Here is a 57,280-nt window from a genome sequence, read left to right on the forward strand (position 1 = left end):
CATCGCTGATACGCACCCACAGATTGTCCGTATCTTCCATTTCGTCCAGCTGTTCATCGCCAAACAGAAAATGGGAAGAGTGTTTTTTATGCGCTTTTTTCTTGACCTGGGGGGACTTGATCGGCTCGATTGCCGTTAGCGCCCGGTCATCCTGATGGCTCAGGTTTTGGCAGCCGCTGAGCAACAGCGCTGCCAATAAGGCCGTTCGTACCTTCATCTCGTTCCGGTCATTTTTAGGAAAAACAGCTCGCATCATAAGGGGCAATGGCCCCCTGATCAAGGTTTGTTCAAAAAACGTCCTTCCACTGACGCAGGATGGTGAAGGTATCTACCGGATTTTCCACGCATTTTAGCCCGTGCTTTTCAGCAGAAAATTTCACTGAATCCTGTTCGCATCGCAGAAAAATGTTGAAAGCGCGTTCGTCACCCAGCCGGCTTGGCAGGCTTGGCAGCCCCTGTTGCCGCAGTTTGCTGATCAGCCCGATCTGGCGGCGGATCGCCGGGTTATCCGGCTCGACCGCATAGGCAAAACGCAGGTTTGAGAGGGTGTACTCGTGAGCACAATAAATGAGGGTCTCATCGGGCAGGGCGGCGAGTCGTTGCAGCGAGTGGTACATCTGCTCCGGCGTCCCTTCAAACAGGCGGCCACAACCGGCCGAGAAGAGGGTATCGCCACAAAACAGCATGCCGTTACCGTGGTAGGCGATGTGGCCGCGAGTGTGCCCGGGCACATGGATCACCTCGAGGGCGAGGCCGTGCCAGTTGATCTGATCGCCATCTTCCAGCCACTGACCGTGGTGATCCGGCATCGGGTCAAGTTTGGAGCCATAGAGCCGGGCGTGGGGGAAGTGGGCAAGCAGGTCGGTGACGCCCCCGACATGGTCGTGATGGTGATGGGTCAGCAGGATGGCATCGAGCACCAGCCCCAATGCCTCGAGCCGCTCCAGCACGGGGGCGGCATCGCCCGGATCGACCACCAGACAGTGATTTTCGTGGCGGATCAACCAGATGTAGTTGTCATTAAAGGCTGGAACTGTGATCACTGGATACATGAGTCTGCTTCTCTTTAGGGAGGGTATCTTATATAACAGGATGGCGTTCGAAACCCCGAGTTGAGCCCTATTATGCAGGTGGCACGTACCGAACAACAAATCGAGATCCCGACCAGCTGGTCTGCATTGCCTATGGGGGACTGGGTGGCGGCCGAGATCCAGGATCGACTCGACAACTGGTGTCCCAATCTGTTTGGGTATCATCTGCTGAAAATTGGCGCTCTGAGCGCTGAACTCTCCTGCAAACGCTCCTCCATTCGTCACCAGATCGGGGTTGCCCCCGGCGGGCGGCTGCTCGACATGTATGGCGACCCCCTCGATCTGCCGGTGCGGACCGGCAGCGTCGATGCCTGCCTGCTGGCTCACTGCCTCGATTTCTCCGCCGATCCCCACCAAGTGTTGCGCGAAGCCGAAAGAGTGTTGACCGACGATGGCTGGCTGATCATCAGTGGCTATAACCCCATGAGTCTGGTCGGGATCGGTCACTGTGTGCCGTTCTTGCGGCGCAGAATGCCCTGGTCGGCACGGATGTTCACCCCGGGGCGGGTGACGGACTGGTTGCATCTGCTGGGATGCGAGGTGATGTTCGACGAGCGCTTTGGTTATTCGTTTATGGGAAAACAGAGCTGGCACAGTTGGTGGCGAGAGAGTATCGGGCGGGATTATTGCAGGGCATTTGCATCGGTATACGTTATTGCGGCCCGTAAACGGCGCTTTCCACTGATCCCGGTGCGGCGGCGCTGGCAACTGCCAAAATCCCTCGCCACACCGGGAATGGCCCGTCAGGGCTGGTAGCCGGTATCCTCGGCCAGATCCTTGCCGCAGGCGGCCTCTCTGGCCAGCTCGTCGCACCGTTCGTTCTCCGGGTGGCCGGAGTGACCCTTCACCCAGAGCCACTCAATCTGGTGGCGACCCACTTCCGCATCCAGCTCCTTCCAGAGATCGACGTTCTTGACCGGTTGCCGGTTGGCGGTCATCCACCCTTTCTTCTTCCAGCCGATGATCCACTGGGTGATCCCCTGGCGGACATACTGGCTGTCGGTGGTGAGGCGCACCTTGCACGGTTCGTTGAGGGCGCGCAGCCCCATGATGGCGGCCATCAGTTCCATCCGGTTATTGGTGGTCAACTTGAATCCGGCGGAAATCTCTTTGCGGTGCTTGCCGTAGACCATCACGGCCCCGTAACCACCCGGGCCCGGATTGCCGAGGCAGGAGCCGTCGGTATAGACATCAATCTGTTTTAACATGAGCAATCAATCTGTTTTAACATGAGGCTTGGGGTAAACTAGCGAGTAAGTAAAGCCGAAGTTTGACATAGATTGGATCATGAACACACCCCAACTGAATCGCCAGATCATTCTGGATACTGAAACCACAGGTATGAATACGGCGGGTGGCCCTGTCTATCTGGGGCACCGCATTATCGAAATCGGCTGTGTGGAGGTGATCAACCGCAAGCTGACCGGTAACCACTATCACGTCTATATCAAGCCTGATCGTCTGGTCGACCCGGAAGCGATCCAGGTGCACGGTATCACCGACGAGTTTCTGCGTGACAAACCGTCGTTCAGCCAGATTGCCGATGAATTCCTCGAGTTCATCCGCGGCGCCGAACTGATCGCTCACAACGCACCGTTTGACGTGAGCTTCATGGACTATGAGTTCAGCAAGCTCGGACTCAACTTCAAGACGGCGGATATCTGCACCATCACAGATACCCTGGCGATGGCGCGGGATCTCTTCCCCGGCAAGCGCAACAACCTGGATGTGCTGTGCGATCGTTACGGTATCGACAACTCCCACCGTACCCTGCACGGGGCTCTGCTCGATGCGGAGATCCTGGCGGACGTATACCTGCTGATGACCGGTGGCCAGACCAAACTCAATCTGGCCACCGAGAGCAACGAAAACGAAAACAATCAGGACACCAGCATTCGCAGGTTGGAGAGCAACCGACCCGCCCTCAAGGTGGTGCGTGCCAGTGCCGAGGTTCAGGCCCTGCACGAGGCGAGACTGGATCTGGTACAGAAGAAAGGAGGAAGTTGTCTGTGGCGGCAATGAGCAAGTGGTGTGCCGGTCTGCTGTTGTTGCTCTCGCTAGGGGCGACGGCGACCGAGGTATTTTCCCCTTCCGATATTCCGCTGCTGGATAACCGCTTTCGCATCGATTACGGCGTGAAGGAGATCACCTTCATCATCAAGCGCAAGCCGGGCACCCCGTCCGTGATCCTGGTTCGACCCGATGGCAGCAAGCTTTACGTGGGTAGGGTCAAACCCGCCGACGTGGGTTGGCTGGCGCTGCCGGAGCATGATCTCATTACCCTGCGCAATCCCATGCCGGGCCCCTGGCAGGCGATTGGCGAGGTGGATCCCGACAACCGGGTGCGCATTCTCTCCGATATCCGGCTCGATATCGCCGCCCTGCCGATGCAGCTCTATCAGGGGGAGGTGGTCAAGCTCAAGGCGTGGTTGTTGATCAATGGTCAGCCGCCGAAAGATAAATACTATCTCTCTGACCTTGGCATGACCGTCAAGCTGCAATCGTTCAGCGATGCCGATAAGAAAGAGGTCGTGCTGGATCAAGTACTTGGCCACTATCGCGATGATGGCAAGGGGCTAGATGAGGTGCCAGGCGATGGCATCATGACGGCGGAAGTGACGCTGCAGGATATTCCCGGTGGCAAGTACCGCGCCATGTTCAGCACCGGCAATCAGGTGTTTGTCCGTGCCCGTTATCAGGATGTACTGCTTTACCCCTACCCGTTCAGCTATAACTTGTCGCCGCCTTCGGATGAGCTCGGTGCCAAGCTCTCACTGCTAATCGACCGTGATGAGCTGGATCCTGCTTCCGTGGTTGTCAAGGGGAGTGTGACCAGCAATGTGGGCGGCCTCTACGAGTTCAGCGAGATCGCCAGCGATCCCAAGCTTGTTATCGATCTCTCCAACATCAAGGAGGTCGGTCAGCATGAGGTGAAAGCAACCCTCTATGGCACCACTCGCCTCGGCCGTGAGCTGAAAATCGAGTTGCCGGTGAAAACCTTCAATGTCTTCCCGCCACCGCCGCCTCCTGTAGAGGTGGTGTCGGCCGCCGCACCGGCCTCCAGTGCCGAGGCGACCCATGAAGCTCCGGCAGAGGAGGAAATGGGCTGGCTGATCTGGGCATTGGCGGGTGGTGGTGTGCTGCTGGCGGTATTGGGTGGGGTCGGGTTTGTGGTGGTACAAAAACGGCGTGCCCTGAAGCGTGCTCTGGCCGCTGCGCAGGCCGAGAATCAGCAAGCCGGACAACCTGCTGCCAAGCTGGATCTCAATCTGCCAGAGCAGTAACCCTCGTACTGAAGTGGCGTGATGCCAGAGATAAAAAACCGCCCTGATAAGCAGGGCGGTTTTTTTTAGTTCATAAACAGAACAAGCTGGCTATCAGTGTTCGCCGATATAGACATCCTTGTTTTGCTCGCGGATCTCGAGGAACTTGTCCAGATTGGCCATCATCAGCTCGACCAGCTGGGGGTCGAAATGCTGCCCCTTCTCCTCTTCAATCAGGGCCAGCACCTTGTCCAGCGGCCACGCCTTCTTGTAGCAGCGATCCGAACCCAGGGCATCGAACACGTCAGCCAGCGCCACAATTCGCCCCTCCAGCGGAATATCGGCCCCCTTCAAACCGCGGGGATAGCCACTGCCATTCCACTTCTCATGGTGATTGCCAGCGATGGTGGCACCAATCTGGAACAGCGCCAGATCACTGCCGGAGAGCATATCCTGCCCGAGCTGGGCGTGGGTTTTCATGATCTCCCACTCTTCCGGTGTCAGCTTGCCCGGCTTGTGCAAGATGGCATCGGGAATTCCCACCTTGCCAATGTCATGGAGCGGCGAGGCACGTTTCACCAGCTCGCTCTGCTCTTCGCTCATGCCCATCAGGTGGCAGAATTGTTCGGTATAGAGCGCGACCCGTTTGACGTGCAGTCCTGACTCTTTGGAACGGGTTTCGACCAGTTCGCCGATGCGATAGATGATCTCCCGCTGGTTGTCGGCGATCACCTCATTGAGTCGGATATTCTCCAGCGCCACTATGATGTTTTCGGTAAACAGGGTCAGCAGACTGGTATCGATCTGGCTGAGCTGGCGGGTGGTCTCGATGTGGAACAGCAGGTGGTGGCGCGGATTCTGGCAGTAGAGCACCATCTGGGTGGCGTTATAGACATTGCTGCGCTTGCTCATAGCCTGGCGCAGGATCTCCGGCGCGTCCGTGAGGAGCATGGCGGGATGGCCGGGGAGCAGGGGCTCCAATACTTGATCCTTCACCTCATAGGCGTATTGCTTGACGTCGTATATCTGGGTTTCCCCCAGATGGAGCAGGGCGCTGAGCTGCTCCTGGGCGCCTTCGACAAACTGGCGCAGGGCCCGTTTCTCAAAGATCCCCTTGGAGGCTTCGATGACTTTTTCCAGCCCCTGACGGTTACTCTCCAGGGTGCGAATATCCCGATATGAGCGCAGGCTGGCCCGCAGCAAGGTGCGCAGCTTCTGGGAGGTGAGCTCGGTTTTATCCTTGTAGTCGTTGATGTCGTAGTTGGTGACCACGTCATCTTCCGGCGCCTGGCCGGGTTGGCCGGTACGCAACACGATGCGTACCATCTTGTTTTGCAGATCTTCACGGACGTATTTGACGACATCGAGGCCGGCGTGGTCGACCTCCATCACCACGTCCAGCAGCAACAGGGCAACGTCCGGGGTGGTGGCCAGCAACTCTTTGGCCTGCGCCGCGGAATAGGCATGCAGAAAATCGATGGGGCGATTGTCAAACTCGAATTTGTTCAAGGTGATTTTGGTGATGCGATGCACTTCAGGCTCATCGTCAACAATCATCACCTTCCAGCCCGCTTGCTGTGCGTCGGGGAGGGAGAGATCGTCATCATCAATAATCAGGATCTGGTCATCCATCATACAATCCTGTTTGGCATCCTGTGCTTACATTAACTGCTTCACTAAGGATAGGAAACTTATTGGGAAATAAAATTTGATCTCGAAAAACTATGGTCGAAATAAGCAAATGGAACCCTTTGTAACAGTGGCGTTGTCCGGCTGCTTTCTTTGCCCAATCATGGAGCTAGCGTGCATAAAGCCTATTTCTGGATTGGGGTGTGTATGCCAGTGGTTGGGAATGTTTGAATCCAGTTTGTAGCTATTAGACGAGAAACAATCTTATTTGATAGTGATTCCTATTTGCGTGTAGCATGGGCGACACACTCAACGAGGAGCCCCATCGTGTCCCCATCTCTGCCTCCCAATCGCCCCCGTCTGCTGGCTGTCAAAGCCATTACCCAGATCACCCCCCATTTGCGTCGCATCACCTTTGGTGGCAGCGAACTGGCTGACTATCCCTTTACCTGCGGTGGAGCCCATATCAAGGTGATGCTGGCCCAGCCCTATCAGGTAGAGCCGGTGCTGCCAGCCATGACCCCGAGCGGCCCGCGCTGGAGTGACCCGGCAGACAAGCCGGTGATCCGCACCTACACCATCCGTGCGTTTCGCCGTGATGAGCAGGAGATTGATATCGACTTCGTGCTGCACGGTGACGGTGGGCCCGCCAGCGCCTTTGCCACCCATGCCAAGCCGGGAGAGAAGGTGATCCTCTCCGGGCCGGGTGGTCCCAACCCCATGCTGCAACCGGCCGATCACTACTGCCTGGTGGGGGATCTCACCGCCTTGCCCGCCATCATGGCGATGTGTGAGGTGATGCCTGCCGATGCCAGAGGGGAAATTGCGATTCTGGTGCCGGATCAGGCCGATGCTCAGCCGTTGACACTACCGGTCGGGGTGCGCTGTCACTGGTTTGTCGGCGAGCCCGAGTCCAGTGGCCTGCTGGAGCATGTGATTGCTCTGCCGCTGGTGCGCGATGGTGGCTTCTTCTGGCTGGGTGGGGAAGAGGCGCTGGTGCTGCCGCTGCGCCGCCATTTTCGTTCCGTGCTCGAGGTGGATCGTCAGTCGCTCTACGCCGTGCCGTACTGGCGCCGGGGCAAGAGTGAAGAGGCCTATCACCAGACCCGTCACGATGTGATGGATAATTAAGCGGATGCGAAAGAATACCTGATTCACGCTTGCAAATAAAAATGATTTGCATTTAGTATTGCGCCGTCCCGATGTCAGTCGGTATGGCGCTTTTGTTATTGATGGCTGCGAGTGGCATAGCACAACGCAGGGCCTGCCGTAATGCACTGATGTTCGGGGTGATGGGGCATGGACGACTGTTCATGCCAATGAACTCCATCACTTTGCACCGGGTCTGGCGAGGTCAGACAGGGATGTCGGTGGTGTTGGCCCTGGTTGTTTTATGTGGAGTGTTGATGATGCGTACATCATCCCGACGATTTGCAGTGCATCCGCTGGTGTTGTCCCTTTTTACCCTGCCAGTTCTGGCCCAAGGGACTGCGCCTGTCGCCGCTCATGAAACTATGGTGGTGACGGCGAGTAAAACCCGGCACAGCGAGCTGACCGCCCCGGCCAGCGTCTCTGTGGTGACCCGGGCTGAGCTCGACAAGCTCAATGTCAATGATCTGACCGGCGCTCTGAAACAGTTGCCGGGGGTCAATATCAGCCCTGCCACCAGCTACGGCCGCAGCGAGATCAAGTTGCGCGGGCTGGAGGGGGATTACACCCTGTTGCTGGTCAATGGTCGGCGTATCAGCTCCCGCGATGCTCTTACCTCCGGTTATGGCAATGATTTCGATCTCTCCGCCATCCCGATGGCGGCCATCGAGCGTATCGAAGTGATCCGTGGCCCTATCTCCTCCCTCTACGGTGCCGATGCGCTGGGTGGGGTGGTCAATGTCATCTTGCGCCAACCCGGGGAGAAGACCGAAGCGGCGGCCACCTATACCTTCAGCGATCCCACCGATGGTCACGGCGGGACTATCAACAAGGCGAGCGCCTATGTGGGCGGGGCGCTGATCGACAACAAGCTGCTGGCCAACCTGGTGGTAGAAGGGAATCACCGGGATGCCTGGCAGAGCGAGCAGAGCATCAACCCCAAGGCCGATGCAATCGAGCAGCGTGAAAAGCTGGGGATCCTCTCCAACGTCAAATGGTTGATCGATGATCGTCAGGATCTGGATGTAGGGATGAACTACGCCAAAGACGATCGGGAGGCCCACTGGAACAACTACGGCCAGACGCCGCGCAATATCCAGCAAATGGAGCGACTGGGGCTCAATGCCACTCACGTCGGCCGTTGGGATCAGTTCGACAGCCGGGTCGGCTATGCCTTCGAGCAGGTTGACCTGTTTGACGACTCCGAACTGATGACGGCGCTGAGCAAGACCAGCGGCGATGTGAGCCAGACCAACCACACCTTCGATGGCCAGCTGAGCGGTAATCTGGGCAGCCACCTGCTGACCAGTGGTGCCGAGTACCGCATCACCGAACTCAAGCATAACGTCAACCTCAAGGGGGGCGATGTCAGCGTCAACCAGAGCGCGCTCTATCTGCAGGATGAGTTTGGCTTTGGCGATCTGGCGTTGACCCTGAGTGGCCGGGTCGATCACCACGAGACCTATGGCACCGAGTTCAGCCCCCGCGGTTATGCCCTCTACAGCCTGACTGACAACTGGGTGGTCAAGGGCGGCATTGGCAAGGCGTTCAAGGCGCCGACCATTGCCCAGTCCAACCCGGATTATGCCGTAGCTGCCTGTCGCGGTCGCTGCGCCGTGGTGGGCAACCCGGATCTGAAGCCGGAAACCGCCGTCAGCTACGAGCTGGGCACCGCCTATGATGGTTCGTTCTGGGGCGCCGGGGTTACCGCCTTCCACAACGATATCAAGGACAAGATCCAGAGCGAGGCATGGACCGCCACCTGGCGTCCGGCTGTGATGACCTATCAGAATGTCAGCAAGGCCCGCATCAAGGGGGTGGAGCTGAGCGGCTGGTTTGATATCACCGATGCCCTGACCCTCTCCAGCAACGTCACCCTGATCGACGGGGAGGACAAGACCAGCGGCAAGGATCTCTATCGGACGCCGGAGCATACCGCCAACGCCAAGCTGGAGTGGCAGGTCATCGAGAGCCTGAGTACCCAGCTCGGCTGGAACTACACCGGCAGCCAGATCCTGCCGGTTCCGCGCATGAGCGGCACCACCTATGAGACTACCGCCGGATTCCACACACTGGATATCGGGGCAGTCTGGAACGCCACCCGGGCACTGGAGCTGAAGTTTGGGCTCAACAACCTGACCAATACCAAGCGTGACTGGGTTTCCACCGAGGCCGATCAGATCCTCGACGGGCGCACTGTCTATGCCGGTGTGGCCTACAAGATGTAGTGGCTGAGCGGGAGCCCGCACTGGCGGGCTTCCGTTGTTGCCACGGTATCACCTCGGGTGAAGGCTTTTATTTCAACCACATGAATGTCAACAACATGCGCATTGCCACCATAAGGAGTTAAAGGGTGTTTAGAGACCAGACCTCGCTGTTCTGGCTGGGATTGTTCCTCCTGTTCGTACTGCTTTCTCTCTCGCTCGCCACCGGTGCGGGCGTCTATGGTGCCCGCGAGGTGCTCGGCTACCTGATGGGGGATGCCCGCTGGGTTGGCGACGAGAAGCTCGCCATGGTGCTCAATACCTTGCGAATCCCGCGCACCCTCTGTGCCATGGTGGTCGGTGCCTCTTTATCTCTGGCAGCCTCCTTGTTGCAGAGCGCGACCCGCAACCCGCTGGCGGAACCCGGCCTGCTCGGCGTCAACGCCGGGGCCGTCTTTGCGCTGGTGGTGGGGTTCACCTGGTTTGGCGTGGAGTCCGCTTACGGCTATCTGCTCTGGGCAGGACTAGGCGCGCTGCTCGGCAACGTGATTGTGTTGGGGCTCGGCATGATGATTGGCCGCTCCAACCCGCTCAAGCTCATTCTGGTCGGGGTGGCGCTCTCCGCCACCTTCGGCGGTCTCTCCAGCTTTCTGATGCTCTCCAACAAGATGGTGCTGGAGCAGTACCGCTTCTGGAACCTCGGCTCCCTGTCGGCGGCCAATCTCGATGCCATCATTGCCGTACTGCCCTTCGTGCTGGCGGCGTTTGTCATCACCCTGCTGCTCTGTCGCCAGCTGACCCTGATGCAGATGGGGGACAGTCAGGCCCAGGCGCTGGGGATCCGCCCAAACCGGGTGCGAATTGGCGTGCTGCTGGCCTCCACCCTGTTTACCGCCAGTGCCATCGCCATCGCCGGCCCTATCGGCTTTGTCGGCTTTCTGGCCGCCTACTGTGGCCGATTGGTGGAGCCGGTGAAGCTGTCGGTGCAGGTCTGTTTCTCCGCCCTGTTCGGCATGCTGTTTCTGCTGTTGGCCGACATTCTGGCGCGCTGGCTGATCCAGCCGTTCGAGTTGCCAAACGGGGTCATTCTGGCCCTGATCGGTGCACCTGTGCTGATCGCCATTGTTCATCGCGGGGGCTTTCGTACCCTGCTGACCGTCAAGTGAGGGGCTGATGCGCACACCTACCGATATGCTCTGCCTGCGGGCCGGCAACCGCTCTTTGCTGATCCATCTGCCCAGCTGGCGCTGGCTTGCTCTGCTGGCCGTGGTGCTGCTGGCGCTGGCTCTGCTGGCCCTGAGCGTTGGCGGCGGCAAGCTCGGCTTTGCCGGGGTGGTCAACACCCTGCTGGGGGAGGGGACCCGGCTTGAGCAGCTCACCCTGTTCAAGATCCGGTTGCCGCGCATCCTTGGAGTGGTGGTGGCGGGGGCGGCCATGGGTCTCTCGGGCTGTCTGGTGCAGACGCTGGTGCGCAACCGGCTGGCCACACCCGATATGGTGGGGGTCAACAACGGGGCCTCTCTGGCCATCATCGTCTTCTCCCTCTACCTAACCGTGGGCAGCTGGCCCTGGTGGGCGGCACCCATCGGCGCCATCTTCGCGGCGCTGGTGCTCTATGCCCTCTGCCGCAAGCCGGGTGAGCAGGGCTATCTGTTCGTGGTGATCGGCATCGGCCTCTCCGAGCTGTTCGAGGCGCTCGGCCAGTTTGTGATGTCCACTCAGGCCCTGCTGCACCTGAGTTCCCTCTATCTGTGGAATATGGGCAGCTTTATCGCCGTGGGTTACAGCACCATCACCCCCATCGCTATCCTGTTGCTGCTGCTCTGCCCCTGGATCGTCTATCTCTCCCGCGCGCTGGCGGTGCTGCGCTTTGGTCCCGAGATGGCCAGAGGGCTTGGCGTCAACGGCGATCGGGTACAACTGGGCATTCTGGCCCAGGCCATTCTGGTGGCGGCACTCGGCACCGCCATCGGCGGCCCCGTGGTCTTTATCGCCATGGCGGCCCCCATTCTTGCCTCCTGGCTGGTGAAAGACCGGGTAGTGCCGCTCTGGCTGGCGGCACTCAGCGGCGCACTGCTGCTGCTTGCCAGCGATACCCTGGTCCGGGTGCTGGCCAGCCCCCACGAGGTGGCGACCGGTATCATGACCCGCATTCTCGGTGGCCTGTTGCTGCTGTTTCTTCTTGTTAACGATCGCCAGAGGGCTGACTGATGACGCTCACCGTAAATCGCCTCCACTTCGCCTATCAGCAGACTCCCATCCTGCGGGACATCTCCTTCAGTGTGCCGAGGGGCAAGCTGGTGGGGATCGTCGGCCCCAACGGCTGCGGCAAATCGACCCTGCTCAAGCTGTTATCCGGCCAGATGAAAGCCCAACGCGGCGAGATCCTGCTCAAAGGCAAGCCGCTTGCCAGCTACCCCATGAAGGGGCTGGCGCGGGAGCTCGCCTATCTGCCCCAGCGGCCGACTCTGCCTGCCGGCATTCTGGTGGAGCAGCTGGTGCAGTATGGCCGTCACCCCCATCAGGGCTGGTTCAATCAGTGGGGTGAGGAGGATGCCCGCATGGTGCGTATTGCCTGCGAGCGGATGCAGCTTGAAAGCATCTGGCAGCAGAGCGCCGCGTCCCTCTCCGGCGGGCAGGCGCAGCGGGCGTGGCTGGCGATGATCCTGGCCCAGGACAGCGACATGGTGCTGCTTGACGAGCCCACCAGCGCCCTCGATATCGGTCACCAGACCGAGGTGATGGAGGCAATCCACCGCATCACTGCCGAGGGCAAAACCGTGCTGCTGGTGATCCATGATCTGGCGATGGCGGCCCGCTACTGCGACGAGCTGATCGCCATCGGCGAGGGGACCATTGCCGCCATGGGCCCAGCCCGGGAGGTGGTGACCAAATCCCTGATCGACCGGCTCTACCAGACCAGTGTTGACATTCTGCATGCCCCCGGCGATGGGGCGCCCATTATCGTGCCCCGTCGTCACGAACATGGCCGTTCCCTGCGTTCGGTGAGTTGAGTCATATGGGCCTGCTCTGTTGGCCCGCCGAGTGTATTTACGCGGCCGATTATCCGGGCCGTGCAACGAGAAGGAGTGAGATGATGAAGCGTTTTGCCGCCCTGGCAGCAGCCATCCTGATGCTGGCCGCGCCGCTGGTTCAGGCGCAGGATATGCGTGAAGTGACCGATGCGTTTGGCCAAAAGGTGCAGGTGCCAGTCCAGCCAACGCGGGTGGTGGTGCTCAGCGAGCTCGAACTCGACAGCACCCTGACTCTGGGGCTGACCCCCATCGGCGCCGTCAATGGCCGTGGTCAACCCACCTTGCCCCGCTATTTGCTGAACAAGGCGGGCATGGGTATCCAGGTGATCGGTGATCTCGACAGCCCCAATCTGGAGTCGCTGATTGCGCTGGAGCCTGACCTTATCCTGACCGGCCAGACCCGTCCCGAGCTGCTGACCTTGCTGGGGGAGATCGCGCCGACCGTGGTGACCAGCAAGTGGGGTGAGCCGTGGCAGGATAGCTTCCGCCGCACCGCTCACACCCTTAACCGCGACCAGCAAGGGGATACTTTCTTGCTGCAGTATGCCGAGCGGTTGACTCAGGCCCGCAGCAAGCTGGCCAAGCATCAGGGGGAGAGCATCAGCATAGTGCGCTGGAACCCCAAGGGGCCGAGCTTTATGTATCAGGGCACCTTTGCCAGCAGCGTAGTGGAGTCGATGGGGCTGGTACGCCCAAGCAAGCAGCAGGGTACTGGCGCACCCCACTCACCGGCGCTCAGTCTGGAGTCCCTCAACCTGCTGGATGCCGACTGGCTGGTGGTCGGCACCCTGAGCGCCACCGGTGATGCGGTGGATGCTATGCGTCAGGCGGAGCAGACCCCGGCGTTCCAGCAGCTGCCGGTGATCAAGGCCAAGCGCTTTGGCGCCGTGGACGGGTCGCTCTGGACCTCCAGCGGCGGCCCGCAGGCGGCCCTCAAGGTGATCGAGGATGTGGAGCAGTTGCTGGCAACCCGCAGCTGAGTGCTATCGCGTGCCAGAGGTTGACCCAACGAACAGGTTGAGCAAAAGAAGAGGGAGGCTGATGCCTCCCTCTTGCGTTGTCACTGTCTATCGTGACCTCTTCGGCGAGCCAGAGCCGTTTATTGCGGCTGGATGGCTGTCACTGTGAGCTTGCCGCTCTGGCTTTCGGCATGAAAGTGGATGGCATCCCCCACCTTGAGCCCTTTGAGCTGGGCCGGATCTGCCACTCGAAAGACCATGGTCATGGCGGGCATCTTGAGATTCTCGATCGCCTCGTGCTTGATGCCGACCTTGCCGCTCCCCTCATCGAGGCGGGTAATGACCCCCTTGGTCATCACCATTGCGCCCTGTTCGCTCATCTCACCCGTCTGGCTCATCTCGTGCCCTTCGTGGTGCATCATCTCTTCGGCTTGCAGGTTGGTCTGGGTGGCAAGGCCAAGCAGCAGGGTCAGGGTCAGCGTCTTGTAGTTCATGATGGTTACCTTATCGTTCAGTCAATATGGATCGTGAAATCGGGTTATTCGGATTGCGGGTTCGCGCTCTTGCCAAGGCTGCGACTGCGCCACAGGTAATAGGCCGCTGGCAGCACCAAGAGGGTCAGCACCAGCGCGCTCACCATGCCGCCGATCATGGGGGCGGCGATGCGCTGCATCACCTCGGATCCGGTGCCGTGGCTCCACATGATGGGCAAGAGGCCGGCGATAATGGTCATCACTGTCATCATCTTGGGACGCAGGCGCAGGGCGGCGCCCTGGATCACCGCTCGATGCAGACCCGCCTTGTCCGGCTTGCCGCTGGCAACGAGATCGTCCCAGGCGTGGTTGAGGTAGACCAGCATCAAGACGCCGGTCTCTACCGCTACCCCCGCCAGAGCGATAAAGCCCACCCCGACCGCCACCGAGAGGTTGAAGTCGAGCAGCCAGAGGGTCCAGATCCCGCCCACCACCGCCAGCGGCAAGGTGGTGAGAATGAGCAGTACCTCCTGAACGCGGCGAAACGCCAGATAGAGCAGCAGCACGATAATGGCGACCGTCAGCGGCACCACGTAGGCGAGGCGCGCCTTGGCCCGTTCCATGTACTCGTATTGGCCAGACCAGGTGAGGGCGTAGCCCGCCGGCAGCACCAGCTGCTTGCCCACCTCGGCTTTGGCCTCATCGACGAACGAGCCGATATCGCGGCCGCGAATGTCGACGTAGACCCAGCCGTTGAGGCGCGCGTTTTCACTGCGCAGCATGGGGGCCTCGTCGCTGATGTAGACCCGCGCTACATCCGCCAGCGCGATACGCGCGCCGCTTGGGGTGACCACCGGCAATAGCTCGAGGCTCGCCACCGAGTCGCGATAGCTCTGGGGGTAACGCAGGTTGATGGGGTAGCGCTCGCGCCCCTCGATGGTCTGGCCCACCTCCATGCCGCCCACTGCGGTGGCGAGCACCGCCTGCACGTCTGCGATGTTGAGGCCGTAGCGGGCCGCTTTCAGCCGGTCGATATCCACCTTCACGTAGCGGCCACCGGCTACCCGCTCGGCGTAGACCGATGAGGCGCCCTCCACCTTGCCGACGATCTGCTCAAGCTGTTGGCCGAGCTGCTGGATCACCTTGAGATCGGGCCCCGCTATCTTGATGCCCACCGGGGTCTTGATGCCGGTGGCCAGCATGTCGATGCGGGTCTTGATGGGGGGCACCCAGGCGTTGGTGAGACCGGGGAAGCGGATGAGGGAGTCGAGCTCCTCTTTCAGCTTCTCCGGGGTCATGCCGGGACGCCACTGGTCGCGTGGCTTGAGCTGGATGCTGGTCTCCATCATCACCAGGTCGGCGGGGTCGGTGGCCGATTCGGCGCGCCCCGCCTTGCCGAACACGTTCTGCACCTCGGGCACGGTACGAATGAGCTTGTCGGTCTGTTGCAAAATCTCCCGTGCCTTGCCTACCGAGATATTGGCCGCGGTGGTGGGCATGTACATGATGTCCCCCTCATCGAGCGGCGGAATGAACTCGGAGCCCAGGTACTTGAGCGGCCAGAAGCCCGCGACGGTCACCACGGCGGCGATGGCCAGGGTAGTTTTCGGACGGGCCAGCACGGCCTTGAGCAGCGGTACATAGCCTTGGCTCAGCCAGCGGTTGAGCGGATTGGCCTGCTCCGCCAGCACCTTGCCACGGATGAAGTAGCCCATGATCACCGGTACCAGCGTGATGGCGAGCCCGGCTGCGGCTGCCATGGCGTAGGTCTTGGTGTAGGCGAGGGGGTGGAACATCCGCCCCTCCTGTGCCTCCAGCGCGAACACCGGCAGGAAGCTGATGGTTATGATGAGCAGGGAGAAGAAGATGGCAGGCCCCACTTCGATGCTCGCCTCGGTGATGATGCGCCAGCGGTTCTTGTCGGTGAGCGCTTCCCGCTCCATGTGTTTGTGGACGTTCTCGATCATCACGATGGCGCCATCCACCATGGCGCCGATGGCGATGGCGATGCCCCCGAGCGACATGATGTTGGCGTTGATCCCCTGCAGATGCATGACGATAAAGGCCACCAGAATGGCGATGGGCAGGGTAATGACCACCACCAGCGACGAGCGCAGGTGGAACAGGAAGGCGAGGCAGACCAGCACCACCACCGCGAACTCCTCCACCAGCTTGCCGGAGAGGTTGTCGATGGCACGCTGGATAAGGTCGGAGCGATCGTAGACGGTGACCACCTCCACCCCATCTGGCAGGCTGCTTTTCAGCTGGGCGAGCCGTGCCTTGACCCCGTCTATGGTGTGCTGGGCATTCTCGCCGTAACGCATGACGATGATGCCGCCCACCACTTCCCCCTCGCCGTTGAGCTCGGCCAGACCGCGCCGGCTCTGGGGACCGGTGACTACATCCGCCACGTCACCCAGCAGCAGCGGGGCGCCGCGCACATTGGTACCGAGCGGGATCTGCTTCAGATCCTCCACGCTTTTCAGATAGCCGTTGGAGCGCACCATGTACTCCGCTTCCGCCATCTCGATGACGGAAGCGCCTGTCTCCTGATTGCCCTGTTTGATGGCGGTCTCGATAAGGGAGAGCGGAATACCGTAGGCGCGCAGCTTGTCTGGGTCGACCCGCACCTGATACTGGCGCACCATGCCACCGACTGTAGCGACCTCGGAGACCCCCTCAACCGTCTGCAACTCGTACTTGAGGAACCAGTTCTGCAGGGAGGTGAGCTGGCTGAGGTCATGCTTGCCAGTTCTGTCCACCAATGCGTATTGATAGACCCAGCCCACCCCGGTGGCATCGGGGCCGAGCTGGGGGCGGGCGGAGGCGGGCAGGTTGGGGGCCACCTGGCTCAAATACTCCAGCACCCGCGCGCGGGCCCAGTAGAGGTCGGTGTTGTCGTCAAACAACACATAGACGAAGGAGTCGCCGAAGAAGGAGTAGCCGCGCACCGTAGTGGCCCCCGGTACCGCCAGCATGGCGGTGGTGAGCGGGTAGGTGACCTGATCCTCCACCACCTGGGGCGCCTGGCCCGGATAGGAGGTTTTGATGATCACCTGCACATCGGAGAGATCCGGCAGGGCATCCACCGGGGTTTGCTTGACCGACCAGAGCCCCCAGGCGGTGAGCATGAGGGTCAATAACAGCACCAGAAAGCGGTTGCCCACCGACCAGCGAATAATCGAGGGGATCATGGTTGGGCTCCCATATTGTGCTGGCTATGGTCCATGCCTTCCATCTTGCCCATCTCATCTGCCGCAGGCTTGGCGGTGTCGTCAGTTGCTGGTGCCTTCTCCTGATGGATGGTGGTGATGCGGTACTCCTCCCCCTCCTGCATTACCTGCAGGTGCAGGGTCTGCCCCTCGACCAGTTTGCTGATGTCGACTCCTTCGGCGACGGTGAACTCCATCTCCATGGCGGGCCACTGCCACTCGGGGATGGGCTGGTGGGAGACCATCAGGGTACGGTTGGCCAGATCGATGCTTTCAACCTCGCCCTGGGTCCACACCTGTGCAGGGCGCACTGCCGTCATACGCTGGAAGTCCGAATCGATGGCCGACTCGGAGTCGAGCAGGAACTGGGCCGAGCTGACGATGTTGTCACCCGCTTCCACCCCCGCCTTGATGGCAACCTTGTCGCCAAACTGGGGGCCGAGAGTGACGGCGACCGACTTGAAGTTGCCATCCCCCAACGCCAGCACCAGCCGATCCTGACTGCCGGTGCGGATCACCGCTTCGCTCGGCACCACCAATTGCGACTCTCCCTGCCCGGTGCGAATGCTCACCTTGGCAAACATATTGGGTTTCAAAAACTCGTCCGGGTTGTCAAAGCGCAGTCGCACCTTGAGGGTACGAGTAGCGGCATCGAGGGTCGGGTAGAGGTAATCCACCTTACCTTGCCAACTGCGACCGGGGGCATAGTCGAGAGTCATGGTGACCGGATCCCCCACCTTCAGCTGGGCGGCTTGACGCTCGAACACCTCGGCACTGACCCACACCTGCTTGAGGGTGCTGATGTTAAAGAGCGCCGCAGCGGGCTCAACATACTGGCCCTCGCGCACCTTGAGCTCGGAGACATAACCGCTGCTGGGGGCGTAAATGCTGATGGTTTCGCGCACCTGACGGGTGCGCTTGAGGGCTGAGATTTGATCTGCCGGTACCTGCAGGGACTTGAGCTTGCCCTCGGCAGCGCGCAGCAGCAGTGGGTTGGCCGTGTTGAGTGCCAGCAGGTATTCGTGCTGGGCGTTGACCAGATCCGGCGCGTAGAGCTCGTAAATAAGGCTCCCCTTGCTCACCTGCTGCCCCTCGCTCTTGATGGCGAGGGTGCGGATCCAGCCTGCCATGCGGGCGTTGACTGCCTCCAGCCTGTCCTCGTCATAACCGACATAGCCCACCGTCTCGATCTGCTGGTGGATAGGCAGTCGCTCGACCTTAGCCAGTCGCACCCCCAGGTTCTGCTGGATCTCGGGGCTGATGGTGACTGTGCCCGGCGAGCCGTTTTTTTGTTCCTCATAGACGGGGATAAAGTCCATCCCCATGTTGTCCTTGGCCGGGCCGTCGCGTTTGTCGCGGGGATCCATGGGATTGACCCAGTAAAGGGGCGTCTTCTCTTTGGCGCTTGCGCCATCGGAGGTCTGTTTGGCGGCCCAGTAGCCGCCACCAGCTCCAAGGGCAAGTAGCAGGGCCGACATCAGGACGGTCTTGTTCATGACTGGTCTCCGGCGCGGATCTGCATGCAGAAAGTGCAGGAGGGTAATGCGCCCGCAAAGGCAGCAACCTTGGACGGTGAAAAGTGGGCTGGTGACATAATACGTCTTCTCTTTTGCAGGCCGCCGGTCGGGTGAGGTGCAAGGCATCACCAAAGGGGCTGGCGGCAAACGGGGCGCAGCTGTATCAGTGCGCACGGCTCCCTGTGAGCGGACCGGTTTGGCCGGGGCACAGGGTCAGGCAAGGCGGCAGAGAACGGGCAAGTTGAAGCTTGCCTGTGCCGCAAGAGAAGGACTTTCTAGTGGCGTAACACCGACAGCATCAGATGTCGGCGCGGCCAGGAGGGAGGGTGAGTACCGCGCGAGCGCAGGAAGGGATCCCGCAACCAGTTATCAAGCAGTGACGCTGCGACGTTGTTGCCAAGTAGCAGGGGGAAGAGCAGCAGGGCGACCAGTACACCCAGCAGAGCCATCGCGCCGAAGGAGAGAGCATTGACGCCGGTCTGCATCTGGCACTCATCGCCCATGGTTGACCCCTCGCCTCCCTGATGGCAGGAGAGGGTCATGACATCGCCCGGGTGATCCATAGCGGGCATTGCATGAGAGATATCGCCATCCGCCATCGCCATGGATGAATCGAACATCACCATCGACTGGGCGCTGCTTGAGGTCGGCTCGGAGGAGAGGGGAGAACCATGCCAGCTGATGCAGAGGGTCAGATTGCAGACGAGCAGCAGCGCCAGCAATAGCCGGGCCAGAGCAACAGAGGGCAATCTTGCAGCAAGCTGGGTGAGTGACAATCCGGGCATCCTTAGGGAGCAGATGGCGGGACTGTAAACCTTGCCACGAGGTGAAGGTCAATGGCGCCAGTGATGTTATAGAGGTGCTGTGTTGGGGGGGATATTTAAGCAATGCTTAACCATTGCGTATGCCCAACCCTAATGAAGCATGCCCCTCATCCCGTTAGGATGCCCCCTGTCAGTTACCACGATGACGTGATGGTTCACTCTTTTGCTCCGGCATAAATGATTGCGGCAGGAGTGCTTGCCGACCTCATCCATCCCGTGACGCCATGAGCGAGCAGTATAAAGCCGCAGGTCTCCCGGATGCTGACAATCAAAGAGTCAAACCGTGTTTTTGAGCAGCACACCTTGCCGGGTGCTCACCATGTTCACTATTCAGGAGTATTGAAATGCAGCCACGACTGTTGTCGCTGATGCTTGCCGCTTTGCTGAGTCCCTCAGTCATGGCTGGCGGCCTTGCCCTCTACGAGACCAGCACTGCCAACAGTGCGCTGGCCAACGCAGGGTCTGCCGCCCGTGCCCAAGGGGCAGATACTATCGCAAGCAACCCGGCCGGTATGACCAAACTGGAAGGTACCCAGTTGCAGGTCAATGGCGGTGTGGTATACGGCGACCTTGAGCTGGATCTGGACAACGGCGGTAACAACGGTGGAAATGCCCTGCAGACCGCGCCGCTCGGCAGCCTCTATCTGACTCATGCCATCGACGATCAATGGGTCGCAGGTATCGGCGTCTTTGGCAGTCACGGTCTGGGTATCGATTATGGCGATGGCTGGGATGGTCGTGGTTATACCCAGTCGGCCAAGCTGACCGGCATCGCCTTTGCTCCGAGTCTGGCGTACCGCATTGACTCAAATTGGTCGGTGGGAGCCAGCCTGATCGCCATGAATGGTTCGCTGGAAGCCTCTGTGGATCTGACGTCCGGGATGGGGGAAGGGCGGGAATTCTCCAATAGCGACTGGGCGTATGGTGCCTCCTTCGGGGTACTTTACGAGCTGGATCAGCACTCCCGTATCGGCTTGAGCTACTTCTCCGAACTGAAGTGGGAGCTGGAAGATCAGCTCTTCCCACGTGCTGATGTGGCAGGTCTAGGAGTCGAGATCATGATTCCGCAGACCATTACGCTAAGTGGCTATCACCAGCTCAACGACCAGTGGGCCTTGCTGGCCAGTGCCAACTGGCAGCAGTGGTCCCGTTTTGGAGATATCGGTGTGGCATCTGCCATGGGCAGCCAAACCATTGATATGAATTACAAGGATACATGGCATGCCAGCCTGGGGGCACAGGTTGATGTCACCCCTGCACTGTGTTTGAGCAGCGGAATCGGCTATGACAGTAGTGCAGTGAGTGATGAGTACCGTACTGTGATGCTTCCAGTAGGTTCTGGTTGGCGCTGGGGTCTGGGGGCCAGTTATCAGTTGAGCCCAGCCACCAAGGTGGAAGCCAGCTATACCCTGGCCTGGCTGGGTGATATGCCAGTGGATCAGGACGGGATCGGTCGCCCGCACTTGTCCGGCAGCTACAACAACAGCTACCTGAACTTCTTCAACATCGGTGTGCAACACCAGTTCTGAGTTGTGAGCCTTGCAAGCCTTCACTGGTTGGGGGCTTCTTCATCCTGCCCGTCGCGCCGATCCGGCGCGTTATTAGCTGGGTGGCTCGTGAGGTCCACTTGTTTGCTCATCCGTTACTCAAGGAACAACATCAAATGTCATCACAATCAACCTCTGCGTTAGCGCGGTGGCTTTGGCGCCTGACGTTTATATTGGCCACGGTCGCTCTGGTTGTCTTCTTCTCGAAAGGTGCCCACATCTATCCAATTGAGGCGACCAGGTTCAACCATGCTTTGCCAGCCATCATGGTACTGCTTGATTCCGAGATCTTTATGGGGGTGATTACTGTGATCACTCTCTATGTGGTCCTCTATCTGGTCTATCTGCTGTGGCAACTGCATGAGATCGCTGTGCACCGTGCCAAGGTGTCTGAGTCGGTGCATATCACCCTGGTGTTTGCGCTCTCCTTGTGCGGACTGTTTATCGACAAGACCTGGTGGGTGCTTGCCGTCATCATCGCCTTTGCCCGTTGGGATGTGCTGAGCGAGCGGATGAGCCTTATTATCGGCCATGGTATTCGACGTGGTCGTCATGAGGGGGAGGCATCATGAAAGAGATCCTGCTGCCCTATATCCTGATCGTCTGGTTGCTGGTCAAGCTGAACATATTGCCTTGGAACCTAAAAACGGGTTTTTGGAGTACCGCAATTGGCGCGTTATTGGCGCTTGGTTTGTTGACTACCTCTCGCCATTTGGCTCCGGTGGATTTTACCGATTCGGCGACGGTCAAGGCACCTCATGCGGTGTTGGGACCCTTACTAGGCATCAACCAGTTTCATCAGATAGATCAGATTTATGTTGCGCATAATCAGCGCGTTGCGCGTGGTCAGCCCATTTATAGTCTTGCAGACTGGGAGAGTAACGGTAAGTCTCAGGCGTTGAGCTATCAGATTGACGCCCAGCATGCCCAGGTGGCGTCAGAGGTAAGCCAGCAGCGAGCGATCCAGTCACGACTGAACCTCAATCACAAGGAATTGGCTCGGCTGACCCAGTTGGGTAACTTTGCCAGTATTCAGAGCCGTGACCAGCTGCAGACCCAAATTGATGGCGATCTGGCGCAACTGAGTGCTAGTGAAGCGAAGGTTCAGGCGATTGAAGCTCAGGTGTTGAATCTAGAGACAGAGCTGGCCTTGCAGGAGCGACGGAATGAAGAGAAGGTGATTAGGGCTCCGTTTGATGGTCAGGTCTCGATAATCAATATTGCCAGCGGTTCCCGTACCGGCAACATGCACCTTTACGACACTTCTCGCAAGTTTCTGGAGTTTCGCATTCCGGATCAGAGTTTTCGCAACATAGCACCAGGCCAGTTTGCCGAGTTTTATGTAGATGCCTATCCAGGGCGCATCTTTCGGGCACGGGTGCACTCAGTACTTACTGGCACGGGGGAGGCCCAGATGAGTGTTGCGCAGGGGGATCAGGATGTACGGCAGCATGTGGGCAACAACATGTCCAGCCATGGCCGGACAGTGGTGCTCGACATGCTGGTGCCGGATGGTGTGGACCTGCCAATTGGGGCAACCGGCTCAGCCTGGATTTCGGCACATAAACCCCATCCGCTGCTTGGCTTTATCGACATCATCGGTGCCGCCACCGTGCGTCTCAAGGCGATGAAGGCCTATCTATTTGCCATGTTACGGAGTGACATAAAAAAGCCCCTCCGTGAGGGAGGGGCTTGGTGAGCGAGACCGCAGTGGTCAGGCCCGTTTCTCCGAGCGGCGCATGATGAGCCGGAAGAAGAGCGGGATAAAGAAGATGGCGATAAAGGTGGCCGCCAGCATGCCGCCGATGACCGGCCAGCCGAGGGCGTGACGGCTTGCCGCACCGGCCCCGCTGGAGGTGACCAACGGCACACAGCCGAGGATGAAGGCGAGCGAGGTCATCACGATGGGACGGAAACGCAGGCGCGCCGCCTCTAGTGCCGACTCGATGAGGCTCATCCCCTCTTCGTGCTTCATCACCGCGAACTCCACGATCAGGATGGCGTTCTTGGCGGCAAGGCCGACCAGGGTCACCAGCCCGATCTGGAAGTAGACGTTGTTGGTCAGCCCCACCAGCCAGGTGGCGAGCAGGGCACCGAACAGGGCGAACGGTACCGCGGTGATCACCGCAAACGGCAGGCTCCAGCGTTCATACTGGGCGGCCAGAATGAGGAAGATCATCACGATACCGAAACCAAAGGCCATGCCTGCGCTGCCTGCGGCCGCTTTCTCCTGATAGGCGGAGCCGGTCCACTCCAGCTTGGCGTCGTTGCCAAGAGCCTCATTGGCGACCTCTTCCAGCGCGGCGATGGCCTGACCCGAGCTGTAGCCTGGGGCGGGCTGGGCCATGATCTTGGCGGCCTGGAAGATGTTGAAGCGTTCGACCAGTTCGGGGCCGGTGGCATCACGCACCGTCACCAGACTGCTGAGCGGGATCATCTCCCCCTTGTCGGAGCGGACATAGACGTTGCGGATGTCGCTCTTCTTGGCGCGGTAGTCGGCCTCGGACTGCAACTGCACCCGGTAGGTACGGCCGAACTGGTTGAAGTCGTTGACATAGACCTGGCCGAAGGTGGCCTGCATGGTGTCAAACACCGCGTTGATCGGCAGCCCCAGCGCCTTGGCCTTTTCGCGATCCAGGTCGAGATAGACCTGCGGCACGTTGGCGCGGTAGGTGCTGGTGACGCTGGCAAACTCCGGGCGCGCCTTGGCTGCTTCGAGGAAGCGCTGTACTTCGCCTGAGAAGGCCTGGGCGTTGCCGGTGCCACGGTTTTGCAGATAGGCCTCAAGGCCTCCTGTGGTGGACATCCCCTGAATGGGAGGCGGGTTGAAGGAGGCGACAAAGCCATCCGCCAGCCCCATCAGGCTCAAGCCCTGGAAGGTCTTGGCCAGCGAGAAGGAGTCCTGTCCGGTCCCCTGACGCTCGCTCCAGTCCTTCAGGGTAATGAAGGTCATGCCGCTGTTGCTGATGATGGCATTGGAGAGAATGTCAAAGCCCGAGAAGGTGATCACATCCTTCACATGGGGGTTGGCCATGGCGATCTTGTCGAACTGATCCGCCACCGCCTGGGTCCGGCTCATCGCGGCGGCATCCGGCAGCATGACGGCGGAGATGAGGTAGCCCTGATCTTCGTTCGGTACCAGTTCGCCCGGCACTTTCAGGAAGAGGCCGTAGATGGAGAGGATCAGCACGGCGATGATGGCAAAGGCGACCCCCACCCGACGGTTCAGGAAGGCCACACCACGTACATAGCCGCGGGTCAGCTGGTCAAATTTTTCGTTGAACCAGACGAAGAAGCGGGCGGGTTTGTGGTGTCCCTCTTTCAGCAACACGGCGCAGAGGGCCGGGGAGAGAGTCAGTGCCACCAGACCGGAGATGGCGACCGAGACCGCGACCGTGATGGCGAACTGCTTGTACATCACCCCGGTCATGCCGCCCATAAAGGCGACCGGCAGGAACACGGCGCAGAGCACCAGCACGATGGCGACCACTGGGCCGGAGACCTCCTGCATGGCGAGGATGGCAGCCTCTTTGGGCGAACACTTCTTCTCGCTCATGATCCGCTCGACGTTTTCGAGCACCACGATGGCGTCATCCACCACGATACCGATGGCAAGCACCATGCCGAACAGGGTCAGCAGGTTGATGGAGAAACCGAGCACCAGCATGCCGGCGAAGGTCCCGATGAGCGACACCGGCACCGCGATACAGGGGATCAGGGTGGCGCGGAAGTTCTGCAGGAACAGGTAGACCACCACGAACACCAGTACGATCGCCTCGAACAGGGTGTGTACCACCTCTTCGATGGAGATCTTCACGAACTCGGTGGTGTCGTAGGGGATCTGGTACTCGATATCCTGCGGGAAGCGCTCCTTGAGTCGCTCCATGGTGGCGTGTACCGCATCGGCGACCGCGACGGCGTTGGCGCCCGGCTGCAGATAGGTGGCGATACCGATGGCCGGTTTGCCGTTGGCGCGGGCGACCAGATCATAATCCTTGCCCCCCAGCTCGACCCGGGCGACATCGCGGACCCGGATCTTGGAACCATCGGGCATGGAGCGGACGATGATGTTTTGGAACTCTTTCACATCTTCAAGGCGCCCTTTGGTCTGCACCGTGTAGGTGAAGTCGATGGGGGCCGTGGTGGGCTGAGCACCGATCTTGCCTGCTGCGAACTGGGTGTTCTGCTCGCGAATGGCGCCGATCACGTCGCTCGGGGTGAGCTCGAGCTGGGCCAGTCGATCCGGCCGCAGCCAGATGCGCATGGCGTAGTCGGTACCGCCAAACAGAGTGGTATCACCGATGCCGGGAATCCGCTTGAGCTCGTCGATGATGTTGAGCAGGGCGTAGTTCGACAGATAGGTGGTATCAAACGAGCCGTTCGGTGACTGGAGGGTAACCACCTGCAGGATGGAGGTCGATTTCTTCTTGACCGTCACTCCCTGCTTTTTCACCTCTTCCGGCAGCTGGGCCATGGCGGCCGAGACCCGGTTGTTGACGTTGATGGTGGCCTGATCCGGATCGGTGCCGATCTCGAAGTAGACGTTGAGGTTCATCTGGCCGTTGGAGGCCGACCCCGACTGCATGTAGATCATCCGCTCGACGCCGTTGATCTGCTGCTCCAGCGGCGCTGCCACGGTCTGGGAGATCACCTCCGGGGTTGCGCCCGGATAAAACGCCGTGACCGAGACCACTGGCGGGGTGATCTGGGGATATTGCTCGATGGGGAGCGCCCGCATCGCCGCCAAACCGCCCAGCACGATAATGATCGAAATCACGCTGGCGAAGATGGGGCGTTCTATGAAGAACTTGGAAAACATACGGGCTCCTTACTTGGCCGCAGACTGGCTGACCACCTTGCCGGTGATCGCCTTCATCTCGTCGGCAGAGACAGGTTTCACCACGGCGCCGGGGCGGGCCTTCATCAAGCCTTCGACGATATAGCGCTCACCTGCCTGCAGGCCGCTCTCGATCAGCACGCCGGAGTCGACCGCTGCGCCCAGGGTCACCGGACGGGGCACTACCTTGTTGTTGGCATCGACCACCATCACCATGCGGTCAGCCTGGGACTGGACGATGGCACGGGGCGGCACCACGATGGCGTTTTTGCGCAGGCCCAGATCGATGGTCATGCGGACAAACTGGCCCGGCAGCAGTACGCCGTCCTTGTTGTCGAAGATGGCGCGGGCACGGATGGTGCCGGTCTGGGGATCGACCCGGTTGTCGGAGAAGTTGAGCTTGCCCGCCTCCGGATAGAGGGAGCCATCGGCCAGACGAATATGGGTGCGCCAGGTGGTGGCATCCTTCGCCTCAATCACCCCTTTCTTTACCGAGTTTTCGAAGTTGAGGCGATCCTGCTCCGAGTAGGAGAAGTTGACGTAGAGCGGATCAAACTGGGTGATGGTAGTGAGCAGGCCGTTGTCGCCGCTGGTGGAGATAAGGCTCCCCTCGGACTGGGAGCTCTTGCTTGCCATGCCGTTGATGGGGGCGGTCACCTGGGTGTAGCTGAGGTTGAGCTCCGCCTCTTTCACCTTGGCCTGAGCGGCCTGATGACTGGCGATGGCCGCTTCATAGTTGGCGATGGTGTCGTCATAGTCCTTGCGACTGACCACCTGACGCTTGAAGAGGGGAATGATGCGATCCCGATCGGCACGGGCCTTGTTGAGACGGGCCTGCTCCTGAGCCAAGGTCCCTTTGGCCTGCTCCAGCGCCACTTTGTAGGGCTCAGGGTCGATCAAAAACAGCTCCTGACCGGCGGTAACCGGCTGGCCTTCCACATAAGTGCGCTTGAGCAGGATGCCACTGACCCGGGAGCGTACATCGATCTCGCGAAAACCGGCGGTCTCTCCCACCATCTCGGTGGTGAGCGGCACATCGGTCAGCTTGACCTCGGCGACCACCACAGGGACGGCGGGCATGGTCTGGGCCGTCTGGGTCGTCTCGCCGCCACAGGCACTCAGACCGCTGATCAGCGCCAGGGTCAGCAAGCTGCGTTTGTAAACCTCTCTTCCGGCATTGGGCACCTTCATCATCACACTCCTGTTGGATCGATTTCGGCTGCTGCGTTCAGCATGTTTCTCCATACACATCATTAACTTCATGATTAAAAAAACAACTTATTTATGATTGGAATGGGAGATGATAGGGCGGCAACCTTGAACACAACCTTCTCAAAGTGGCAATTAGGGTTGCCGATTGACGAAAAAAGTCTGACTTTTCCGATTTGGGCGGGGGGCTTCGGGGATGTTCATCCCGGGCTCGGGCTCTTTGCAACCGTATCACGTCAGCCACTCCTTGCTGAAAAAAATAAGGTGCCATAAGGCACCTTGTCTGGATGGTTTTTTTACGCCCTTTTATCGCGGGCAACCGCGAGCCGCTTCACAGATTGGCGATATCATTGCGGCATCCGGCGCCACATCAGGCGAAGCAGGCCCAGATGGGGGCGTGGTCGGAGGGTTTCTCGATGCCGCGCAGCTCGTAGTCGATACCGGTCTCGGTCACCTTGTCCTTGAGGGCGTCGGAGGCCATGATGAGGTCGATGCGCAGGCCGCGGTTCTCGTCAAAGCCCTTGGAGCGGTAGTCAAACCAGGAGAAACGCTCGCACTCGGTGGGGTTGGCGGCGCGGAAGGTGTCGGTGAGGCCAAACCCTTTCAGTCGCTCCATCCATTCGCGCTCGATGGGCAGGAAGGAGCATTTGCCATCCCGCAGCCAGCGTTTGCGGTTCGCCTCGCCGATGCCGATGTCGAGATCGGTGGGGGAGATATTCATATCCCCGATCAGCACCAGCTGGTCGTCCGGGGTGTGGTTGGTCTCGAGGTAGTGCTGCAGATCCTCGTAGAACTTCTGCTTGGCCGGGAACTTGGTCTCGTGATCCTGACTTTCACCCTGCGGGAAGTAGCCGTTCATCACCTTGATGAGAGAGCCGTCTTCACGTTCGAAGGTGGCCATGATCATCCGGCGCTGGGCCTCTTCATTATCGGTGGGGAAGCCTTTCTCCACCTTGACCGGCTTCTGCTTGCTCATGATGGCCACCCCGTAGTGGGCCTTCTGGCCGTGAAACTCCACGTGATAGCCCATGGCCTCCACATCGGCCAGCGGGAAGGCTTCATCGTGCACCTTGATCTCTTGCAGGCCGATCACATCGGGTTGGTGCTTGTCGATGATGGCTTGCAGCTGGTGCAGACGGGCGCGCAGGCCGTTGATATTGAAAGAGATGATCTTCATGTCCGGGATGCTCATGTCATTTTTATAAGTGGCTATTGGACTAGGAATCGGCGGTGGATGCAAGTTTGGCCGCGGGCCTGCATCAGTGGCAGGCACCGCGGGGTGGGCAGAGGTGTCAGCGGGTCATCTTTTTGACGAAAACCACCACAAACAGCGCCAGCGTAAAGCTGCCGGTGAAGGCTTCGAAGGCGGCGAAGATCCTGGAGAGGCCGACCGGAGTGAAGTCGCCGTACCCCAATGTGGTGAAGGTGACCACGCTGTAGTAGAGGCATTCGAGCAGGAAGATGGCATTTTGCTCGAGAGGGGCACCGGGTTGGTAGATGAGGTGCTCGCCCTGAAAATGCAGTCCGCAGAAGAAGTAAAAAATGCTGCAGATAAAGATGAGCAGCAACGAGAAGAGCACCACCCGCATCGGGGCCTCGCCATAGCCGCAGAAGAGATCGACCACCCAGGAGGTGAAGCGCTGGGTCGACCAGAACGGCAGTTGCAGGCGGCGCATGGTGAGCTCCTGCTGGATATAGTTGCCGGACATGGTGAAGATCCCCTGTGCCTCGGAGGCTTTGCGCAGATCCCGGTAGGTCTCTTCCGCCTCCTTGAACCAGATGCGCGCCTGTTTGGGATCCCGTTCGCGGCGCCCCTTGCGATCCTGCATCACCCGTTTGCCGGTCTGCATGTTGTCGAGCCGGGTGTTGTGCCAGCGGACGCCGAGCAGGTTGACGTCATCGAGGGTGGCGCACTGGAGGTTGGCATCACTGAGATCGGCTTTCATCAGGCTGCCGCCCTTCATGCGCAGGCCGTAGAGGTGACCACCGCGCAGGTTGGCGCGATAGAGGTTGCACTGCTCCAGCAAAAATCCCTGATCGGACTCCTTGTTGACCAGATTGAGGCCGGCCAGATTGGCCCGTGACAGCTGCAGGCCGTGGCAGAGTCCGCCTGCGCGAACGTACTGTTCAAGCGCCTCGGCGGTGTGGGCTTCCTGATGGGTATGGTGGGGATCATGCCAGTGGCAGAGATCGTGATCGCCAGCCTCTTCACTGCAGTGGCGGCCATCGGCCACCAGATAACGACACATCGCCATCTTAGTTTCCCTCGCATTGCCGAACTGGTTTCAGCATAGGCGGGGAAAAGGGGGCGCGGCGGCGTCTTAGCTGAACTGGTTGAACTCCTGACGCAGCTTGCGAAAACGCTCCTGCTGGGCCGGGTTGAGGGGGATGCCGTCGAGCACGTCCAGGGTGTCTTTGCACTCGGCACCAAATTCCGGACTCTTGCGGTTTTTCTGCATCAGTTGCAGCAGCACCTGGATCTTGTTGAGAGCCGCACCGGTATTGGCGGGGGCGCGGCGCAGGGCCTCGCGAAAATGGCCGAGGGCCTGCTCCAGCTCGCCGCTCTGATAGGCCTTGATCCCCAGATCGTTGAGCTGCTGGTAGCGCTGACGCCGCTCCAGCACCGTCTTATCATCGCGGGTTGCCTGAATGCAGGTGGTGAGCAGCCGATCTTCGTCCTCCGCCAGCAGCCCTTGCAGGCTTTCGGCATATTCAAACTCGCCGAGCTGGTAGAGAGCGAGGATGGTCTCGCCAAGCAGGGCGGGGGGCATGGTGGCCGGCTCATCGAGCCAGTTCTGGTTGGCGCGATAGAGCATCTTCTTACCCTTGAGCAGCTCCCCCAGCGCAATCTGCACCCGTGCCTGACAGATCTGCTCGAACACCGGGTAGTTGAACTCCGACATCATCAGCGAATCGCGGATGCGCGACAGGGCAGAATTGACCTGCTTTTGCAGGTTGGCGATGTGGTAGCTGTCGTTGCTGTTGAGGGCGTAGAGGGTCAGGGTCTGGATATAGGCTCCCAGATAGTGGGGAGTGCGGTGAATGGAGTTGCGCGACAGGTCGATCAGCGACATCAGCACATCCTTGGCCTGGGCGTAGTCGTGACGCTGCAGGCACACCTCCGCCAGCCGACGGGAGAGTTGCACCGACTGGGGGGAGATATCCACCGCCCGTCTGAGCTCCTGCTGTGCCTGCTCGTCATTGCCAAGTGCCAGCAGGGATTCCGCCAGCCAGAGGTGAGCCTCCACCATCAGCGGGGTATTTTTGAGGGTCGCCTGCAGATGGCTGACCGCCTCTTCGTGGAGCCCCAGGGTGTTGCAGGCCTTGCCCAGTGTCAGGCGGGCCCAGCTGTTCTCCTGCCCGGCCAGCAGCTGGCGCATCAGGGCGCGTGCCTCCTGCGCCTGACCCAGCTTGAGGTGGGTATCGGCCTGCAGGCAGCGGCAGTAGTTGGCAAAACGGGGCACTGCATCGGCCCGCTCGGCACAGGCGGTAATGAGGGCTGCCAGATTGTCATCGGCCAGCGCGGTAAAGACGCTGGCCAGCGCATTGCGCCGGGCGAGGGCACGCTTCAAGCGAAACGAGAACTGCTCCTGAGAGAAGGGCTTCATCAGGTATTCGTCGGGCTCGGCCTCCAGCGCGCTCAGTACCATGGCGCGGGAGCTGTCGCCACTCACCATGATTACCACGCTCTGGGGCGGGATCAGGTCTTTGTCGCGCAGGCTTTCGAGCAGCTGGCGGCCATTCTCGCCAACCCCCAGATCGTAATCGATGAGATAGATGTCGAAGCTGCCCTTCTGGCAGCGGCGCCGCGCCTCCTCGGCGGTATTGGAGTAGGTGATGTTGCTGATACCCAGATTGAGCAGCATCGCCTTCATCATCACCTGAAACGAGCGCTGCTCATTGACCATCAGAATGCGTTGTGGCTTGGCTGGGCTCTTTTTTTCTGGCTCTTGTTCAGGTGTCTGCATCTGTCTGGGTCGAGGCGCTGCGGGCTGATGGGAGAAAGTGTGCCACCAAAGCGCCCGAAGAGGCAATTGGCCAAGTTGTCGATTGCGAACCATCTCCGTTTGTCCGCCTTTTGTCCGCGATGAGTGAAAGAAAAAGGCCCTGTTGCCAGGGCCTTGAACTCACCGTTTTTTCTCTGCCAGATAGGGAGCAAATTGCGGCGTGTACTCAGCCTTGAACCCCTGTTCGGTCTTGATGATGAGATAGACCGCCAGCTGGTGCTGTTTGGCAAATGCCATCCCCGCTTCAGGCCCCATCACCATCAGCGCGGTATCGAGAGCATCGGCCTCCAGCGCGGTCGGGGTGATGACGCTGGCGGAGACCAGCTTGTGGGTGACCGGCTGGCCAGTGGCGGGGTCGATGATATGGGAGTAACGCTGGCCATCCAGTTCGTAGTAGTTGCGATAGCTGCCCGCGGTGCTGAGCGCCATGCCGTTGGGGATGACGATATCGGAAAACGCCCCCGGCTGATCGGAGGGTTCGACGATGGCCACTTTCCATGGCGAGCCCTTGCTGTTGTTGCCCTTGCTGCGCACCGCACCGGCCACTTCGATCAGGTAGTTGTGTACCCCCTTGCCTTCGAGCAGGGCGGCGATTTCATCCGATGCCGCCCCTTCGCCGAGGGTGGAGAGGTCGAGATAGAGATCCGGGATCGTTTTTTCGAGCAGGAAGTGATCCCCCTGCGGGGTCAGGGTCAGCTTGTCGATGCCCACCTTGTGGCGGGCGGCGGCGATGGCCGCCTCATCGGGTCGCTTGACCGGCCGTTTGTCCGGGCCAAAGCCCCACAGATTGACCAGAGGCCCCACGGTCACATCCAGCTTGCCGTCGGTCAGCTTACCGGCATCAATCCCCTGCTGGACTATGATGGCCATGGCCGGCGGGATGGCAAACGGGGTGTTGGCGGGCCCTTGATTGAAACGGGAGATGAGCGAGCCCGGATCGTAGGTGGAGATCTCCTTGTTCATCCGGGCCAGCAGGCTCTCTACGTCGCTTTTGAGGGCGGGCTCCCCACCGGGATAGCTATCGCTCAGGGTCACCACATAGTAGGTGCCCATGGTCTTGCCCTGAATACGGGTCTGGGCAGGCGGGGTGGGCTGGCAGCCGGCCAGCGCCAGCAGCAGGGTCAGCAGCAGGCCGCGCAGGGCCGCCACGGGGGTTATCGCAATCATCCGGCGCTCTCATCTGGAGAAGGTTCATATCGGGGCGCTAGCTTAGCCAAGGGGCGACCTTCGGGCGAGCCCTGATAGGGCCAATCGGAGGTAAAAGGGCAGAAAAAATTAAACATTTTTGAACCTGTGGTGGGAGTGGGTCGTATCGTCCCTCCGTGAGGGAGAGAGTGGCGAGTAGATCACCGTCTGGTGACTTGGCCCGCAGCTTTGGCCAAAAGCCATAGCCGATTGAAGACAATTGAGTAAAATGAAGGTCGATTTAGACGGCATCTTTGCGAAGCGTTCACCGCATCCGCCAAGTCGTTGCCATCCATTGCCAATCAAAGGAGAAGATGATGAAAAAGGCGATTACCCTGCTGTTTCTGAGTACCCTGGCTGCCCCCGTGCTGGCGGATGAGTGTGCACTGGTCATCGAAGGCAATGATGCCATGCAGTACAACCTCAAAGAGATGAGCGTGCCGGCCACCTGCAAGGAGGTGACGGTCACCCTGAACCACACCGGCAAGCTGCCTGTGACCGCCATGGGTCACAACTGGGTGCTGGCCAGCACCGCCGACTATCAGACCGTGGCGACTGCCGGGATGAGCGCCGGGGCCGAGAACGGCTATCTGCCCAAGGATGATCCCCGTGTGCTGGCTCACACCAAGCTGATCGGCGGCGGCGAGAGCAGCAGCGTGACCTTCAAGACCGACGGTCTGGCGGGCAAGGATCTCACCTTCTTCTGCTCCTTCCCCGGCCACTTCGCCATGATGAAGGGCTCCTTCAAGGTCAACTAAGGTGCTGACTGGCACAAGCCGGTTGCCTCAATAGCAAAAGCCGGGATTTCCCGGCTTTTTCATCTCTGCTGTTTGTGTGTGGCGTGGCATGACTGCACACCGCCGACTTTTGCGCTATTTGGCCTGCAGGGTAAAGAAGGCGATGGCGGTCTTCTTCTGGCATTCGAAGTGAATGCTCTCTTCCCCGGTCACCACCAGCGTTTCGTTGATAGCCACCTCTTTGCCCTGCACGGCCAGCTGGCCGCTCAGCAGGTGACAGAGGTAGGTTTTCTCTGGCTCGAGGGTAAGGGTCAGCGGGAAGGGGAGGTTCAGCACCCGCACGTTGGCGCTGATGCGATCCGGATGGTAGATAAGTCCGAGATCGGTCACCTCTTTTTTCAGCAACTCGCAGTGGGTCTCCTCATCGCCGCTAAAGTGCGCCGCCTCGAAGGTGGCGTAGGGGTGGCCGTTGAGCACAAAGCCTGCTCCGCTCACCGGCAGCAAAATGCGCTGATAGCCGGGAAAGGGGGAGAAGGGGCCCGCGCTCTTGATGGGGGCCGAGCTCAGTCGATAGTCAAAGTCGAGTTTGGCAAGGCTGCTCCCCTTGGGGGAGATGAGGATCTGGCTGGTAGTGCCCTGCTGGTTTTTCCAGGGCATCTTCTGGTGGTCAGACTCTTTAATCAGGGTGATCACGGGCACTTCCTCACGATAAAAAAACTCAGGGAGCCGGGGACATCAGCCCCGGCTCCCTGATAGAGATTGGCGATGGTAAAGGCGATCAGCCCTGACCATCCAGCGCAGCCAGCCGCGCTTCCATGGCGGCGAGACGGCTCTTGAGCTCGTTTACCTCCTGCTCCAGCTCGCTCAGACGGTCGGCGGCAGGGGAGGCATAGGCCGCGGCGGGGGCGGCATCCATCATCGCCTGAATATCCACTTCGCCGCTGAACAGGTGGGCGTAGCGGGATTCGCGCTTGCCCGGCTCGCGCGGCAGCTTGACCACGTAGGGGCCACGCTTGATGAGCTGGGTCAGCACCGCATCCACCTCGGTGACATCATCGAAGCTGCAGAGTCGGTTGGTGCGCGAGCGCAGCTCACCCGGGGTTTGCGGGCCGCGCAGCAGCAGTTCGCAGACGATGCCGAGCTCCTGGGCACTGAATTTCAGCTCGCCAAATTCGGTGTTGCAGAATCTGTGCTGATAGCGGGGCACCCGGGCGTTGAAGCCTGCAGTGTTGACCACCAGCCGCTTGCGGATCAGCTCGTCTACCACGGCGCGGATATCGAGCTCGGAGAGCTCCAGCACCGGCTCGCGGTTGCTCTTCTGGTTGCAGGCGTTGACCAGTGCATTAAGGGAGAGGGGATATTGATCCGGGGTGCAGATCTCTTTTTCAATCAGACAGCCGATGACGCGGGCTTCCAGTGGGCCAAGTACTAACTCCATTTCCTACTCCCTTCCAAATCGAGACATCAAGAGCCCCTATCTTAGTCATGGTCCGCGCCGCGTCTAGCGTTGTGCGCCATTTTTGCGAGCTGATCAGGGCGTTGGCGAAAGGCTCGCCAACGCTGCAGACCTCCGCATTTTATCGCTGCCCCTGATAGAAGCGCGCCTTATTGGCATACATGGCGTCGTCAGCCACCCGGCTCAGCTCCGCCAGGGGGGTCTGGTCGCTGCTGCTCCAGCCGATGGCAAACCGCAGCGGGAAGCTATGCTCCCCATGCTGCACGATGGCGTGCTGCTGGCTTGCCTCCAACCTGCCTGCCAGCTGCTGACTGGCGAGGTGATCCGCCTCCGCCAGCAGCACGAACTCGTCGCCGCCGATACGGAAAATCTTCTCATCCTGACGGCAGAGGGAGCGTAGCTGGTGAGCCATCTGGATCAGCAGGGCGTCGCCCGCCTCGTGCCCATACTGGTCGTTGGTGCGCTTGAGGCCGTTGAGGTCGAGCATGAAGAGGGCGAGGTGACGCTCCGGATGGCGCGCCAGCACTGCTTGATAGTGGTGGAAGGCCTCTTCGAACGCCTGCCGGTTGGGCAGCCCGGTGAGGTTGTCGGTGCGGGCGACCCGCGCCAGCTCGTCGGTGAAGAGGCGCCCCTCGATGCCCACCGCCAACTGCTTGGCAAACAGCCGCAAGATGGCCCTGTCTTCGGACTCCAGCCCTTCGGCGCTCACCATCAGATAGCCAAACAGCACGCCGCTTTGGCTGCCGGGCAGGGTCATGATCTTCCAGAGTGCGTTATCCCACTGGCATTCGGAGTGTTTGACCTCCTCATCCATCAGTTGAGCCAGTTTCTCCTGCAGGGCATCCCGCAAGGGGGCATCGACCCCCTGAGTCAGGGAGTAGTGAGGCTGGCCATCGCGGCGGATCACCAGCCCCCAGCGGTGGCCGGGATAGAGCTGCGAGAGCTGCAGCAGGGCAGAGCTGGCCAGCTCGGCAATATCGATATCCAGCTGCTGGTGCAGACCGAACTGCAACCAGGATTGCAGGATATGGCGGCTGCGCTCCTCCCGGCTCAGGGCCGAGCGCAGGGCGGTCGTTTGCGAGGCAACCTCTTGCTCCAGTTCGTCGTTGAAGCCGAGCAGCCGCTGGTTGAAGGCCTCTTTCTCGCTATTGGCCTGCTGCAGCTGTTCATTTTGTTGATAGAGCGCCCGCACCTGATCCGAGATGGTGCTGGCCATCTCCTGTAGCAACTGGCGCACCTCGTCGTACTCCACAAAGCGCAGCGGCGCCTGCCGTTGCTGGTAATTGCCCTTGCCATAGCTGCGCACCAGCGCGGCCAGCGAGCGCAGCGGTCGGGTTAGCCAGCGGGTGAGCCAGACGCAGCCGATGGCCACCAGCAGCAACATGACGGCGATGCTGACGGTCAGCAGCTGTTGGGATTTGTTGAGCTCGCTGACCCTGTCATTGCTGTAGCTGTAGAGGGTGATGGTGGGGGTGATCTCCTGCTCCAGCTGGGGCCAGCCAATGGCCAGGGGCTGCGCCAACTTGCTTGGCTCCCTGTCATCCATGGCGTTGGCGCTCTGGTGAGCCCCTTCGTAGAGACGGTTCTCGCCCTGGGAGATCACCAGATATTCGCTCCCCTTGAGATAGGGTTCCAGCAACTGGGCCATCTGCCGCCAGGGGAGAATGGCCATCACGAAGCCGGAAGGGGTCTGCATCACCCCTGCTCGCTGGTGGTTGCGATAGATGGGGGCTACCAGCGCCAGCCCGCCGCTGCGGTTTTGCTCCATGTCGTCGACCAGCACGGGATCATCGACGGGCAGCAGCAGATGCTTGCCCTGTTTCGCCTCGCGGGTCTTGCCCCAGGCCATCAGCTGCGGCATCAGGTTGCTCGATTCGAGGTGGGAGGCCTGGCCATTGATGTACTCCACCACCAGCCCCTTGTCATCGATGAGGTAGGCCGAGGTGAGCAGGCTGTTGGACTTGATGAAGGTGGCCAGTGCCAGCCGGGCATGGCTGGAGAAGAGGAAGTTGTCGAGGGCCTGATGGAGCACCCGATCCTGACTGAGCTGATTGATCTGGGTGCCGATCAGCTCGCTGCGAAAGCGGGCTTCGCGGGTCATGCTGGTGAGGGCCCGCTCCAGCTGTGACTGCTCGCTCTGGGCGATGATCTGGTGCTGGCGGATCAGCAGTACAGTGCTGGCCAGCAGTGCCGGCAGCAAGGCGACGGTGAATAGGATGATGATGAGGGTCGGGCCGAGCCGAAAGGTGCGATGTTTCATGGTGTTTTGACCTGCCGGTACTGCTGATCGGCCAGCTGCTGCATATAACGGGCGGTGTCGGCGGCACTGATCCCTTCTTTAAAGCGCTCGAACCCTTTCTCCATCGCTTGCCAGGCGATGGACATGGCGCTGTCGGAGGGCATGGGGGTACTGAGGGTGAACTGCTCCAGCAGCACTTTTTCCTGAGGCGTGGGACGGCGGCTGATGGCGGTAAAAGCCTGCTGATTGACCGGCAGCAACGCCCCCTGATGATAGATGAACTGCTGAATATCCTGACGCTGGATAAAGGCCATCAGTGCCTTGATAACGGGTTGCCGATCCTCATCATCCATCGCCCAGCGGGAGGCTCCCATCACGTAGGCGCCGCTCATGGAGTGCATGGAATGGCTTTGCCAGCGGGGCAGCAGGGCGACACCCAGCTTATCCCCCATATTCTTCACCAGATCATTGAAGGCCCAGTCCCCATTGATGAGGTAGGCGCTTTTGCCCTCATTGAAGCGGGCGAGGGCGGTGTCATAGTCGCACTCGGGATCGACCCACTGTTCGCTGGCGACGGTGCGGTAGGCCTCCAGTGCCTGCACCATGGCCGGGCTGTCGAGGGTGATGCGCCCTTCGGTCACCGGCGAGCCGCCAAAGGTGTGTAAAAAGGCGGCGAAGTAGTACATGTCGTGATAGGGCCAGCTGACGGGGTAGACCCCCTTGGCCTTGAGGGCCGGGGTGATAGCAGTCAGTTGCTGCCATTGGGTCACCGGAGTCGAGATCAGCGCCTTGTTGTAAAACAGCATCAGATGGTTGCCCTGCATCATGGGCATGCCCCAGCGTTGCCTATCCAGGGTGACATAACGCAAGGCACTGGCCATCAATGAGGGGGAAAACCACTCGGCCGGGAGGGGAGCGAGGGTCATCTGGCGATAGAGGCCGATAAAATCGGAGGGGATTAGCATCAGGTCGGGCAGCCCCCTGGCCTGAGCTGCCAGCAGGAGATCCGCCTTGATCTTGCCCGGCTCAATCTGGGTGACCCGTACTCTGTGGTTCCCCTCCTGATTGAAGCGGGCGATCACGTCGTCGATCACGTAACCGGCTTGCTGGGAGTGCCACAGCTCCAGTTCAGGCTCCTGGGCCTGCAGGGGGTGGCTCAATGCGAACAGGCAAAGCAGCAAGAGATGATAAAAAGATCGTTTTCTGCTCATGTTATCATCACCGTTATTCCCTGAATTCCAAGGGAAAAATGTAACAAACTACCAGCAAGATCGGTAGGCTCGGGTGTCAACTAATTGACTGAAACAACAAAAAGCCCGGCGCGTGGGCCGGGCTGGGGGATAAATTGCTTATCCGCATATTCTTCGAGGCATCTATTGTGGATGTTGTTTGAGGATGTCGTATATCTCCTCTTTCAGTTTGAGTTTCTGTTTTTTCAGATCTCTCACCTCGGCGCTATAGTCGCTGGCGTGATGCTTTTCCAACTTTCTAATCTCCGCATCCAGGTCGTTGTGCAAGTCAAACTTCTTCTGGAAATGGACATCACTGCTCTTCAGTTTCGAGATGAGTTCTCTGTACTCTGGGAACATGTAATGGAGCCTCCTTGGTTTCGTTTGATTGTGCCTGTAAGACCAAAGCTACCCCTTAGTGCCGGGGATAAATGTGATCCTGATCGGATTTGGGGGCAATGATTTGGAGTATTCGGCGGGATATTTATAACTTGTTGAATCAAAACAAGATAAGTGATTTATCAATCTGAATGGTGAGCCAAACTGTGCGACAAGTCACAACAGGGGCAGTGTTGGCGTGAGGGTGCAGGATCAAAAAGGGGCCGACTGGCCCCTCCTTATGGATGCAGGCAACGTTACTCTTTCTCTTCGTCCGCCTGCTCTTTTTTCTTTTTCTTCTCGGGCAGCGGCTTGCCATCGCGGTGGATCACCTTGCCCGCCTCAAAGCCAATCTGGGCCGCCAGCTCCTCCAGATCCGCCGACTTGGCCTGATCACCGATGGCGTAGCGATAGTTGGCGATGGAGAGTTTGTCAGCCACCGGCGTGCCCGGGACAATAGGCTCGCGCCAGCCCTGGCCGATGTGGGCCACCAGGGTGCCGTTCATCAACAGCTCGCCGACGATCTCCTGGGTCGGATTGCCCTTGCCGTAGGTGAGACCCTGCGGGTGCTTCTTGCCGACCAGCGGCTCGTTGCTGGCGGGGATCAGCTTGGTGCGGATCAGCCACTTGGGCTTTTTGGTGTTGCCCACCGCCTTGCCGGTCTGGTACTCGTTGATCTTGATGGTCTTGATCATCTGGGCCATGAAGTCCTTGGTCAGCGCCTTCTGGGCGTCGCTGGTTTCATCGATGGCGATGGGGGCCACATACCAGGTCTGGGTGGCTTGAGCCTTGGGAGCGGCAGGGGCAGTTTGCGCCATGGCCAGGGGGCTGAGCAGGATGGCAGCCAGCAAGAGTCCTATCTTCTTCATTGTGATTCCGCTTTTGTTTCAACAAGAATTTTGTTTTGCCAGCGACGACTGCGCCAGCGCCAGAACATGGCCAGACCGCGCACCCACTCGTCGCAGGCCAGCGCCAGCCAGATACCGACCAGTCCATAACCCTGCATGATACCGAGGAAATAGGAGAGTGGCACGGCAATTCCCCACATGGAGAGCAACGCCATGTAGAGGGGAAAACGGGCATCCCCGGTGGCCCGCAGGGCGTTGATCACCACCAGATTGAAGGTGCGGCCGGGCTCGAGGATAAGGCTGATAAGAAACAGCTGCGCCACCTGGGTGATGATGTCGGCATCATCGGTAAAGAGGCTGATGATGGTGCGGCCGTTGAGGGCCGCCGCCACGGCGATGACGCAGGTGACCGCCAGCCCCAGCTTGAGGCTCTTGAGCAGCTGCTGATAGGCTCGATCGAACTGTCTGGCCCCCGCCAGATGGCCGATGATGATCTCGTTGCCAAGGCCGATGGAGAGGCCAAACAGCAGGATAAACAGGCAGATCTGGAAGAAGTAGGATTGGGTCGCCAGCGCCTTGTCCCCCAGCAGTCCGACAAAGGCTGTCACCACCATAAACTGCAGCATCCAGGAGAGGTTCTCTCCTGCCGCCGGCAGGCCGATATGGAGCACCTTGCCCAGCATCTCCCGGCTGGGGTGGACGATATCGCGCACCACCAGTCGAATGCCGGTCTTGCGGGCCACCAGCCACACCAGCAGCACCACGCCGACCAGTCGGCCCGCGACCGTGCTGATGGCGACACCGGCGACCCCCAGCTGGGGCAAGCCGAACCAGCCGTAGAGCAGCAGCAGGTTGCCGACGAAGGTGATGAGGTTGACGATGAGGGTCACATACATCGCCTGGCGGGTGTGGCCGTGAGCGCGCAGGGTGGCTGCCAGACAGAGGGCTGCCGCTTCCGGTAACAGGCAGAGACCGATGATCTGCAAGTAAAGCGTCCCGTCGCTCATCAGGTTGGCAGGCAGGTTCATCAGCGCCAGCATGGTGCTGGCCCCCGCCATCACGCCAATGGCGGCCACCAAACCGATCAGCAGGTTGAAGCCGATTGCGGTGTGGATCACCACCCGACTCTTCTCCCGATCGCCGGCCCCCAGATACTGGGTGATCACCACGCTGGTACCGATACTGACGAAGCTGAACAATGTGATGGCGAGATCGAACACCTGATTGCCGACCGCCAGCGCGGCCACTCCCTGATAGGAGACGTGACCCACCATGAAGGTGTTGAGGGCACCGGTCAGAAAGTGCAGGGCGAGATCGATAAAGAGCGGCCAGGTCAGCGCAAAGAGGGTACCCGGGCCTGCGTGGGATTGAGATTGCATGGCATGTCCAACAGCTGGGAGGGCACGGGGGAGTGCCCTCTGGGGGCGCATTTAACACCAAGGCCAAGGCCGGTGCAATCCTTGTGCAGGATTGCACCGGCCAGGGGATCAGGCTGGCGTGGCGCCCGCCTCCTGTTCGCTTGGCAGGGTGAGGCGAGCCGAGTCGGGCAGGGCATCATCCTGCGGCCAATTTGAGCGGATGGCATCTGTGGTGCTCTCCACCACCGCATCATCCTTGAACACCGGCTCGCGGTAGCAGCGGGTCAGGCGCAGCGCCTGATACATATCGGGGCAGAGGATGATCCCTTCATCGCCCACCCGCACGCCCGCCTGCTTTAGCCAGTGGGTCATCTGGCCGTGGCGACCCGCCATCACCATATGGATGCCGCGCCGTTTCAGCTCTTTGTGCAGCTCTCCCACCATGCTCATCACGCTGATGTCCTGATGGGTGAAGCAGGCGACCGCATCGATCACCAGACACTTGGGGGCTCGGGGATCCTGCACCAGCAGGGCCAGCACCCGCCGCTTGAAATAGGGGGCATTGAAGTAGGTGAGCGGCGAGTTGAAGCGATAGACCAGAATACCCGGGATCGCCTTGGCCTGTTCGTTGTCTCCCAGGGTGCGCACCACCCCCTCGTCATCCATGCCGAGCAGTTGATCGGTGGGACGCATCACATTGCGCAGGAACTGGAACAAGCCGAGCAAAACCGCGAGCGTAATCCCGGGGATCACTCCCATGGTGAGCACGCTGATAAAGGTGACCAGCGCCAGCCAGAAGGCGGATCGATCGGAGTGGCGCAGGGCCCAAAGACCGCGAAAGTCGGTGAGCGACAGGGAGGCCATCACCAGCACCACCCCGAGGGCGGCGGTGGGAATATATTTGAGCGGCGCCGTCAGATAGAAGGTGATGAGGGCGATCACCGCCGCAGCGATGATGGAGACCAGCTGGCTCTTGCCACCGTTGGCGTCGTTGACCGCGGTGCGTGAATCCGCGCCGCTGATGGCAAAACCCTGTGAGACCGCGGAGGCGAGGTTCGCCATACCGAGGGCCCGAAACTCCTTGTCTGCGTCGATTTCGTAACCGTTTTTGGCTGCAAAGCTGCGAGCGGTCAGCATCATGGAGACGAAGCTCACCATGGCCAGGTTAAGCGCAGGCAGCACCAGCTCCCGCATCAGACCGGGGGGAAATTCCGGCATCTGGAACGCGGGCAGGCCGGAGCCCACCGTCCCCAGGGTGGCGATATCAAACTGGCCGAGATTAAAGCCCCACACCAGCGCAGCGGTCACCACCATGGCCACCATGGAGGAGGGCCATGCCGGTTTGTAGCGCTTGGCCAGCAGCAGGGTGAGCAGAGCCACCAGACTCATGGCCAGGGTCGGCAGATGGGTCTGGGTAATATAGGTAGCCCCGCTGGCGATCCGCTCGATGAGGTAACGTTCGCTGAAAGTGAAGCCGAAGATCTTGGAGAGCTGGCCCACCATGATGGTGATGGCCACACCATTGAGCAGCCCCATCAGGATGGGTCGGGAGAGAAAGTCCGCCAGGACCCCCAGCTTGAAGCGGCTGGCAATCAGGCACCAGAAGCCAGTCATGGCGGTCATGGTCATCACCAGTTGCCAGTGACGGGTTGGGTCGCCAGCGGCCAGCGGCGTCACCACGGCGGCGATGACCGCACAGGTGGCGGCATCGGGGCCGACAATCAGCTGTCGGGAGGTGCCAAACAGGGCATAGACCAGCATGGGCAGGATGCAGGAGTAGAGGCCGACGATGGCACCCACCCCGGCAAGCTCGGCATAGGCGATGGCGACGGGCAGCGCCACGGCCGCCACCGAGAGTCCGGCGCGAAGATCTGGCATCAACCAGGCGCGCTGGTAATGCAGCAGGGCGGCGAGGCCCGGTAGCCAGCGTTCGAGAGAGAAGAAGTCGCGCATTATTTAACCCATTGAGTTACAACCAGCTTTTCCCTAGTGTGCCCAAGGTTATCGAAAGATTGCAATCAGGTTATGGCCAGTTTACCTGAAGGTCAGGCCAGATAGCCTGCCAGCGTTTCTCCTTGATGCGCTGGGTAAAAATCTGTTTGTCCTGGCGACATTTGGGGTTGGCACTCACTTGCAGCGACCAGTTGATGGCAAAGCCGTAGGGGGCAAGCCACTCGAACTCGCCATCTCGGGTGAGGCGTACGCCGATGCAGGTGGGCACCTCGACCCAGTGGCTGAGCGCCTCAAGGCTGCTGGCAAACGGCGCTACCAGCTGGCGAGTGTGCATGCGGGCCTGATTGCGCACTTCCCACTGCTGATCCGGCAGCCGCTTTGCCAGCCAGGCTTCATGCGCCGTCTCGGCCAGCCCTTGCGGATCGGTTTTATCGAGATAGATAAGGTCGATATCGTTGAGCGGGGTGGGCTCCGCCTTGTGGTGAAGGTGATCCCAGATGAGGTTGCGGATAAAACCGGCCCCCAGCGCCCAGTCGGGCAGATTGAGCTCGGCCGCGGCTTGCAGGCAGGCCATCCGCTGCGGATCGGCCCGCAGCAGGGCTTCAGTTTTGGCTTGGAATTGCTGTTCGAGGGCGGAGTTCAAAGGTTCAGTTGTTGGCATTGCGGCGTAACCAGACATCAATGTAGCGGCAGCTCGGCACTATAGTGAGCCCCTCCGCCTGAGTCCAGTTGAAGAAGGCACGCGCCAGCTGATCGGCAATCCCCTGCACCCGCAGCTCGGGCGGCACGAAGGTGCTGTAGGCGTCGATGGTCTTGGCATCGAGCCGCCGGTAGCGCAGTCTCGACTCTTTACCCTCCACCATACAGATGAACTGCTGCTGGTTGGCCTGATGGATGATGTCGCTCATGGTGGGCACCTCTGGCATAAAGTTGGGTCTCTCGGCACAACATAACTGTTAGCCAAGGTATAGAACAGATAATGAGAGCCCGTGGTCAATATCATCCCCCTTTGACAGAGGGCGCATCGATATCGCGATGTACATCAAGGTGCCCGATGGTGAGTCGGGCACCGCGTTAGTGTCAGCATAAGAGTGTTGGCAAAGAGGTCGGGATCAGGTCCAGGCCCGCTCCAGCAGGGTAAGTAACTGCTCACGGTCGGCGTCCTTGCGATTGAACAGCAGGGCACCGTCGTTGACCGCCAGATCGCGGATCTCGGTCAGTAGCGAGCGATCGCTTACCCCTGCCTCGCTCATGGTGCGCGGCAGCTTGACCGCTTGCCACAAGGTGTCGCGCAGGGTGCGAATGGCTGTGATGGTCGCCTCCGCCCGCTGATGGGCCGGGGTGGCGGCAAAGCGCTCTGCCCCCACCAGCGGCAACAGCAGCCGGGCCAGCTCGCTATCCACCTCGGGGCGGTTGTAGTCGAGCACGGTCGGCAAAAAGAGGTTCATGCACAGCCCGTGGGGCAGATGGCAGCGGGCTCCCAGACTGTGGCCGAGGGCGTGCACCAGCCCCACCATGGAGTTGGAAAAAGCAATGCCAGCCAGCGTGGAGCCTTCCGCCAGTTGCAGCCGCAGCTGCTTGTTTTGCGGGTCGTGGATGATTTGCGGCAGGGCGCTGGCGATCTTCTCCACCGCCATCAGGGCCAGTGCATCGCTCACCGGGTTCTTGGCGGTACCGATAAAGGCCTCGATGGCGTGGGTCATGGCGTCCATGGCGGTAGCGGCGGTGATATTGAGGGGCAGTCCCTGGGTCAGGCGCGGGTCGAGCACCGCCAGCTGGGGCAGCAGGAAGGGGGAGGTGAAGGGCACCTTGCGCCCGCTCGCCTCATCCTTGATCACTGCAACCAATGTCACTTCTGATCCGGTGCCCGCCGTGGTGGGCACCACCGCCAGCGGCTTGAGGGGACGGGTCAGGCAACCGGCGCCCGAGTAGTCGAGCAGATGATCCCCCCCCATGGAAGTGAGAATGTTGACTGCCTTGGCGGTGTCGATGACCGAGCCGCCCCCCAGCGCCACCAGACTGTCGCAGTCGAGCTCGCGATAGCGTTTGGCGATCCGCTCCACCACGGCGGTGGAAGAGTCGGCCGGGATCTCGTCCCAGATGGCGGCGACCGGCAGCTCCCCCTCGGCCAGCACATTGGCCAGCAGGGTGGCAAGGCCGGTGGCATTGACCCCCTTGTCGGTCAGCAGCAGCGGGCGACGGGCCCCTAGGCTGGCCAGCTCGCTGGCCAGCTGCTCCAGCGCCTGTTCACCGGCCAGCAGTTTGACCGGGCAGAAGAAATCGTAATAGCGGCTCATTTCAAGGCTCCTTGCGCGTTAGCCGGTCACCAGACCCAGATAGATGTTGCAGGCCCGGCCGATCTTGTTGGTCGGGGCGGGATAGTGGCGCAGCAGAGGCCGCGCGATAAAGGCGGGCAGGATCAGGGACTGCAACTGCTCAAGCCCCCGCACCAGATGCATGGCAACGGTCAGGTCTCCCTCCACCAGCAGCCGGTTTTCGCCAAATGCCTGATTGACCCCGAGTCGAAAACTCAGGGCGCGAAAGGCGATATTGGGATGCTTGAAGCGCACCCGTAGTGGATGGATGGTGGCATGGGGGGCGACTGGCGCGCCGGGATACCAGCGCCCACCCTGCTTGTGCATGTTCATGGCGTAGCCGATGCCGCCCACTTCGAGGCGGATTGCCAACCCGTCCGGCAACGGCGCCAATTCGCGGCGTACCGCCTCATCGGTGCGGGCGGCGCGACAGAGGGTGCGACCCACCACCCAGAGCAGAGTGGTGATCCAGAGGCGGCGGCCAAGGGCTGCCGCAGGTTCAAACATCCGTGTTTGCATGGGGATTGGCTCCTGAGATGGCTGACCAGAAGAGGGCGAACGCACTGGCTTGCCAGTAGTCGTCCTGTCCCAGCTCCGGTTGATCGACAAACAGTGATGCGCAGGCGAGGAACTGGCCCTGACACACCTCCAGCAACAGTGGCGCGGGGGCCTGCATCAGCTCGCCGCTGGCCTGCCCCTTTGCCAGCAGTGCAGGCAGAAAGCGCAGGGCATCGTTCAGGATCTGGCTGCGGGCCGGTCTGGCCAGCAACGGAGAGTGAAAGAAGCCCAGCACAAATTTGAGCTCATTGGGGTTAGCCTGCATCCACTCCATCGCCAGTTGCCAGTAGTGGCGGGTCTGGTCGTACAGCGGCAGGGTGGGATCTGCTTCATGGATGGCGCTCCCCATCCGGGTCTTTACATCCTGATAGAGGGCGAGGATCAGCGCCTCCTTGCTCGGAAAGTGGTGGAACAGAGTGCCGTTGGCCACCCCGGCCGCCTTGGCGATTCGGGCGGTGGCGGCCCCCTGCAGGCCATCTTCGGCGCAGAGGGCGAGGGCGGCATCCAGGATCTGGCGGCGCTTGTCGGTCATGTTTTGTGGCTGCGGGATAGCCTGATTCATTGTCATCTCCATCAGCGCAGGAAGAAGGCCATCATCAGCCTCTGGATCCAGCTGTGGTAGGGGGGATGGATCAGGGAGCCGGTGGTGAACTTGCCGCGGGTCAGCACGGTTTTCGCCTTGGAGAAGGTAAGAAACCCCTCGTGGCCGTGGTAGTGGCCCATGCCGGAGGCGCCGATGCCGCCAAACGGCACATCGTCGGCCGCCACCTGAAACAGGCTCTCGTTGATCGCCATGCCGCCGGAGTGGGTCTCCCGGGTCACCCGTGCCTGCAACTCGGGATCGAAGCTCATCAGATAGAGGGCCAGCGGGCGGGGCCGCTCAGCCACATAGGCGAGTGCCTCCTCCAGGGTGTCGTAGGGAATGAGCGGCAGCAGCGGCCCGAAGATCTCCTGCTGCATCACCTGACACTGACTTGGTACCCCGGTCAGCAGGTGGGGCACCAGCAGGCGACGCTGGTCATCGCGGGCCGGGCTGCCACAGGGGTGGAGCTGGGCACCCGCCTGCTCGGCTTCATCCAGCCAGCTGACGAGGCGCTGATACTGGCGGTCGTTGATGATGGCGCCGTAGTCTGCACTATTGAGCCCCTGCGGGTAGAGCTTGCTGAAGTGGCGGCGATAGGCGGCGATAAAGTTATCCACCTCGCTGCGGGGCAGCAGCACATAGTCGGGGGCGACGCAGATCTGCCCGGCGTTGAGGCTCTTGCCGAAGATCATCCGCTCGACCGCGGTGGCGACCGGCATGTCGGGGGCGATGAGACAGGGGCTCTTGCCACCCAGCTCAAGGGTGAGGGGGGTGAGCTGGGGCGCGGCGGCGGCCATCACCAGCTTGCCCACCATGGTTGAGCCGGTAAACAGCAGGTGATCGAACGGCAGCGAGCTGAACGCCGCCGCCATCTGGGCATCCCCTTCGATGATGGCGATCTCGTTTTCGTCAAACACGCTGGTGAGCATGGTGCGCAGCACGGCGTTGGTATGAGGGGTGAACTCGGAGAGTTTCAGCATCGCCCGGTTGCCCGCCGCGATGGCGGTGATGAGGGGGCCAAGGCTCAGCATCACCGGAAAGTTCCACGGCACGATAATGCCGACCACCCCGAGCGGCTGGAAGTGCACCTCTACTTTGGCGGGGGCCAGCAGCAGGCCGGTGTGACGGCGGTGGGGCTGCATCCAGCGCTTGAGCCGCTTCTGGGTGTAGTTGATCTGCATGATGCAGGGCAGCACATCGGCGATCAGGCTGTCGTAGTGGCTGCGCTGACCATAATCTGCCGCCAGCGCCTTGCACAGCTGCCCCTTGTGGGCGAGCAACGCCTGTTTGAGTTTGGTCAGCTGCGCCCGGCGCTCGGCCAGGGTAGGCATGGGATGAGCCAGACTCGCCCGCTTGAGCCGTGCCAGCTGATCCGGCAGGGACAATTTGATGGCGAGGATATCCTCAGGAGTGTGTTGAAGCTGCGCCGCACCCATGTTGTTCTCCGCATGAAAAATGACCGACTGATTAGTCGGTCTAAATCTAGCTGTTTGTTACCGGAATGTAAAGCTGGCAAGCTGTCTGCCGTTCACCACGAGCCAGACGCAAGAGAGAACTGTGTGTCTCCCCACACTTTTGTGGTTTGCTCGTTGGTGACTTATCTAATAAGGGGTAGTTTTTGGCTATTAACCTACACGGAGAGAGCACTATGACCAGGGAACTGAACAGCTTGTTGGCCCGGCTTGAAGATGTGGTTGAGCGGATGCCGGATTGCTTCAACACCTACGAATTCGCCCAGAAGCTGGCACTGCAATATCAGCCGGAGTTCTTTGCCGCGGGCCACTCTCTGGCCGAGCACGAGGGCAAGGTACTGCGGGTGCTGCACCAGAAGATCGCCGAAGCGCTGGCGGGCAGCGAGATGGTGATTGAAGGGGCGCTGCTCCCCTGCGTCACCCCCTGGGGGGAGAAGGCGACCTCACCGCGTTGGCACCGCAAACACTGAGGATCCGGTCAGGCAGATCACTGTCAGATAGCAGATAACGAAGAACGATAAAGGGCGCGGTGCTGGCAACAGGGCCGCGCCGTTTCTTGTGCAGATTGTCGCCAGCAGCGTGTCGTTGCCGAGAGCAAAGGCCCGCTCTGTGATCCCATGCCGGGATACGGGGCCGTTAGCCGGGTAGACTCTCCCTTTTGTCGCAGGGTTTGTCACCGTAGGAATTTCTCATGACCCATAAAATCATTCTGGATACCGACCCGGGTATCGACGATGCCATGGCCATCCTCTTTGCCGAGGCCCATCCCGCCATCGAGCTGCTCGCCATCACCACTGTTTTTGGTAACGCCACCATCGACAATGGCACCCGCAACGCCCTCTGGCTCAAGCAGAAGTACGGCATGAAGGCGGATGTGGCCAAAGGCGCGGCTGCCCCGCTGCTGCGCGAGCCGGTCGGCCCCACCACCATAGTCCACGGCCCGAGCGGCTTTGGCGACATGGAGGCGGGGGAGGTGACTATCGCTCCGGATCCTCGCCCCGCTTGGCAATATATTGTCGAGGCGGTGAAAGCCGCGCCGGGGGAGATCACCATAGTCACTATCGGCCCGCTGACCAATCTGGCGCTGGCGCTACAACAGGCGCCCGAGATTGTCTCGCTGGTGAAACAGGTGGTAGTGATGGGCGGCGCCTTTGGCGTCAACGGCCATCGTGGCAACGTGACCCCCTATGCCGAGGCCAATATTCACGATGATCCCGATGCCGCCGACCGGGTCTTTACCGCCGATTGGCCTGTGGTGATCATCGGGCTGGACGTGACCCAGCAGAGCTTCTTCAGCGGCGACTATCTCGATGCGCTGCGCGACGAGGCGGGGGAGCCGGGCCGCTTCCTGTGGGATGTCAGCCGCTTCTATCTGCGCTTCTACTCCGAGAAGCTGGGGCTCTCCGGTTGCCATGTCCACGACCCGTCCGCCATCGCCTATGTCATTGACCCGACCCTCTTTACCCTGCGGGAAGGGCCGGTACGGGTGATCACCAGCGGTCCGGCCATCGGCCACACCCTGCAAAAGTTCGATGGCAAGCGCCACTCCCACGATGACTGGGCAGCCTATCGCCCGCAGCAGGTCGGGGTGGCGGTGCGCGATGAAGCCTTGCTGGCGCTCTATCGCGAGACGCTGGTGGGCTTGGGCAAGGATTGCTGAGCAAAGAGGCGCTATTGCGCTGACGCGGGAGCTGTGATCGGCGCCAAACAATCGGAGCGCACGGCCGCTTATACTGCCTTATATCAAGAGCTTGGGAGGGATGAAGATGGCCTGGATTTCCTTGATAGTGGCGATAGCCCTGATCTGGTGGTTGATGAAGCTGGGGCGTGGTGCCCTGTTCGAAATCCGCCTTGCCCCCGGCAAGGTGGTGGTCAAGCAGGGCAAGGTGTCACCCGCCTTTATTGAGCATGCCAAGCAGATCCTGCGCCACGACACGGTGCGCGGTCGCATTGTGGGGCAGCGCGATGGCGATGACGTCAGGCTGATCTTCTCCCGCTCCATCCCCGAGCCGGTGGCCCAGCGGTTTCGCAATATCTTCCCCTATGGCGATTACCGCCAGCCAACGGCGCCACTGCCGGGGCCAAAATCCCGCAAGGGATAAGTACCGGAACCTGGTTCATCAATAGCAAACGGGCCTCCAGTGGAAGCCCGTTTTTTATGGCACTTGGCCAAGAGAGAGCTGACCGCCCTTACTCCTTGCCGTGCAGCTCGCGCTGGGTCTTGACCGCCGCCGCCTTGACGGCGGTGCCTTCATTGCCCCAGGAGGCGCGCAGGGTGTTGACCAGCTCGGCGAGCCGCTCATCATCCATGGTCCAGCCATAGCCCGGCATGTGGTAACCCAGATGGTCGTGGGTGACCGGTGTTTCGGCGCCGTGCAGCAGCACATTGATCAGGCTCGACGGATCGCTCGCCAGCACGGTGCGGTTGTTGACCAGCGAGGGGATGACGTGGTCATTGCCCTGGCCGTTGACCCCGTGACAGGTGGAGCAGTACATGGCGTAGTCCGCCTTGCCGCTGGCACTGGCGTAGGCGCGGGCCCCTTTCTCCGCCACCGGTTCATCTTTCAGATCGGTGAGATAGGTGGCGATGCTGGCCAGATCGGCGTCGCTGAAATACTGGCTGCTGTGAGTGATCACTTCCCCCATGGGGCCCGCGACCGCTTCATGCTGGCTGCGGCCGGTTTTCAGCAGGTCGATCAGCGCCTGCTTGCTGTAACGGCTGCCGCGAATATCGGGGGCATACCAGCCATCCAGCGCAGCACCGCTCAGGTAGACGGGATCCGCCTCGGTCAGCGCTTTCTCCTGCATCCCCAATCCGCGTGGGGTGTGGCAGCTGCCGCAGTGACCGGCACCCTGCACCAGATAGGCGCCGCGGTTCCACTCTTCGCTCTTGCCAGCGACCGGGGTGAAGCGGCTGTCATCGTGATAGACCCAGTTCCAGCCCATCAGCGGCCAGCGCATGTTGAGGGGCCAGGGGATGTCGCTCTCCTTGTTGGCGATGGCCAGCGGCTGTACCTCCTTCATCAGGTAGTGATAGAGATCTTCGAGATCCTTATCGCTCATCTTGGCGTAGGCGGTGTAGGGCATGGCCGGATAGAGGCGATGCCCATCGCGGGCCACCCCTTCGCGCATCACCTTGATGAACTCCGGCAGGCTGTAGTTGCCGATACCGTGGGTCTTGTCCGGGGTGATGTTGGTGGCAAATACGGTGCCGATGGGGGTCGGGAACCCTTTGCCGCCCGCCAGCGGCTTGCTGGTCTCGCTGGTGTGACAGGCAGCGCAATCGCCCAGCTTGGCCACGTATTCGCCTGCCGACATGGCGGGGGCTGCGTTGGCGGCAAGGGCGGGCAGGGCCAGCAGCAGGGTGCTGGCGGTCAGTGACAGGGCGCGGTTCATTGGGCACCTCCCTTGCTCATGGCAACCAGCTCGTTGACGGCGCGCCACGCTTCGTCGATGGCGGCGTGGGCGTAGGGGCTCCAGCCTGCATCCGAGTTGGCGATGGTGATGTTGCCGATCGGCTGGCGACCCAGTTCAATCCATTTTTCGCACTGCGCTTCGTCATCAAACAGGGTGTTGGTGACATAGGAGTAACCGTGAGACCAGCGGTTGACCGTGATGGCGAGGATATCCTGCTCATGGTTGAAACCGGCGCTGCCGAGCATCCCTTGCAACTGCTCGCGGATCATCTGCTCATGCTGCTCGAACGGCATGCCGAGGATCATGGCGCGCCCCTTGCGGGACTGTTCGCGTGCCGAGAGGCCGCTGCCCGGCAGGGTCGGCACATAGACCATGTGCAGGCACATCGGCTGATCCGGGCTCTTGGGATGCTCGTAGCCACCCATGCTGACCGGATAGTCGAGCTTGACCCGGCTATAGGGTGCTGCCGGGGAGTAGACCTCGTGTACCCCCAGCTTGACGAAGGCTTGCCAGTTCTTGATCACCACCTTGGTGTAGACCAGCGGCGCCTTGGCATTCTGGCGCAGCGCCTCCTTCTGGGGCTCCGGCATCTCGGGCACCATGTAGGGGATCATCATGTTGTAGCCCGCCATGATCGACTGCTTGGCCCGCACCCGGTGCAGTTTCCCCTCCTTGATGTAGGTGACATCCACCGCCAGCTTGCCATCGGCGAGGTGCACGTTTTTGGCCTGCAACGCCGTGCTGCCAAGGCGCAGTTGCACCTTGTGCTCAGGCAGGTCGAGCTTGCTGTAGTCAAACTTGGCCAGCACCACATCCTGCAGGGTGTGACCCGGCGCCACCTGCGGAATGAGCTTGCGTACCATCAGGCGGGTGAGACCGGCGTTGCCATCGGGGAAGTGGAAGATGTAGGGGTCGTCCAGCTCCGCCTGCTCCTCGGCATCAAGCGGCGTCAGATTGAGGCCGTCGAACCCCGGCAAGGCGCAGAGGCGCGCATCGGCGCAGGCGGTGGCGTCGATGCCGACCGCCTGGAAGTCGTTGGTGCGCTGCTGGAAGTAGGTGATGGCTCGTTCGCTCAGACCCACCTTGTCGCGCAGGAAGGTGGTGTAGCTGTTGCGAGTCACCCACTCGTCCTGCTGCTCGCGGGTCATGCCGCTCAGGTAGTCGATCTTCGATTCGTGCAGGGCCAACAGGGCGGCCTTGTCGGCATCATCGAGGGGGAAGTCACCGATAAATTCTGCCAGCGGCCGGCCGTTCAGGCGATCGCGGGGGATGTCATCCGCCACGTTGTGACCCGGATCCCCGTTCACTATCTTGTTGACGCCAAAGTGCTTCTCGTCGAAATAGACGCCACGGCTGAGCCCCAGATCCGGATAGAAGGTCTGCTGGAAACCGGCGGCCAGCTCGTCGATGTTGACCTCCAGCGCCTTGAGCAGCCCCAGCGCCACCGGGCTGTAGACCGAACGCGGTGATTGCAGGGACTCACTGCCGCCGTAACCCAGACGCAGGCCATCGGGGGTGGTGAACTCGTTGCGCTTGGCGTGGCCGCCGAAGTCATCGTGGTTGTCGAGCAGCAGGATCTTCTTATCCACGCCGAGCAGTTGCTGATAGAAGCAGGCAGCGGCCAGACCGCTGATCCCGGCGCCGACGATCACCAGATCGTACTCCCCCTCAAGGGGAATATTGGCAAAGTCATACTGCTTGCCGTCACGGGCGATACTGTGGGCCGGTTCGAAGGAGCCCGGGTGGTTGCCGCGCAGTCCGGTGAGGGCGGGCGGGTAGGCCAGGGTTTTATCCGCCAGCGTGCTGCCGCCTTCGGCAGCCTTGAGCAGATTGATGGGGGCGACGCCTGCCGCAATGGTGATGGCAACGCCGTTGAGAAAATCTCTGCGTGTAATACTCATGGCTATCCCTGTGTTAGGAGAAGTAATGAATAAGTGGATTCATTATGGGAGGGAGACACAGATCCTGTTCAGGATTGGGCGCCGAATCTACCGCTATCCTCACGCTGAGTCCATACGATTGCTAATGGATTATTAAGCACCATTTTCCTGCTTGTGACGAGAGTGATGCGCTGATGGGGGTGATTTGCCCTGTTGCAGGGCAAATTATCTCTCGGCTTAGTCGGTCAATGATTGCCGCAGCTGATTAGTTTGGGAGGCGTTCGGGCATCATTGTCGACTCGGGGGGATGATCGCGCTAAGCTCTTAACTACTTGTTTTATCGACTCTCTTTTTTATTCATAGGCATAAAGGCCACTCAGGAGGCGCAATGAACTGGTATATCTCGGTCCTCAAGCAATATGCGGTATTCAGCGGGCGGGCCCGTCGCACCGAATACTGGATGTTCGTGCTGTGCAACGTCATCGTCATGTTGCTGCTCGGCATGGTGGACAAGTTGATCGGCGGCGACAATGAGCTGATCAGCTCCATCTATTCGCTGGCGGTGCTGCTGCCATCGCTGGCGGTGGCGGCCCGTCGTCTGCACGATACCGACCGCAGCGCTTGGTGGCTGCTGCTCGGGCTTATCCCCATTATCGGCACCCTGGTGCTTATCTACTTTATGGTTTGCAACGGTCAGCAGGGGCCAAACCGCTTCGGTGACGATCCCAAAGCGGCCTCCTCACAGGGCTTTATCGTCAGCTAACGGGCGCGGCTTGGCCAATCATCGGTCAATAAAAAGAGAGGGAGGCATCACGCCTCCCTCTCTTTTTCGTTTTGATGGCCGATCAACGCTCAATCAGCGGGGCGGAGCGGTAGCTCCACATGCCGTAGGTGCGCAGGGCGTCGCGGTAGATGCCGAGCAGCTCGCTCTCGCTCGGGGTAGCCAGCTCCTCGAGGGGCTTGTCGGGGTAGCTGACGCTCGCCACCTTGATGTTGGCCGGGCCAATCTGGTCGCAGGCGATTTCCAGCACCGTCTGGCCGCGGCGCACATGGCTGGCGGAGCTTACCAGCACCGCATAGTCAATCTGGTGGCGGGCGAGGGCATAGGCGCTGTAGAGGGCGTTATCCACCGTGCTGGTGGCGTAGTTCTCTTCAATCAGGCGGCTGCGATCGATGCCGTGGTTGGCCAGCCAGTCGGCCATCAGCTTGCCCTCGGTCTGGCGGTTCTGGGGCACGCCACCGGTCAGGATGATCAGCGCCTCCGGGTCGGCCTTGGCCAGCTCAAGGGTGGTTTGCAGACGGCCCAGCAGGATCTTGTCCATGCTGCCGTCGGGATTGAGGGCGTAGCCCAGAGTGACGATGGCGCGTTTGCCCTCCCTGCTGGCCTTGACCTGATCCTCGGTCAGTTCGGTCTGCAGCGGGGCGGCGGTGATCCGCTGCACCCGGGCTATGATCTCCTCCAGATCGGCAGCGCGGCCACTGTTGCGATCCGCCACTTTCGCCAGATAGCTGCGGGAAGCCTCCTTGTTACCCTTCACCAGCTGCCAGATGGCGAGATAGCTGTTGATGTCGAGATCATCGGGGGCGACGGCCTGCGCCTGCTCCAGCAAGGTGATGGCGCGGCTCAGGTTGCCGTTGTAGATCTGGGCGTTGGCCGCCGAGATGAGCAGGTCGGTGCGGTAGGGTTCCAGCTGGTAGGCGGCCAGCAGCCGCTCGGTCACCAGCTCCATATTGCTCGGCATCTTGGCGGTAAAACCGGCGTGGGAGATTTTGGCTGGCGACTTGTAGATCTGCAGCGCTTCGCCGAGCAGCATGTCCACCGCTTGGCGTTTGCTGACCAGGGTATTGAGGTCGTGCTCCATCTGCATCGAGCTCTCGGCCGCTTGTAGGGCGAGGGGTGAGAGCGCCAGCAGGCCGCCGAGGGTGAGGGCAAGTAGGGTCTGTTTCATCAAAAGGTCCTCTGTCGGGCTGAATCGCGCCGTGGTGCGCCGGCGTGTGGGCCGATGGGATAAGGCAAATATGCGTCAATTCAGTCTGTTAGTGCCAAAGAGAGGGCAATATAGCAGTTAACGGTGCGGCAAACTGTGAGTCGGGGCGGGTCGTCGGGTGATGCCACACCAGTGGCCGCAAAAGTGGCCGCAACGGGTCAGCAGCCATCTGAAAGGGACAGGGGGAGCGTGACTCCCCCTGCTGGGAGGGGCGCGGGCCCCTTCCTCTATCGTGATTCAAGAGAGATGGGGAGTCAATCCATCTGTTGGCGAGTGTTCGTAGTCAGTTCCACATCGGGGAGATGCGGGCTTCCAGGGTCTCTTGCTGCTCTTCGGGCATATCGCTGAAGAAGTTGAGTTGGGTCTGCTCCTCCACCTCGCGCACCGAGACCCGGTAGTCGGCGATCTGGCTAATAGGCACCTCTTCCTGCGGCATGATAAAGGCGATGGCCTGCAGTCTGGCCGGGTCCATCACGATCTTGTAGTAGGCGCTCGGGATCGCCACACCCTGACCGATAGACTCTTCAGAGCCGGTAAAGATGGGGCCGGTGATCACCTGCACATCCTTGCGGGAGACCGCCCACTTGTTCACCTTGTCCTCCAGCACGCGCCACGCCTTCTGGTTGAGCACCCCGATCTGCGGCGTCATGTTGCTCAGCAGGAAGCTCTCTTTCATGGTGTTCTTGTTCGATTTCATGTCCCCCGCCGGGGCCTGATGGCCACGGTCGTAGCCCGAGCCCTTGTAGTCGGAGAGGGTGGCGCGGTAGGCGACCGGGATCTCCCCGTCCTCGGCGAAGGCATCCTTGCGGGGCACTGTGCCCTGTGCGCTCTGGGCTGTCATCCGGTAGGAGACCCAGTCCGCCACCTTGTAGTCGTAGTTGTAGCCGACCGCATACCCTTCACGGCAGAGCTTCTGATCCGATTCGGAGGGGAGGCCAAAGCGTACGTGGTCGCCACACGCCCAGTGAGCCGCCAGCAAGGGGGTGGCAGTGAGGGTGAGGGTAACAGCCAGAACCAATTTATTGATTTTTATCATTTTTGTGATGCTCCAGTTTAGTAGGCGGAGCCATTTGACATGAGATCTGACCAGCGCTTCAATTGCTGTTTTTTTACACGTCACCGTTCTGTGACGGCTCGCCAAGATCCGTGATGTGACTGGTTAATATGTTTTAAATCAGTGGCTTGGTCGGTGGGATGATGTGCGGTTGCTCGGCAGATAACGAAAAGGGGCCCGCGATGGGCCCCTTGTGATGAGCTGTCTGACTGCTATCAGGCGGCGTTTGCCTTGTTGCCCAGCGTGCGGGCCAGCAGTGCTTCCGGATTGTGAATCGCCTCCTTGGTCTTCACATCGATGACCTCGATATTGGTGAAGCGCTCGCGGTTCTTGATAGCCACGTCGTGGGCGAAGATGACGCAGCGGGCGTTGGCGACATCCTTGGCGGTAATGCGGTTGATGATGCCGTTGGCGCCCTGGGTCTCGACCTTGATCTTGATCCCCTGCTGGGCGGCAGCCTTCTGCAGGCTCTTGGCGGCGAGGAAGGTGTGGGCCACGCCAGACGGGCAGGCAGTGATGGCCAGTACGTCTGCTTCTCCTTCCGCTTCAATGACTTCGAAGCTGGTTTGGGTGGTGGTCACGTCATCTTCTTCGCTCACCGGCTTCTTCAGCAGGTTGACGATGATGGCTGTGGTCAGTGCGCCGAGGATGGTACCCAGGATGTAACCCATCTTGCCTTCAACAACCGGCAGGACAATCCAGCCACCCCAGGGGGCGTGGTTGATACTGTGCATCATGAAGCCGGTGATGTTGCCGACGATGCCGCCTGCGACGATGGCCGGGATAACGCGCATAGGGTCAGCAGCGGCGAATGGGATGGCACCTTCACTGATACCGATCATGCCCATGATGGCGGCCGCTTTACCGGATTCACGCTCCTCTTTCTTGTAACGCTTCGGAGACATGAAGGTCGCCAGCGCCATACCGAGCGGCGGTACACAGATGGCGATACCGACGCCGCCCATCAGCCAGGGCTGGGTGTTGACCTGAGTCTGGGCAAACAGGGTAGCAACCTTGTTGACCGGGCCGCCCATATCGAATGCGGTCATCCCCCCCAGAATGGCACCCAGCATCACTTTACCTGAGCCCGCCATGCTGGAGAGCCAGTGGTTCATCCCTTCCATCATGGCGGCGATCGGGGCACCGATGCCCCACATCACGATGCCACACACCAGGAAGGTACCGATCAGCGGATAGATGAAGATGGAACCAAGGGAGGTCATGGAGTCAGGCAGCTTGATCCGTTTGAGCTGATTGACCACGAAACCGGCGATAAAGCCCACCAGAATGGCGCCAAGGAAACCGGTTTGATAGTGCTGTACGGCAATCCAGGAGCCGATCATGCCCGGAGCCAGGCCCGGCTTGTCAGCCAGCGAGTAGGCGATGTAGCCGCCCAATACGGCAGTAAACAGGGTCAGGCCGGCGATACCCATGGTCGCCATGTCTTTAAGGAAGCCCGCTTCCGGCACGGCGCCCTTGCCGCTCATCATCACCGACAGTGACAGCAGCACACCGCCTGCCACGATGAAGGGGATCATGTGGGAGGTACCAAACAGCAGGTGCTGCTTCATGGTGTTGAGGCGATCCTTGAAGGTGCGCTCTTCAGGGGCCGCCGGGGCAGTGGCAGCCGGTTTGGCGGCTGGCGCCGGTTTTTCCATTTTCGGGCCCTGTTTG

The 57,280-nt window shown here is 60.5% G+C and carries 50 protein-coding genes (2 of these 50 only partly in view); 17 read left to right on the forward strand and 33 right to left on the reverse strand.

Translation table 11 applies throughout. From position 1 onward, the window contains the following. A protein-coding gene (locus AB5Z02_RS06985) for a LysM peptidoglycan-binding domain-containing protein (RefSeq protein ID WP_058055865.1) crosses the window boundary here: on the reverse strand, positions 1–217 show its 5' portion. 1,337 nt of this gene lie to the left of the window's left edge; only the first 217 of its 1,554 coding nucleotides appear in the window; it begins with the start codon at positions 215–217; its stop codon lies beyond the left edge, outside the window. A 70-nt stretch (positions 218–287) separates the two neighbouring features. Then, positions 288–1,052, reverse strand: coding sequence for a hydroxyacylglutathione hydrolase (gene gloB / locus AB5Z02_RS06990; RefSeq protein WP_368215680.1), 765 nt, complete (start codon positions 1,050–1,052; stop codon positions 288–290). Positions 1,053–1,124: 72 nt separating this feature from the next. Here gloB and AB5Z02_RS06995 point away from each other — a divergent pair, with 72 nt between their 5' ends. Next, positions 1,125–1,847, forward strand: coding sequence for a methyltransferase domain-containing protein (locus AB5Z02_RS06995; RefSeq protein ID WP_005361718.1), 723 nt, complete (start codon positions 1,125–1,127; stop codon positions 1,845–1,847). Here AB5Z02_RS06995 and rnhA read toward each other — a convergent pair. After that, entirely contained in the window at positions 1,835–2,299 is a 465-nt protein-coding gene (gene rnhA, locus AB5Z02_RS07000; RefSeq protein WP_076495117.1) for a ribonuclease HI, read from the reverse strand. The two genes, AB5Z02_RS06995 and rnhA, sit on opposite strands and share 13 nt — an antisense overlap. Before the next feature lie 79 nt (positions 2,300–2,378). Between rnhA and dnaQ the strand changes: the two genes are divergently transcribed. Both dnaQ and AB5Z02_RS07010 read left to right on the forward strand, forming a co-directional pair. Beyond that, positions 2,379–3,113, forward strand: a complete 735-nt coding sequence (gene dnaQ, locus AB5Z02_RS07005) for a DNA polymerase III subunit epsilon (protein ID WP_042057938.1) — start codon at positions 2,379–2,381, stop codon at positions 3,111–3,113. Next, entirely contained in the window at positions 3,110–4,375 is a 1,266-nt protein-coding gene (locus AB5Z02_RS07010; RefSeq protein WP_368215823.1) for a TIGR03503 family protein, read from the forward strand. Before dnaQ ends, AB5Z02_RS07010 begins: the two co-directional genes overlap by 4 nt. A gap of 93 nt (positions 4,376–4,468) precedes the next feature. Here AB5Z02_RS07010 and AB5Z02_RS07015 read toward each other — a convergent pair whose 3' ends face one another. Next, entirely contained in the window at positions 4,469–5,986 is a 1,518-nt protein-coding gene (locus AB5Z02_RS07015) for an HD domain-containing phosphohydrolase (RefSeq protein WP_005361714.1), read from the reverse strand. Positions 5,987–6,310: 324 nt separating this feature from the next. Between AB5Z02_RS07015 and AB5Z02_RS07020 the strand changes: the two genes are divergently transcribed. From AB5Z02_RS07020 to AB5Z02_RS07045, 6 genes are all read left to right on the forward strand, one after another. Beyond that, positions 6,311–7,114 carry a siderophore-interacting protein gene (locus AB5Z02_RS07020; protein ID WP_231719631.1) on the forward strand — a complete coding sequence of 268 codons (804 nt, stop codon included), beginning with the start codon at positions 6,311–6,313 and terminating at the stop codon, positions 7,112–7,114. Positions 7,115–7,392: 278 nt separating this feature from the next. Then, positions 7,393–9,360 (forward strand): TonB-dependent receptor, encoded by a 1,968-nt coding sequence (locus AB5Z02_RS07025; protein WP_231719790.1) that lies wholly within the window; start codon positions 7,393–7,395, stop codon positions 9,358–9,360. Between the two features lie 125 nt (positions 9,361–9,485). Next, positions 9,486–10,502 carry an iron ABC transporter permease gene (locus AB5Z02_RS07030; protein ID WP_231719632.1) on the forward strand — a complete coding sequence of 339 codons (1,017 nt, stop codon included), beginning with the start codon at positions 9,486–9,488 and terminating at the stop codon, positions 10,500–10,502. A gap of 7 nt (positions 10,503–10,509) precedes the next feature. Next, positions 10,510–11,547, forward strand: a complete 1,038-nt coding sequence (locus tag AB5Z02_RS07035) for an iron chelate uptake ABC transporter family permease subunit (RefSeq protein ID WP_231719633.1) — start codon at positions 10,510–10,512, stop codon at positions 11,545–11,547. After that, positions 11,547–12,350 carry an ABC transporter ATP-binding protein gene (locus AB5Z02_RS07040; RefSeq protein ID WP_231719634.1) on the forward strand — a complete coding sequence of 268 codons (804 nt, stop codon included), beginning with the start codon at positions 11,547–11,549 and terminating at the stop codon, positions 12,348–12,350. Before AB5Z02_RS07035 ends, AB5Z02_RS07040 begins: the two co-directional genes overlap by 1 nt. A gap of 83 nt (positions 12,351–12,433) precedes the next feature. Beyond that, positions 12,434–13,351 (forward strand): iron-siderophore ABC transporter substrate-binding protein, encoded by a 918-nt coding sequence (locus AB5Z02_RS07045; RefSeq protein ID WP_231719791.1) that lies wholly within the window; start codon positions 12,434–12,436, stop codon positions 13,349–13,351. Between the two features lie 119 nt (positions 13,352–13,470). Here AB5Z02_RS07045 and AB5Z02_RS07050 read toward each other — a convergent pair whose 3' ends face one another. From AB5Z02_RS07050 to AB5Z02_RS07065, 4 genes are all read right to left on the reverse strand, one after another. After that, positions 13,471–13,824: a copper-binding protein gene (locus tag AB5Z02_RS07050; protein WP_139460317.1), complete on the reverse strand. Its 354-nt coding sequence runs from the start codon at positions 13,822–13,824 to the stop codon at positions 13,471–13,473. A 44-nt stretch (positions 13,825–13,868) separates the two neighbouring features. Continuing rightward, positions 13,869–16,997, reverse strand: coding sequence for an efflux RND transporter permease subunit (locus AB5Z02_RS07055; protein ID WP_368215683.1), 3,129 nt, complete (start codon positions 16,995–16,997; stop codon positions 13,869–13,871). Further along, the gene (locus AB5Z02_RS07060; RefSeq protein ID WP_270656030.1) at positions 16,994–18,511 is read right to left on the reverse strand and encodes an efflux RND transporter periplasmic adaptor subunit; all 1,518 of its coding nucleotides are present in this window, start codon (positions 18,509–18,511) and stop codon (positions 16,994–16,996) included. The genes AB5Z02_RS07055 and AB5Z02_RS07060 overlap by 4 nt, the downstream gene beginning before the upstream one ends. A gap of 296 nt (positions 18,512–18,807) precedes the next feature. Next, on the reverse strand, positions 18,808–19,308 hold the full coding sequence (locus AB5Z02_RS07065) for a hypothetical protein (RefSeq protein ID WP_270656028.1): 501 nt from the start codon (positions 19,306–19,308) through the stop codon (positions 18,808–18,810). Between the two features lie 392 nt (positions 19,309–19,700). Here AB5Z02_RS07065 and AB5Z02_RS07070 point away from each other — a divergent pair, with 392 nt between their 5' ends. From AB5Z02_RS07070 to AB5Z02_RS07080, 3 genes are all read left to right on the forward strand, one after another. Further along, positions 19,701–20,885, forward strand: a complete 1,185-nt coding sequence (locus tag AB5Z02_RS07070; protein ID WP_231719638.1) for an OmpP1/FadL family transporter — start codon at positions 19,701–19,703, stop codon at positions 20,883–20,885. A gap of 284 nt (positions 20,886–21,169) precedes the next feature. After that, positions 21,170–21,475 carry a hypothetical protein gene (locus AB5Z02_RS07075; protein ID WP_021231217.1) on the forward strand — a complete coding sequence of 102 codons (306 nt, stop codon included), beginning with the start codon at positions 21,170–21,172 and terminating at the stop codon, positions 21,473–21,475. Next, positions 21,472–22,602, forward strand: a complete 1,131-nt coding sequence (locus AB5Z02_RS07080; protein WP_368215685.1) for an HlyD family secretion protein — start codon at positions 21,472–21,474, stop codon at positions 22,600–22,602. The genes AB5Z02_RS07075 and AB5Z02_RS07080 overlap by 4 nt, the downstream gene beginning before the upstream one ends. Positions 22,603–22,617: 15 nt before the next feature. Here AB5Z02_RS07080 and AB5Z02_RS07085 read toward each other — a convergent pair whose 3' ends face one another. The 6 genes from AB5Z02_RS07085 to AB5Z02_RS07110 all read right to left on the reverse strand — a co-directional run bounded on the left by AB5Z02_RS07085 (position 22,618) and on the right by AB5Z02_RS07110 (position 32,123). After that, complete coding sequence (locus tag AB5Z02_RS07085; protein ID WP_076495141.1) at positions 22,618–25,722, reverse strand: efflux RND transporter permease subunit; 3,105 nt, start codon at positions 25,720–25,722, stop codon at positions 22,618–22,620. Positions 25,723–25,731: 9 nt separating this feature from the next. Continuing rightward, entirely contained in the window at positions 25,732–26,931 is a 1,200-nt protein-coding gene (locus AB5Z02_RS07090; RefSeq protein WP_368215824.1) for an efflux RND transporter periplasmic adaptor subunit, read from the reverse strand. A gap of 388 nt (positions 26,932–27,319) precedes the next feature. After that, the gene (gene xthA / locus AB5Z02_RS07095; RefSeq protein WP_279498471.1) at positions 27,320–28,126 is read right to left on the reverse strand and encodes an exodeoxyribonuclease III; all 807 of its coding nucleotides are present in this window, start codon (positions 28,124–28,126) and stop codon (positions 27,320–27,322) included. A 115-nt stretch (positions 28,127–28,241) separates the two neighbouring features. Continuing rightward, positions 28,242–29,204: an ion channel gene (locus AB5Z02_RS07100; protein WP_368215687.1), complete on the reverse strand. Its 963-nt coding sequence runs from the start codon at positions 29,202–29,204 to the stop codon at positions 28,242–28,244. 66 nt (positions 29,205–29,270) lie between these two features. Then, positions 29,271–30,917, reverse strand: coding sequence for a tetratricopeptide repeat protein (locus AB5Z02_RS07105; protein ID WP_368215688.1), 1,647 nt, complete (start codon positions 30,915–30,917; stop codon positions 29,271–29,273). Between the two features lie 159 nt (positions 30,918–31,076). Further along, positions 31,077–32,123: an FAD:protein FMN transferase gene (locus AB5Z02_RS07110; RefSeq protein ID WP_236356328.1), complete on the reverse strand. Its 1,047-nt coding sequence runs from the start codon at positions 32,121–32,123 to the stop codon at positions 31,077–31,079. Between the two features lie 335 nt (positions 32,124–32,458). Here AB5Z02_RS07110 and azu point away from each other — a divergent pair, with 335 nt between their 5' ends. After that, positions 32,459–32,899: an azurin gene (gene azu / locus AB5Z02_RS07115; protein ID WP_005337768.1), complete on the forward strand. Its 441-nt coding sequence runs from the start codon at positions 32,459–32,461 to the stop codon at positions 32,897–32,899. A gap of 114 nt (positions 32,900–33,013) precedes the next feature. Here azu and AB5Z02_RS07120 read toward each other — a convergent pair whose 3' ends face one another. From AB5Z02_RS07120 to AB5Z02_RS07185, 14 genes are all read right to left on the reverse strand, one after another. Beyond that, complete coding sequence (locus tag AB5Z02_RS07120) at positions 33,014–33,571, reverse strand: HutD family protein (RefSeq protein WP_042057881.1); 558 nt, start codon at positions 33,569–33,571, stop codon at positions 33,014–33,016. 85 nt (positions 33,572–33,656) lie between these two features. After that, positions 33,657–34,316, reverse strand: a complete 660-nt coding sequence (locus tag AB5Z02_RS07125) for a YceH family protein (protein WP_368215690.1) — start codon at positions 34,314–34,316, stop codon at positions 33,657–33,659. Between the two features lie 139 nt (positions 34,317–34,455). Then, the gene (locus AB5Z02_RS07130; RefSeq protein ID WP_368215692.1) at positions 34,456–36,594 is read right to left on the reverse strand and encodes a diguanylate cyclase; all 2,139 of its coding nucleotides are present in this window, start codon (positions 36,592–36,594) and stop codon (positions 34,456–34,458) included. Continuing rightward, on the reverse strand, positions 36,591–37,784 hold the full coding sequence (locus tag AB5Z02_RS07135; RefSeq protein ID WP_159163910.1) for an extracellular solute-binding protein: 1,194 nt from the start codon (positions 37,782–37,784) through the stop codon (positions 36,591–36,593). Before AB5Z02_RS07135 ends, AB5Z02_RS07130 begins: the two co-directional genes overlap by 4 nt. 162 nt (positions 37,785–37,946) lie before the next feature. Further along, complete coding sequence (locus AB5Z02_RS07140) at positions 37,947–38,162, reverse strand: YdcH family protein (RefSeq protein ID WP_005337763.1); 216 nt, start codon at positions 38,160–38,162, stop codon at positions 37,947–37,949. Between the two features lie 275 nt (positions 38,163–38,437). Next, the gene (locus AB5Z02_RS07145) at positions 38,438–39,049 is read right to left on the reverse strand and encodes a hypothetical protein (protein WP_005337761.1); all 612 of its coding nucleotides are present in this window, start codon (positions 39,047–39,049) and stop codon (positions 38,438–38,440) included. Then, a complete protein-coding gene (locus AB5Z02_RS07150) occupies positions 39,046–40,407 on the reverse strand; it encodes an MATE family efflux transporter (protein ID WP_005361670.1) in 1,362 nt (453 codons plus the stop codon). The genes AB5Z02_RS07145 and AB5Z02_RS07150 overlap by 4 nt, the downstream gene beginning before the upstream one ends. Before the next feature lie 108 nt (positions 40,408–40,515). After that, positions 40,516–42,339: a SulP family inorganic anion transporter gene (locus tag AB5Z02_RS07155; RefSeq protein WP_021230679.1), complete on the reverse strand. Its 1,824-nt coding sequence runs from the start codon at positions 42,337–42,339 to the stop codon at positions 40,516–40,518. 70 nt (positions 42,340–42,409) lie between these two features. Further along, positions 42,410–43,000, reverse strand: a complete 591-nt coding sequence (locus AB5Z02_RS07160; protein ID WP_323910188.1) for a nucleotidyltransferase family protein — start codon at positions 42,998–43,000, stop codon at positions 42,410–42,412. Next, positions 42,987–43,247, reverse strand: a complete 261-nt coding sequence (locus AB5Z02_RS07165; protein ID WP_005337747.1) for a GNAT family N-acetyltransferase — start codon at positions 43,245–43,247, stop codon at positions 42,987–42,989. The genes AB5Z02_RS07160 and AB5Z02_RS07165 overlap by 14 nt, the downstream gene beginning before the upstream one ends. Before the next feature lie 204 nt (positions 43,248–43,451). Continuing rightward, a complete protein-coding gene (locus AB5Z02_RS07170; protein ID WP_368215694.1) occupies positions 43,452–44,636 on the reverse strand; it encodes an iron-containing alcohol dehydrogenase in 1,185 nt (394 codons plus the stop codon). Positions 44,637–44,654: 18 nt separating this feature from the next. Then, complete coding sequence (locus tag AB5Z02_RS07175) at positions 44,655–45,173, reverse strand: hypothetical protein (RefSeq protein WP_005361659.1); 519 nt, start codon at positions 45,171–45,173, stop codon at positions 44,655–44,657. Then, positions 45,154–45,774, reverse strand: coding sequence for a TetR/AcrR family transcriptional regulator (locus AB5Z02_RS07180; RefSeq protein ID WP_040067903.1), 621 nt, complete (start codon positions 45,772–45,774; stop codon positions 45,154–45,156). The genes AB5Z02_RS07175 and AB5Z02_RS07180 overlap by 20 nt, the downstream gene beginning before the upstream one ends. Before the next feature lie 11 nt (positions 45,775–45,785). Next, complete coding sequence (locus AB5Z02_RS07185; RefSeq protein WP_040067901.1) at positions 45,786–47,231, reverse strand: coniferyl aldehyde dehydrogenase; 1,446 nt, start codon at positions 47,229–47,231, stop codon at positions 45,786–45,788. 212 nt (positions 47,232–47,443) lie between these two features. Here AB5Z02_RS07185 and AB5Z02_RS07190 point away from each other — a divergent pair, with 212 nt between their 5' ends. From AB5Z02_RS07190 to AB5Z02_RS07200, 3 genes are all read left to right on the forward strand, one after another. Next, on the forward strand, positions 47,444–47,737 hold the full coding sequence (locus AB5Z02_RS07190; RefSeq protein WP_005353197.1) for a hypothetical protein: 294 nt from the start codon (positions 47,444–47,446) through the stop codon (positions 47,735–47,737). A 221-nt stretch (positions 47,738–47,958) separates the two neighbouring features. Next, positions 47,959–48,927 carry a nucleoside hydrolase gene (locus tag AB5Z02_RS07195; RefSeq protein WP_368215696.1) on the forward strand — a complete coding sequence of 323 codons (969 nt, stop codon included), beginning with the start codon at positions 47,959–47,961 and terminating at the stop codon, positions 48,925–48,927. Between the two features lie 106 nt (positions 48,928–49,033). Next, positions 49,034–49,369: a DUF3634 family protein gene (locus tag AB5Z02_RS07200; protein ID WP_075115344.1), complete on the forward strand. Its 336-nt coding sequence runs from the start codon at positions 49,034–49,036 to the stop codon at positions 49,367–49,369. Between the two features lie 88 nt (positions 49,370–49,457). Here AB5Z02_RS07200 and AB5Z02_RS07205 read toward each other — a convergent pair whose 3' ends face one another. Then, a complete protein-coding gene (locus tag AB5Z02_RS07205; RefSeq protein WP_368215698.1) occupies positions 49,458–50,663 on the reverse strand; it encodes a cytochrome c in 1,206 nt (401 codons plus the stop codon). Next, positions 50,660–52,585: an NAD(P)-binding protein gene (locus tag AB5Z02_RS07210; RefSeq protein ID WP_368215700.1), complete on the reverse strand. Its 1,926-nt coding sequence runs from the start codon at positions 52,583–52,585 to the stop codon at positions 50,660–50,662. Before AB5Z02_RS07210 ends, AB5Z02_RS07205 begins: the two co-directional genes overlap by 4 nt. A 367-nt stretch (positions 52,586–52,952) precedes the next feature. Here AB5Z02_RS07210 and AB5Z02_RS07215 point away from each other — a divergent pair, with 367 nt between their 5' ends. Next, entirely contained in the window at positions 52,953–53,327 is a 375-nt protein-coding gene (locus AB5Z02_RS07215) for a DUF805 domain-containing protein (RefSeq protein ID WP_111899503.1), read from the forward strand. A gap of 82 nt (positions 53,328–53,409) precedes the next feature. On the opposite strand, the gene AB5Z02_RS07220 is transcribed toward AB5Z02_RS07215, so the two are convergent. The 3 genes from AB5Z02_RS07220 to AB5Z02_RS07230 form a co-directional block, all read right to left on the reverse strand. Continuing rightward, positions 53,410–54,513 (reverse strand): YdcF family protein, encoded by a 1,104-nt coding sequence (locus tag AB5Z02_RS07220; protein WP_111899504.1) that lies wholly within the window; start codon positions 54,511–54,513, stop codon positions 53,410–53,412. Positions 54,514–54,835: 322 nt separating this feature from the next. After that, the gene (locus AB5Z02_RS07225) at positions 54,836–55,588 is read right to left on the reverse strand and encodes a DNA/RNA non-specific endonuclease (protein WP_368215703.1); all 753 of its coding nucleotides are present in this window, start codon (positions 55,586–55,588) and stop codon (positions 54,836–54,838) included. Positions 55,589–55,821: 233 nt separating this feature from the next. Then, positions 55,822–57,280, reverse strand: partial view of a PTS fructose transporter subunit EIIC gene (locus AB5Z02_RS07230; protein WP_231719655.1) — the 3' portion only. Its footprint extends 434 nt past the window's final position; only the last 1,459 of its 1,893 coding nucleotides appear in the window; its start codon lies off the right edge, out of view; it ends in the stop codon at positions 55,822–55,824.

Origin of the sequence: Aeromonas sp. R2-3, from assembly GCF_040908375.1 — a bacterium.
In the GTDB taxonomy this organism is placed as follows: domain Bacteria; phylum Pseudomonadota; class Gammaproteobacteria; order Enterobacterales; family Aeromonadaceae; genus Aeromonas; species Aeromonas veronii.

Excerpts from the sequence above, each read along its gene's own strand:
- gloB (WP_368215680.1), bottom strand. The coding sequence starts at position 1,052 with ATGTATCCAGTGATCACAGTTCCAGCCTTTAATGACAACTACATCTGG.
- AB5Z02_RS06995 (WP_005361718.1), top strand. The coding sequence starts at position 1,125 with ATGCAGGTGGCACGTACCGAACAACAAATCGAGATCCCGACCAGCTGG.
- rnhA (WP_076495117.1), bottom strand. The coding sequence starts at position 2,299 with ATGTTAAAACAGATTGATGTCTATACCGACGGCTCCTGCCTCGGCAAT.
- dnaQ (WP_042057938.1), top strand. The coding sequence starts at position 2,379 with ATGAACACACCCCAACTGAATCGCCAGATCATTCTGGATACTGAAACC.
- AB5Z02_RS07010 (WP_368215823.1), top strand. The coding sequence starts at position 3,110 with ATGAGCAAGTGGTGTGCCGGTCTGCTGTTGTTGCTCTCGCTAGGGGCG.
- AB5Z02_RS07015 (WP_005361714.1), bottom strand. The coding sequence starts at position 5,986 with ATGGATGACCAGATCCTGATTATTGATGATGACGATCTCTCCCTCCCC.
- AB5Z02_RS07025 (WP_231719790.1), top strand. The coding sequence starts at position 7,393 with ATGCGTACATCATCCCGACGATTTGCAGTGCATCCGCTGGTGTTGTCC.
- AB5Z02_RS07035 (WP_231719633.1), top strand. The coding sequence starts at position 10,510 with ATGCGCACACCTACCGATATGCTCTGCCTGCGGGCCGGCAACCGCTCT.
- AB5Z02_RS07040 (WP_231719634.1), top strand. The coding sequence starts at position 11,547 with ATGACGCTCACCGTAAATCGCCTCCACTTCGCCTATCAGCAGACTCCC.
- AB5Z02_RS07045 (WP_231719791.1), top strand. The coding sequence starts at position 12,434 with ATGAAGCGTTTTGCCGCCCTGGCAGCAGCCATCCTGATGCTGGCCGCG.
- AB5Z02_RS07050 (WP_139460317.1), bottom strand. The coding sequence starts at position 13,824 with ATGAACTACAAGACGCTGACCCTGACCCTGCTGCTTGGCCTTGCCACC.
- AB5Z02_RS07055 (WP_368215683.1), bottom strand. The coding sequence starts at position 16,997 with ATGATCCCCTCGATTATTCGCTGGTCGGTGGGCAACCGCTTTCTGGTG.
- AB5Z02_RS07060 (WP_270656030.1), bottom strand. The coding sequence starts at position 18,511 with ATGAACAAGACCGTCCTGATGTCGGCCCTGCTACTTGCCCTTGGAGCT.
- AB5Z02_RS07070 (WP_231719638.1), top strand. The coding sequence starts at position 19,701 with ATGCAGCCACGACTGTTGTCGCTGATGCTTGCCGCTTTGCTGAGTCCC.
- AB5Z02_RS07075 (WP_021231217.1), top strand. The coding sequence starts at position 21,170 with ATGGTACTGCTTGATTCCGAGATCTTTATGGGGGTGATTACTGTGATC.
- AB5Z02_RS07080 (WP_368215685.1), top strand. The coding sequence starts at position 21,472 with ATGAAAGAGATCCTGCTGCCCTATATCCTGATCGTCTGGTTGCTGGTC.
- AB5Z02_RS07085 (WP_076495141.1), bottom strand. The coding sequence starts at position 25,722 with ATGTTTTCCAAGTTCTTCATAGAACGCCCCATCTTCGCCAGCGTGATT.
- AB5Z02_RS07090 (WP_368215824.1), bottom strand. The coding sequence starts at position 26,931 with ATGAAGGTGCCCAATGCCGGAAGAGAGGTTTACAAACGCAGCTTGCTG.
- xthA (WP_279498471.1), bottom strand. The coding sequence starts at position 28,126 with ATGAAGATCATCTCTTTCAATATCAACGGCCTGCGCGCCCGTCTGCAC.
- AB5Z02_RS07100 (WP_368215687.1), bottom strand. The coding sequence starts at position 29,204 with ATGGCGATGTGTCGTTATCTGGTGGCCGATGGCCGCCACTGCAGTGAA.
- AB5Z02_RS07105 (WP_368215688.1), bottom strand. The coding sequence starts at position 30,917 with ATGCAGACACCTGAACAAGAGCCAGAAAAAAAGAGCCCAGCCAAGCCA.
- AB5Z02_RS07110 (WP_236356328.1), bottom strand. The coding sequence starts at position 32,123 with ATGATTGCGATAACCCCCGTGGCGGCCCTGCGCGGCCTGCTGCTGACC.
- azu (WP_005337768.1), top strand. The coding sequence starts at position 32,459 with ATGAAAAAGGCGATTACCCTGCTGTTTCTGAGTACCCTGGCTGCCCCC.
- AB5Z02_RS07125 (WP_368215690.1), bottom strand. The coding sequence starts at position 34,316 with ATGGAGTTAGTACTTGGCCCACTGGAAGCCCGCGTCATCGGCTGTCTG.
- AB5Z02_RS07130 (WP_368215692.1), bottom strand. The coding sequence starts at position 36,594 with ATGAAACATCGCACCTTTCGGCTCGGCCCGACCCTCATCATCATCCTA.
- AB5Z02_RS07135 (WP_159163910.1), bottom strand. The coding sequence starts at position 37,784 with ATGAGCAGAAAACGATCTTTTTATCATCTCTTGCTGCTTTGCCTGTTC.
- AB5Z02_RS07140 (WP_005337763.1), bottom strand. The coding sequence starts at position 38,162 with ATGTTCCCAGAGTACAGAGAACTCATCTCGAAACTGAAGAGCAGTGAT.
- AB5Z02_RS07145 (WP_005337761.1), bottom strand. The coding sequence starts at position 39,049 with ATGAAGAAGATAGGACTCTTGCTGGCTGCCATCCTGCTCAGCCCCCTG.
- AB5Z02_RS07150 (WP_005361670.1), bottom strand. The coding sequence starts at position 40,407 with ATGCAATCTCAATCCCACGCAGGCCCGGGTACCCTCTTTGCGCTGACC.
- AB5Z02_RS07155 (WP_021230679.1), bottom strand. The coding sequence starts at position 42,339 with ATGCGCGACTTCTTCTCTCTCGAACGCTGGCTACCGGGCCTCGCCGCC.
- AB5Z02_RS07160 (WP_323910188.1), bottom strand. The coding sequence starts at position 43,000 with ATGCCAACAACTGAACCTTTGAACTCCGCCCTCGAACAGCAATTCCAA.
- AB5Z02_RS07165 (WP_005337747.1), bottom strand. The coding sequence starts at position 43,247 with ATGAGCGACATCATCCATCAGGCCAACCAGCAGCAGTTCATCTGTATG.
- AB5Z02_RS07170 (WP_368215694.1), bottom strand. The coding sequence starts at position 44,636 with ATGAGCCGCTATTACGATTTCTTCTGCCCGGTCAAACTGCTGGCCGGT.
- AB5Z02_RS07175 (WP_005361659.1), bottom strand. The coding sequence starts at position 45,173 with ATGCAAACACGGATGTTTGAACCTGCGGCAGCCCTTGGCCGCCGCCTC.
- AB5Z02_RS07180 (WP_040067903.1), bottom strand. The coding sequence starts at position 45,774 with ATGAATCAGGCTATCCCGCAGCCACAAAACATGACCGACAAGCGCCGC.
- AB5Z02_RS07185 (WP_040067901.1), bottom strand. The coding sequence starts at position 47,231 with ATGGGTGCGGCGCAGCTTCAACACACTCCTGAGGATATCCTCGCCATC.
- AB5Z02_RS07190 (WP_005353197.1), top strand. The coding sequence starts at position 47,444 with ATGACCAGGGAACTGAACAGCTTGTTGGCCCGGCTTGAAGATGTGGTT.
- AB5Z02_RS07195 (WP_368215696.1), top strand. The coding sequence starts at position 47,959 with ATGACCCATAAAATCATTCTGGATACCGACCCGGGTATCGACGATGCC.
- AB5Z02_RS07200 (WP_075115344.1), top strand. The coding sequence starts at position 49,034 with ATGGCCTGGATTTCCTTGATAGTGGCGATAGCCCTGATCTGGTGGTTG.
- AB5Z02_RS07205 (WP_368215698.1), bottom strand. The coding sequence starts at position 50,663 with ATGAACCGCGCCCTGTCACTGACCGCCAGCACCCTGCTGCTGGCCCTG.
- AB5Z02_RS07210 (WP_368215700.1), bottom strand. The coding sequence starts at position 52,585 with ATGAGTATTACACGCAGAGATTTTCTCAACGGCGTTGCCATCACCATT.
- AB5Z02_RS07215 (WP_111899503.1), top strand. The coding sequence starts at position 52,953 with ATGAACTGGTATATCTCGGTCCTCAAGCAATATGCGGTATTCAGCGGG.
- AB5Z02_RS07220 (WP_111899504.1), bottom strand. The coding sequence starts at position 54,513 with ATGAAACAGACCCTACTTGCCCTCACCCTCGGCGGCCTGCTGGCGCTC.
- AB5Z02_RS07225 (WP_368215703.1), bottom strand. The coding sequence starts at position 55,588 with ATGATAAAAATCAATAAATTGGTTCTGGCTGTTACCCTCACCCTCACT.